This window comes from Paenibacillus sp. TY11 (genome assembly GCF_059772165.1).
Genome location: NZ_JCBAIQ010000013.1, coordinates 115,343 through 173,013 on the forward strand (window position 1 = coordinate 115,343; position 57,671 = coordinate 173,013).

Genomic DNA, 57,671 nt, shown 5'->3' on the forward strand with positions numbered 1-57,671 from the left:
TTTCACCGAACATATACAGCTCATTAAGATATTTAATCCCCTCTTTATAACCATCCTGATCGGCAGTGAAGACCACTTCCCCTGATCGCCGTTGTCCCCAAGACCGAATGATCCGAACAAAAAATTAAGGTCCTCATTGCCGTTATTGAGTATAAAGGACAGCGGGATTTCATCCGTTTGGCCATTTACAGGGGTTTATTGATTACATATTAAGAAAGTAATACCTCCTTCTAAATTTTGAATAGAATAGTTGAATCTACCGCCTTAATTAATAAGGCGGTTTTTAAAGGGGTCATAAATCAACAATAAGGTTTAACATAGCCTTTAATTTTACTCTGCAGATTCTTTTTGCTTTGATAGCGCTCCTACCAAACCAATAACTACTGAAGCAACCACCAGAAATACAGTTACCCCTGCAATGATAGCAAAAAAGGATTCATCAAAAGCAGTACGACCAGCCTCTTTCAGCATCTCTGAAGCCTGTGCGGGCAGCCCTTCTGCAACCAATAGTGCTTCATCAAGGCTGTCTTTGACATTGGCCGGAACGTTGAGCCCAACAGGAATTTTCATGGTCAAAGTATATACAAGGCCTGACATGCTTCCGATGATCGCTATTCCCGATGCTCCTCCAATCTCGTAGGCTACTTCTTCTATGGATGCAGCCATACCAGCTTTGTGGGGGGGAGCATAGCTCATGATCGAGTGAGATGCTACAGTCATCCCTCCTCCCAATCCTGCTCCTAGGAGAGCTAGTCCGAGAATCTGTCCGGCAAAGGCGGAATTAAATTGCATTAGATAGATCCCCATCCCTAATGCTGCGATAAGAAGTGCCGCACTCTTGATACGTATTACATCAAAGCGATGTAAAAGGGCTCCTGTCAGCGGTCCCGCGATAAGAGCTGCCAATGGTATGCTTAGTGTGTATAGACCAGCTTGCAATGGACTCAGTCCTTCAACCAGTTGAAGGCGTTGAGTCACAATATATTGAATGCCCATCTGTCCAAATGACCCCACCAGTGCAGCGATAAATCCTGTAGAAAACCGGGATACCTTAAATAGGGACAGGTCAATAAGCGGATTGGAGCTTCTGTTTTGACGACGAATAAAGATCATAAGTGCCACTACACCGATAAAGGCACCAATAACAGCAAACATTAGGGAGCCATCACGCCGTGCAAACTCTTTGATTGAATAAATAAGCGCCACCATAGCAATCATAATCTGGATAGAGCCGGTAAGGTCCCACTTTTTTTCTTTATTACCAGCATGTTTTGGTATATACAGCAGAGTTAAAGCAAACGCAATAAGGGCAATAGGAAGATTGATCAAAAAGACCGATCCCCACCAGAAGTGTTCCAAAAGTACTCCTCCCACAATAGGACCAAGTCCCGCCCCTCCTGAAGCAATGGAACCCCAAATACCGATCGCCAGTCCAAGTTCACGCGGATCGGTAAAAGTAACCCTGATAATAGACAATGTAGCAGGCATCATCATGGATGCCCCGACTGCAAGAAGAACTCGTGCAACAACCAACACGTAGGGTACAGGAGAAAAGGCTGCAATAAGTGAAGCTGCCGAAAATACGATTAATCCGATCGAAAATATTTTTTTATAACCTAAGCGATCACTAAGTGCGCCCATTGCGGGAAGCAGACCCGCCATAACAAGCGAATAACCATTCAAAATCCATAGTTTTTCTGATGCAGATGCACCCAGATCATGGGTCAAGCTTGGTAGAGCTGTGTAAAGGATAGTCATATCCATAACAATGAGCAAAAGCGCACTTGATACGACAAATAAAATCATCCAACGTTTGAATTTAGACATCTTTTTCGTTCCTCCATACCTATCTGTATGATTTGATTTTGTGCTCTTATCAATCTAATCTATAGGGTAACCCTATAGTCAAATTCGAATTCCTAGGATACAATGGAAAACAAAGTTTTGAAGATCAAGATGGAGGAAGAAACCGTGTCAAAAAAAAATCGTCAATACTTTACTACTAGCGAACTGGCCAAAACATGTGGAGTGACTAAACATACCCTTTTTCATTATGACGAAATTGGGCTCTTGAAACCTGAGTTCACCAATTCCAACGGGTACCGTTATTATTCTATTCATCAGTGTTACGTGCTTGATATTATCAATGTACTTAAGAAGACAGGAAGCTCACTACAAGAGATCAAGGAATTTATTCAGAATCAGAACACACCTATGTTCGTAAAACTTCTAAAACAGAAACAACGTGCTCTGGAAGTTGAACACCTTAGAATAGAACGGATGCAGAGTTTTCTGAAAAGTGCTATCAGCATGACGGAGCAGGCCATGCATGTTTTGCGAGAAGCTCCGACGTTAGAGCAAAGTGAAATGGAATATTTCATTGCTACACAGTTAGACCCTGAATATGGTGACAAGGGGTTTGCAAGTAAATTAAGTGAACATCGAGAGTATTGTGAGAAACATTTTTTAAATCAAGAATTCCCTATCTGGACCATTCTATCTAAGGAACGTTTTGTATCAGGAAATTACTATCCCGATTATGTGGCCAATATGTTGAAAACTCCTATTCAGGGAGAAAAATTGTTTATCAAACCGAAAGGGCATTATGTGGTCATGGATCATAAAGGATCATACGAAACGATGTCAGATACCTACTCGATTATAAAAAAATACATGGATAGTCATGGGATGATAGTATGCGGAGATGTATACGGAATGGAACTGCTTAGTTATCATGCAGAGAAAAATCCTAACAATTATATAATCCGAATATCCGTTGAGGTTTTAGCATAGTGTGCGGATTTTTCTAACAAGACATTTGGGGAAGATTAGTCAGTTTACCCTTCGATTTATTAAGTTTAGAATTTGAATTTGAATTGTAAGTGATATCATTTTGTATGGGTGAAGAATGTATTTTTAGTTCATTCATGCGGGGACAGTATCCAAGATAGACAATACTCTTTTTTCGTAATGATTGCATTAGCGTCTATTAATGTTTTAAATTATCTCATTAAGTAGCTTTTACGGGTATTCTCTTTTTGGACAGTACTTGTTAAATTTGAACATTGGTGTGTTATTACTCCCCAACGAATAATCTTTAAATGAAGATTATTCGTTGGTGCCACTAGGTAATGCGTGGTACTTCATTTGCTCTAAGTCTGTTTAATTATTAGGTTTCAAAAAAACTTTATAGGTTACATTATGAGCTACCGAGCTTTGAGTACTAGGGCTAGCGTCATAATTATAGTCGTACTCGTTTGTTTCAAAACTATACATAACATCAAGCACACGATAGAGTTGATTATTCCATAAAAACATTTCTCCTTTTCTTGGAACAAAAGGCAAGGCAACCAGGTCAAATTTTTCAGCGTAGTAGTCCTCTTTATCATTTAAAACGATTGCTAATTCGATAACTTTCAATTCCTCACCTCTCATCTGTATAAAGTTGAGCAACTCCGTCGGCTGTGTAAGTCTCTGATTTACTGTATTCCCATTTTTGAGTCAGAGTTACCCCTCCAGTGTTCGGTCCCTTAAAACAGGTAGTATTCGTCCAACCGGTTCCCGTTTTTAAAAGAAACCCCCGAGCCAATTGTATCGTGAAGACTTCTGATCCAATTCCTTTCAGCTCTTATTTTGTTTCGTTGCATCTCCCCGTTTAACCCGAGTTTACACTGACCCAGGGAGCGCTTAATAGCATCCGTTCATTTAGAGGTTTTCAGGCTGTGAACCAGCTACTCCCCATGTTTCCCCGTCAACTTTATAATCACTGCCTCTCCACTGAAGTATGTAGTCTCCAGAACGCAAACCATCGCTGAAACCTTGGTCATTAGAATTCCAAGTCACTGTGTCGTGGGGAGCGATGACTAATCCATTTATATATAGTTTGTTTGAACCGCTGTGAGTTAAACTTACCTTTACTGGATGATCAGAGTGATTCTTCATACAAAGTTTAACATGACCCCATCCTTTAGGGACACTAAAGGCTTCTTTTACAGTTGCACTCCCGCCCGATCTTTGAGAAATTATCTTGTTTCCACTAGTTTTACTTGCTGAAGCTGCACCTGTACCTACCATAGCTGCCATAGCTAAAGTTAAAATCGAGAACAGAAATATTATTTTCTTCAACATTTCCCCACCCACCTATTTTTTGATATGCTCTACCTTAAAGGGACTACCGATTACAATATAGTAGGTCCTTTTATATCTACTCTAACTGCTTACGAAAGAAATAGAATTCGTTAATCTTGATGGCTCCTCCTATACTTGGTCGCCGTGTATCACAATATCCACTATATCCTCTTCCAACGGTTGCACTACATAACTCTTACCTGGCTGGCTTAATGCAGCAGCAAATAGTTCTAAATCCGATTTTAACACTTTATATGTATGCTTCATGCTGATCACCTCAAATAGCTATTCGTTGAATGGTATGTTAATTCCTTCAACAAAGCAAATCCCCGCCAACCAATTAAGGTTTAGCGGGGATTTGCTTTACTGATGTTTAAGCTCCTCCTTGTTGATCGAAAAGTACGATACTCTGATGTTGGCTATGAGTCTGAACAGGTACAGTCACGATAAACAAAAAACTAGTTGCGACGATCAATAGCGCCATTTTTCTTAACATCAGCTATCCACACCCTTTCAATAAATTCTAAATATGCTGCCTTGGTTTCGGATACTGCATAAGCTCGATAACGCTCAAACAACACCATACATTTTATAAAATAAGTCTCATTATTTAGTGTATGATAACTTACCATTGAGTACATCAAATGTTTAAAACCATCATAGTACATCTCATGATTTAAATAATAATAAGCCAATTCATAACCAAATCGTACAAACTGTTCTGGTATAACTTGTTTAGTATATATGTCATTAGATTGCGGAAATTGCAAAAGTGAATTAATATCCGTTTCAAAACGCTGAAGTATATCACTTACGTCTATCTGGTATCGGTTTGCAGTCATCATAATGTTCAACAGTTGGGCAACCTTATCTTGTTCAGATGTATCTGATGGTGCACCAATATATTCAACATAATCATATAAGGCGTTTATATCTCCAGATAAAAGCTTATTTGCGACAACGTTAGCTTGCGCTAGGCTTCATACACATTAACACTATTTTATCCTGCTTGTGCTGTTACTCATATTCTTTAACTCTACGATAGAATGTGTTTGGCTTCATTTACATTTCTACACGCTTCATTGCTTCAACTGCTGTTATGCTGCCTTCCTTCCATTCCTCATACACCATAATGAAGGCATCACTTATTGCCTGTTTAGGCCGACCCAATACCCCACCGTGTCCAATGGTTTTACGCACCGTACAACGGTTTAACTCTACGTTAAAACTAGCGCCATATCAAGGGATTCAACAAGTTGTCGAAAGCCTATAGCTGATTTCTTATGTATCATTGCCTGTATATAAGGGTTTCTTCAACTTGAGAAAAGCCAAATCTTTTTGATCCATTACATGTTGTGGTTTATTTCAAAATGAAAGGAGCCTCATTCACCTTTCAACGAAATACCTATTGGTCATATACCAAGCCTTACCCTTCACAGTATCAACCATACCCTTTTTATTATCCAAAAACACAATATCACCACACTCTTTACAGCCCCATTTGTTCCTCTTATATGCTGATTCCCCTATATATGAGCTTAGATGATAGCCAATTATAACTCGAGTGGCTACATCAATAATAACCAGTAACCATATACGTTCTATTGTGTCAGTTATCCAATCTCCTTCAGGAGTTTTATAAGTAATTGTAAAAAAAGCATCGATTCGATGTCCATCAAATTGAACTCTTTGGTATGGTCGAACTAACAAGGGAGTTATGGACTCAATATTATTTGAATTTACCCTCTTTGCATTGCGTAATGCTTCTGAACCATATAGACTTGCAGCTGCAGCAAAATGATTAAATTCATTTGTTTTAAAATATCTGTATAAAGATCTCTTTCCACGATCTGACGTATTAAGTGGATAATCTCTTTCCCCTATTCCTTCTTTTTTACATAGTTCTATAAAGTAATTATGAATATCTTTTCCCCTTACAAATTGTGGTTCTTTACAAGAACCGATTTTTCGCAAGTGTGCTTTGCTAATCTTTTCTTTTATTGCCGGAAAATCATCCATTAGTTTTGAAAAAGCTCCGGGTAACTTTTTTGAATGATCTTGCACAGCATTTAAGCCCACAGAAGTTTGGGCTTTTCTTTGATAATTAGAAATTCTTTTTTGTGGTATGAGAGCTCTAAATCCCCAAATGATGTTTGTATCTTTATCCCACATCAAGCATCTTTTTATCAGACGAGTAATCTCTTTTTCATTAATACCCGCAGCTTTAAAAATTTCTTTGTTCGTTAACTTTTGTTCCATATATAAACTAACTGCAAGTTCACGTCTTTCGTATAATTTAAGATCCTCTTGATTCAATAATAACTTATTTACTATCGGCCAATTTGATAAATCAAGATATTTCTCGTGCATTTGGAACAATTGTAATAAACGTTTTCTACTCAACGTAAATACACCTCCGTTTCAGGACCAAGAGGCTTTTGATCAATGTTACTTGAAACTAATTGCTGAATGATCAATATATACAGAGTCTTTTGAAACTCATACATATTTGAAATTTCTGATAATTGCGTTTCAAGATCCATTATGTTGTTTTTACCTTCTTGGATTTGGTTGATTATTCTATTTTTTAAGTCCATATTTATTGAAGAGATATCAAAATTATAGGGAAGCAGACGTTTTTTATTTTCTAACAGGATTCGATTTGAATATATCTCTTTCTCCGTTGCAATAATGTGTTTGTGCTTATTAAACTGTGCCCACAGCTTTACAGCATTAATTTTTTCAACAACATTGGTACTGAAATTCCCATTATGAGGATCGATTTTATTAGTATGTGTGATATTAACAAATTCCTCAGAATTATTCTTTTTGACCCACATATCAATCATAGCCTTGTCAGGTTTATCAAAATATGAGTGGGTGATTTCAAACGGTTTTTCGCAATAATTTGTTACATCCGGATCCATTTCAATTAATACCCAGTGATCATATTCTAGCTCTCCATAAAACGTGACTTCTCTGTTAAGTTTTTTACTAAAAGCAAACCATCTATTTACCCCAATCTTATTTAACTTAATAGGTGTATACATACATCCACCTCATTATGGAAGAAATACTATCAATGAAATGATTCGTCAAATATTTCAATATTCCTTTTTCTAAGAAAATCTAATTATGTCGAAATACATCCAATCATTTCGATTAAAAGAAAAATCTTATGTCATTTCCTAAAGTAACTCTGGCTATAATCGCCGCTTTAAATATTACAAACTCCCCGTAAGGGATAAACTTGTTGTCACTGTAAATTTATTGCCACTGAACACGAATAATTTGTTGTAAATCTTCCACACAAGAGGATGAAAATAAATTTCCATAAAATCTAAATTTGTTGAATTATATAAAAGGAGGTTTGCGCCATGCCACTTAAATCTCAGAGAGAAAGAGACAAAGAGAAATTAGAACAAAAGATTATATATTTTCCCTGGTACGTTAACAATTTTGTAGAGTGTAAATCAAATAAGCTTTCACCCTCTACACTACTCGGGTATTTGTTCGATTATGAGATTTTTTTCGGTTGGTTGATCTCTGAAGCAGGATGTCCAGTCGAGAAGATTAAGGATGTCCCTCTCTCCTTCCTGGAGAATTTAGACCTTAAAACGGCCGATTCCTACCCGAAGTTCTTGGAAAAACAAAAAGTCACTGGTAGCACACGACGAAAACAAAACAACGAGAAAACGATCGCTCGCAAAATGGCTTCCCTTAAGTCATTGTTTAGCTACCTACAGAATTTTGCTGAAGACGAAAAACATATGCCGTTGCTTAAAAGGAATGTTATTGAAAAAATCGAGTTTTCTACAACAAAAATTGACATTCAAGACCAAGCTAAAATCGTCCATCAAAAAATACTTGTTTCCGAAGAAGCCGTAGAAGAATTTCTTCATTTTGTAGCTTACGATTATGGCAAGCAACCTGAACTCAATAAAAGACATCTATCCTGGTACGAAGATAACCGCGAACGGGACACTGCCATTGTTAGCCTCATATTAGGCTCAGGACTTCGCGTAAATGAAGTAGTTAACTTAATCCTTATAGACATCAATTGGGAAGCGAGATGCCTCCTTGTGGCCCGCAAAGGAAAAAAATTGCAATCAGTCCCCTTCTCGATGCGTTCAAAGCTGGATCTTGAAGAATACCTGAGGATTCGCAATTCTAGATACCAACCGTCGGTTTCAGAAACGGCCCTGTTTCTAACTAAAGGTGGTAAACCTATGACGAAAAACGCAATGCAAAAGATGGTAAATAAATATTCTAGTGCCTATGGAAAACCTTTGAGTGTCCATATACTACGGCACACTTTTGGAGCTCAACTGTATAAAAAGAAAAAGAATCTGAGACTTGTCCAAGATATACTCGGTCATTCTGATCCCAAAATAACCACACTTTACACCCATATTAGAAATGACGAGCAAAATCATACGGTAGATGATATGGATTCATTCGAATAAAGCAGGCATTTACGCGGTCATTTTGACCGCCTTTAATCTTCATTTTAAGACGAATAGTATAAAAGTTACGGTAGACCGAATTTTTTTTATACTTTCATAGTAGTGGATGATAGAACCTGTATCTTCTTCACTTTAATTGGACAGAAAAATTAAATGTAGCAGATACAAAGCATCGATATGTATTGTAGATTGGAGCAAAAAATAATTATGTCTTTCCACAAAGTAACTCTAACTATAGCCGCCGCTTTAAATATTACAAACTCCTCGAAAGAGGTGAACTTGTTGTCATTCTCCTCAAAAGGGGTAAACTTGTTGTCGCAATTTAGTGACAACAAGTCTCCCCTAAATATAAAAAAATCCTGATAATATCAGGACTTAGTAGGGGTAAACTTGTTGTCACTGTACAAGTGATGTCCTTCGACAGCAATACTGAGTCACTTGTTCTGATTCTGGTACCGTTAAAGGACAAGAACTTGTACCCTTTGTCGTAAAACTTAGCATCTATTGGAAATGATGATGAATTTCGTTAGCTTAACAAAAAGCAGCCGATCACTTTGACCAGCTGCTCCCCTGTAAGCTTAATGAATTGAGAGTTTCTCTGTGATAAGTCCCCCTCTTTTCACCCATGAATTATATTAGAGGTACATTTTCATTTTCTCATCGATCATTTTATAACGTTCTCATAATAAGATATATCGTGTGGCACAAAATTATCTTTGCCTATAATTTTATCAATCAATATTTTATTTTCGTCATTCATTTCGAATCCTTCAATTCTAATTTGATCTATTTCACGCCGCCAATAAAGCACCAAATACCCCTTAATACAAAAGTAGCTCGCTTTAATAACAGCACATTGTAACCATTTTACCATTATCGATGATACGGATCGCGATTGATCTTCAACTAACCTGCCCGTAGCTTAACGAAAGAAGCAGTCCAATACAAAAAGGGTTAATGTATGACGATTAAATAGAAGAAAGCTGCTAAGACAAAACGGTATAGAGCAAACCATTCCAATCGAAGTCGCTTAATAAGTTTAATGAACGTTACTACTGCAATCATTGCCACAAGAAAGGATGTCGCAAAGCCAATTAACATTAGAAAAAAATCGTCAGAATTCAGCAAATCGCGACTATCGTACAAATCCAACAAGCTTGCACCAAACATAACAGGCACGGAAATAAGGAACGTAAAGTCTGCGGCGGCTTTTTGGCTAGTGCCAAGCAAAAGGCCACCTGAAATCGTCGAACCCGATCTCGAAAATCCCGGCCACAAAGCCAAACATTGGAACAGGCCAATTCCGAAAGCTTGTTTATAATTAATCCCATCAATCGTATCAGCAGTTTCAGTTCTCCTACTCCGTGCTGCGATGATCATCAACAAGCCACCAGCAACTAGACCGATCAAGACAGGGATTGGGCCGAATAATTGGCTTTTTATTGTGTCCTTGAAGAGAAGATATACGATTAATGCTGGTAACATAGCCAAAATCATATGAATTGCATTTAATCCTTTACTTTGGGAAAAATCCATTCTAATCAGATTAGCCCCTATCTCCAAATATCTTTTCCAATAAAGAATTAAAACTGCCATCACTGCACCCAACTGTATAACAATTTTAAAAGTTATTGCAGCGTCTCCCTCAAAGCCAAGCAAATTTCCTGCTAAAATAAGATGCCCAGTAGACGATACCGGTAAAAATTCAGTTAAGCCCTCTATTATGCCAAGTATTATTGCTTTAATTACATCAGTCATCAGTGGATATCCCCCTTTCGGAAATAAACTCGTTTAACAATTTCCAGTATAAGGGGGACATCACTATATTCCCATCGATTAACATAACAATATTAAATTCAGTATGACATAACTGTCACATTGCTCATTATTTTAGTCTTAAGTAACACCTATGACTAAATAATTTGTTTCGTCTCATCATACGTTGCGTTTTCTCCAACCTCATAAGAATGTTGAACCAAAAAATCAATGTCCATTTTCAGCCATCTCTAATGGACATTATAACAAAATTACTTCTTTTTAAATATCTCTATTATCTAGGAATCTCTCTATCTGCTCTTCTTCTACTCATAGGAACGACCAAAGTGCAGTAAAATATCATTCACCGATTGCTCTGGTGACTGCTCCGAACTGTCCAGCCAAAACCCGATTTTAGGCGTTTCCTTCAAAAACTCTGAATACAAATTTTCTACCGTAAAGCCAGTGTACCCGACTTTTCCTCTTAATTTTTCACGCTCTTTTACCACCTCTACATTCGGACACAGCACAACTACCTGAACCGGGTAATCCTTTAACTGCTCCATCATATAGGATAATTCCGCTCCATAGTAATTATCCTGCAAAACAACATAAAAACCATTGTCATAATAGGTCTTTGCTGCATTTGCGGCTAACCGATAACGCAAATATAATTGACGGACTGCTTCTTCGGACGGTTCAGCGGACATTTCTTCGCGTCCTGATACAATCATGCGACGGAATACATCGCCACGCAGATGAACACCTTCTCCCAGCTTGGAAGCCAGAAGCTCCGCTACCGTTGACTTTCCAGAAGCCATAACGCCTGTAATTAAATAAATTGCTTTTTCCATAGCAAACTGCCTCCTTCTTTTTATAAAAAAATTATTTTGTTAGCAACCAACTTTTCGACCTCATTACATAACTGTTCCAACTCATTAACGACATTCAATGGGACTATGTTCTTGTACCTCAACAAAAAACAAACAAGTGTAATGTTTAAAATATTTTTGACATAAAATACTGGTCGAAAAGTGTGTCATTTATCACTAGTGAATTTCTTTTTATGCCTTCTATCTCAAATCCCATTTTCTTATATAGAGATAACCTGCTTCATTTTGAATGACCACTGTAAGTTCTAACCGTAAGATATTATGAGTTATTGCCCAATGCTCTAGCCTTTGAAAAAGATTTGTTCCTATACCACGCCCTGTGTATTCTTTTAAAATACCTATAACTAGGTAGGCTGAATGTTGTTCTTCTTGTATCTCCGCCAATGACTGCTAATTATCCTACTAACTGTCCACCTTGTTCTGCAACAAAGACGTTGAATTCCATTCTTTGTCCATTCTTTCCAACCATTTATGTTGTTGTTCAGGAGAACCTTTTCTTTCTCCCTAGTTCCATTAGCATAAAATCAGCCTCGGTTAAGTGTCAAACTGATTATTTCACGGTGCCAAAGTAATATTGGGCTGCGGAGGCGTGGACATTCCGTCTCCGAGATAGTAATCAGTCAAATGGGATTGTTGATACCCTTTGATGGTCATGCTGTTTCGATAAGCCGGGTTCTGCGCGAGTGTATAGAGTCTAGTGTCGGTAGGGATATCTGTTGTAAAGACGACGAGCTTGGTATTATCATTACTCACCATAACGACCTCTTCTCGCCAATCGCCTAAGATATCGCCATAAAATATGGGTGCTTTAAGATAATTGGTTGTTGCATTGTGATGTTTGTAGAGTGTTTCCAAACGAGAAGTAGAATTTGTATTATAATTCCATTTCTCGATAATTTTTTCGTGTGAATTTTCACTTAAGAGGTCCTCGTCCCACCATATACGAAAAGCAGGCCAAGGTGCTTTTACCTCGCTTTGGTCCGTAATTTTTGTATTCGTAGGACCGTTGTAGATGCCTGTGAAGGACCATACTTCATAACCTGGGTAACGAGGATCAAGGTCACCAACATTACCACGTCCAATGTCTCCTGCGGGAGGGGTGGTAGAATGTTGCCAGATCATTTTACCTGTACCTGCATTGTAGTAATATTCGAGCAATCCTTTTCTGTTATCCTGCTGGATACCATAGCCATTAAAGTCGGGCGAGTCAGGATCGAACTTACCGATATAGAATCGATCACCATGGACCACATCATATTCACCCAACGTGTAGCGTAATGTACCGTCCCCGTTAAGGACATACCCAATTTGGGAAATCTCATCTTTACCATCATTTTCTAGATCGACAATGCGAAATTGATGACCATTTGCAGCGCCGGTGATATTTTAAAGCCATTTCCAATCCATGGCCAGTTTGTTCCCATCATAATGATAAGCTGCAATCATGACATTAAATGATTTATCTGGATTGCGATTTTTCATATAAGCAACAATACTTGGTGTACTCCCGTCGAGATAACCGATACCTAATTGCAAGGCAAGAGGACCGCTTCAAATATAATCCTCAGGAATATCACTGTAAGCTTTGAGTTCACCTGTCATTCCATCGACGATAGCAAGCCATTGTTTACTGTCACTTTCTTCCGTGGTCCATACGGTGCCATCCCCAAAAGTTACACCATTGGCGATTCTGAAAATAACTTCTGCTTTGCCGTCCCCATCCAAATCATAGGCGGTAGCACCATCCCACTGACCTACATTAATCGTGGTGGAACCGGGGGAAATATTGTTTTTGTTGGTGCTGTTAGGACCAAGATCGATAGACCACAAGAAAGTGCCGTCTCGTCTATAGGCTTCAAGCTTTTGAGTGGTAGCAGTGTTACGAGATAACAGAAAATCGATGACAGTTTTACTCTTGCTCTAATAGTATGCTCTTTCGGTCACTACGCTCTAGCATGCATCCATGTTCTAACTTTCGTACGTATATTACAAACCTCGTAATCAACATCAAACTAAACGATCAGTTTCCCGTACAAGTCATAGATATAGGTATACGTCATTTCCGTTTTTCCGGACGTTACGCTGGCTTCCACCATGAGTTTGTTGTCATCTCGAATTACGGCCAATTCGTACCATCATTGACTGCCGCGCAAAATTTACCCAAAGGGCATATGTGCTTAATAGACTAACGTATTCTTAGCGGGCAACAAAAAGAGGGGCTATTTCGCCCCTCTGCATATCGATTTATTGCTTTACAGTATCATTAACCCACTGTATAAAGTTACTAGTGCTGTTGCCGGTACGCTCGGCAGTTGTATGTCCTTGCGCCCAGACGGTCTCAAAATCAACATCCTGCACACCCACGTAGTTATTGAGCACCAGCGCCAGCCTGGTTTCAACAGTTAATCCCGTATCTCCTTGCTCAATGCCCGTATGAATCCTCCAATACGGAGCGAACTTGGACGTTTTGTAGCCATCATACAAGGAATCAAGGTGTGGCAAATGTGGTGGAGTTGGATTCTTTGGAGGAATTGCTATCGGGACGCTAGCTTTCAGGTGCTCCGCCGTCCGGATTCAAATCGAAAGCTCAAAAGGATCATTTACCACTTCGGGGTTTTTAGTTGATCTCCAAATAATCAATGTAAGCATCCCACGTCCCGTTATCAGCTGTTACAACGAGCTCAATCTCTTGATTACCGGTTCCATGGCTGACATTGTTTAGAGTATAAACCGCAGGATAGCTCCCGCCGAAGTAAAAGGTCCCCTTTGTCTGTCCGCCGATTTTTAAGTCGACTCTGGCCATTTCGGAGTTGTTCGAAGCACCACGGAGGGAGAAATTATGGGTACCACTCTCGAAATACTGCGTGTATTTCACCGAATCATTGTTGGCATATAAAGCGACTCCGTTGAACGGCGAGCTAATATTCGAGGTGTACTGACCGCCTTTGGTCATACTCTCGGTTTCCTTTTTCGTACCTGTGCTTGGCGTACCATCGCCACCGCCACTGCTTCCACCGTCAGGCGCGACCGCCCGGCCGGTGCTCGGCGAGATCATGCCAGAGCAAAGGCCCCGGCTCTTGAGATTCTGCGCAATCTGCGGGATCGCTTGGAGTGTAGTCTGGTACTGGTCATGCATCAGGATCACGTCGCCGTTTTGCAGCCTGCCCGCGGCAACTACGATTTGGGCGGTGGTAGCGCCGTTCCAGTCCTGGGAGTCAACGTTCCATAGCACTTCGGTAAGACTGTTTTGGGTCTCAATGGACTTTAAGGTCGCGTTGGTCGCGCCGTACGGCGGACGGAACAGCTTCGGTGCGGTTCCGGTAATCGATTGAATCGTCTGCTGCGTCCGCGAGATTTCCGACGACATCTGCGAGCTACTTAATGTAGTCATGTCCGGATGCGTATAGGAGTGGTTGCCGATCCACATGCCCGCGGTCGCTTGGTCCCGTACCAGAGACGGGTTATTCTGCGCGTTTTGCCCGATATTGAACATCGTTGCGCGCAAGCCGGCCTGCTTCAGCGCATTAAGCAGTTTTGTCGTATTACTGGTATTTGGGCCATCGTCGAACGTCAGACCTACGTAACCGTTCGGGCAACTGGCATCAGCAGCACTGGACACTGGCATCATCGGAATGGAGAACAACGTACCGAAGAGTACCAGGGCCACTGCCCCTTTTACTAGTTTTGCTTTGAGCATAATAGTACCTCCTCTTAATAAAATGCTAGTATAGTTGTTCGCACTCCGAACCGCTTCAACTCACTCTACAATTTTCGGGATTTGGCCTCATCTCCTTCCGATCATTTAACATCCCGAAATAAGCGTTTTCAACGAATCCGGCGGGGAAGATCCCACCGGATTTTGTTTGAAAGGATCATTTACCGCTTCGGGGTTTTAGTTGATCTCCAAATAATCAATGTAAGCATCCCATGTTCCGTTATCGGCATTTACAACGAGCTCAATCTCTTGATTTCCGGTTCCATGGCTGACATTGTCTAGGGTATAGACCGCAGGATTGCTCCCGCCGAAGTAGAAGGTACCCTTCGTCTGTCCACCGATTTTTAAGTCGACTCTGGCCATGTTGGAGTTGTTCGAAGCACCACGGAGTGAAAAACTATGGGTGCCGCTGGAGAAATTCTGCGTATATTTCACCAAATCATTGTTGGCGTATAAAGCGACTCCGTTGAACGGCGAACTGATATTTCCGGTGTACTGACCGCTTTTGGTCATACTCTTGGCTTCCACTTTCGTACCTGTGCTTGGAGGAGGAGTAGTTCCGCCGCCGGAGCTGCCGCCGATCGTAATTGTATTACTAGTCACAGTAGCACTCCCACTGCTTTGATATCCCTCTACCGTAAGCGAAACTTCATACATCTTACCCATTGTCATTCCTAAGCTCTCCCACTTTTTGAAGTGTTCGCTAACAGATATGATTCCGCTCGTGCGCTTCGACGTCCGGACACTCCAATACTGCTTAAAAGTTGCAGTGCCTTTAATGGAAGGTTGGTTGACTCGAATGGTCTCATATATGTCATATGTCCCCCCGTCAACGGTAATGGTGCCCTTTGATGTTGCTCCGGGCGGACGCCAGCTGCCCCAGCTATCGACGATGTAATATTCTACGAGCGGGTCAACGGTCCACCCATAGACACATAAATACGAATTGCCGTTTGGCTGGTAGTTGGCACTGTAGTTTACTGATATGTTTCCAATTTGCTGGTGTGTCTGGGTCTCGTTGAATTTCTTGCCTTTACGGAATAACGCATTTCCGATGTTACTCCACTGGGCACTGAACGTGCCACCACTATTGAGAGTCATACTTGTGGTCCCGGAATCCTTCCACAACTCATAGTAGTAGCCGTCTTGGGTGCCACTTTGGTTTGAGGTGATCGTTGTTGCCGCCTGTGCGGTTACTGCTGGTAATGTAAGCGAAAAACAAATCAAAATTGCTAAAAATAACCTCATTCTTTTTTGTTTCATTCGGCATTCCTCCTTTTTGGTTCATTTGCATTTAGTCTTACTAGGATGCTGTGCAGGTAAAAAACTACAATTATTTACACTAATTCAATTATAAGTGTTTACAAAAAGTATTTTATCATAGTTCACTTCATATTTAACCTGCAAAAATTTAAGCTTATACTGTAAAAAGTTTAGTTTTTTGTGGTTGGAAATGGAAATAGCATAGCCCATGTTGTCCATTTTTTCCGGCTTTCAGGAGAAAAATCCTCCAATATAGCACATGTCCACATTTCGCGGGGGGAGATCAACTGGCGAGTTACCGGAACACCTCCCACGAGTTCGATACTTCCCAATAAGGGATTGCTTTAATGTGTGACAAATTACTCTTAGAAAGAAAAAACGAACTCCTTCCCTGATAGGAATAGTTCGTTTTTTTGTTACTACTTAGGTCTCCTTGTGGAAAGATAAATTTTTCTCGCATCCTGTAAGGATTTCCAACCCTCGTATCGAAGTATATAGTTAACGAGAAACAACCAGGAGCGAGACCAAATGAAACTAACCCCTGAACAAGTGATGACGATTTGCAAAGGCGACAAAGAAATTGCGGCGTTCGTCCAAACGCTCCTGGATACAATCGATCGACAGGCTGCTCGCATTCAACAACTGGAGAAACGCGTCCATGAATTGGAGCGGGAACTCGGAAAACGTAGCCATAACAGCAGCAAACCGCCCTCCAGCGATGGTCTGCGTAAGCCGACCAATCTGCGAACGCAAGGTGGCAAAAAAGGAGCGCCGAAGGGACGCCCTGGCACTACGATGTACCAGGTACACAAAGAGTCGATTTTGTCGTTTCTTTGGCGTACCCACATTCCGTTCGACAACAATCAGGCGGAACGCGACCTGCGAATGGTCAAGGTCAAACAGAAGATCTCCGGCGTGTTTCGAACGGAGGCCGGGGCGCACATCTTTGCCAGATTGCGTAGCGTCGTATCCACTTTGATGATGGGTTGGGGGTTGGGATTTTAAAAAATCGATTTGCAATAAAGCTGGAGAATCATTGTGGGAAACACATTTTCATTGTAGGAGTTTTGGTTCAAACTCAAACTACTTAAAGCTTAATGATCCTTGGCATAATTTAAACCTAAGCGATAAGCTTGGTTCAGTAGCATTTCGTAATGATCGGGATTTGAATCCAGGGTCTTATATAAAAATTCAACCTTTGAATTTGAAACACCGCAATAATCTGCAATGCCCACATTGAGCAGATGAGTAATCATTTCATCATAGTTGCGCTTTTTCATCTGTTCTTTCGAAACGCCAGCCAAACCAATCCACAGGACATGCTGATGATGAAGGTGGTTCGAACCGTACGCAAACCCATTGTTCCATACACGGTCAATATACCCTTTTAGCATAGCCGGCAAATGCCACCACCAAAGTGGAAAAATAAATGCCAAAGCATCATGCTCCTTCAACCGCCATATTTCCATATCTACTTCAGGGGAAAAGGACTGTTTCGTAGCTGACCAGTCGGGTTCATCTGCTTCTTTTAAAACGGGATCAAAGCCAATCCTGTGCAAATCCAATATCTCATAGTCGTGGCCAGCCTCGGCAAGACCTTGTACGAAACGACCGGCCACCTCAAAGGTCAAGGAATCTTTTCTCGGGTGTGAAACAACGCTTAATACTTTCATGCTTGTATCTTCACTACCTTTCTCAACAGCTAACTTCTAGCCATGATCAATGCCTGATGCTATTATAAACAGTAGGAAAATGATCTGGAAGTACGCACTTTTAAGTTCTATAGGATGATACAAGTGCTATAGGAACATGGAGGTGCCCTAGATAGATGCCCTAGAAACCGACCAAAATAACGGATGAATTAAATGGATGTTCTTTTCTAAGCAAAACAAAGCCTTTAACGGAGGGTTAAGAGATGACTGAACAGAGGGAAAATAGCGTTCAAAAGAAGTATCAAGTTGGAGTAGAGGCGGCATTAGAAGTAATGGGAGGAAAATGGAAGCCTTTAATTATCTACCATTTGATGACAGGACGGAAACGAACGTCTGAGCTTCGTCGGTTAATGCCCGGCATTACTCAAAAAATGCTGACCAATCAGCTTAGAAGCCTGGAAAAGGATGAGATCGTTACACGAAACGTTTATAATGAGATCCCTCCTAAAGTGGAGTATGAGTTAACGGCCTACGGCTGGGGATTAAAAACCGCGCTAGACCATTTATGCTATTGGGGAGAGGATCACTTGGAAAAGGTTCATGGCGACAAATCCAAGGTTTTGGAAGAATTCCAAGGCTGCTGTATAGAGTAAATTTAAGTTACTACTTAGCTCCCAGTTCATGAGAAGAGAGTGACGTGGCCACTGCGCCAGAGAGGGGACCTCCGATCGCTGTTAAAGACCGATTTCTTGATTGTGCAAGGAATATAGAGGATGAAATCGATCTTTAAAGGCGAACACTACTGTTTTTCCAGCCTCCCTCTCCCCTCCGTTTCTGTTACGTTTGCCAGCCAACCTAAGTAGTAACGTTTTTTTCTACTATTTTAGCAATACTGACCAATCAGGGTCTTTATATCGTTTATCTACCACTTCCCTTACCAGGGTAAGCTCCTCCGGAATTTGGTCTAACCCCGGAATTCGGAATTCATAAGGCTGCTGTGTCTTACGATCCCCCATGCTGATAAATCCCTCTGTCCAATTATCAGCTAGGGTATTTACAAATGATGACACTCCCCTCTTACTTACATCATACTGCTTGCCTGCTGAATCGTATACTTTCCATTCCTCATGTCTTGTTTCATTTTCTATTTCCCCGTAGAATGAGACCGCCGTTTCATATGTGCCGTCGCCGCTTTGCGATTTCTCAAGCGAAGTTCCAACCAACTCGACTTTATCATTCAATATTTTAAAAGCTTTCGGCTCTGTCAGCTCCGACGGCCTAAAGCAAATCCTGCTTCCGTCCATTTCCGCGACCGAATATCCATCCAGGACAAAACGGTACGGTTCATGCTCAGGCAGGTACTTGAAAGTATAACTCCAACGCATTTTCCCATTTCCGATCACTCTATGATCAGATGTCATCAGGCTGTCCATGTAACCCTTTTTTCTCGGATTCACCGAATGAATCTCTTTTTTCTCTATGGTTTCGAAATGAAAGCTCAGCATCTGATTTTCCCATAAATCACGAGGGGACCTTGCCATTGCCTTATTATCAAGTTCGGTCTCCATTTCGAAACGTACTCCTTGCACCATTCTCGTCAGCCTTTTTAATGTGACAGTCATGCCGTGCGGCGTTGTGTAGCTGCCTGACAGTTTCTCTATTTTGGTCTGCCTGTTTGCCTCTTTCATATCAATGTCAAAGCTAAAGTCCCAATTTCCTTCTATTAAAGGTTCGTTCCTTTGTCCAAGCGACCCAATATCCCCTTCTATCGTAATCTTGTCTGTTTGCAGCGGCTCACTAAAGAAAGCAACCATATAATAAAAATCACTTGTGTATCCCATATCGTACATGCTACCCACTGCGTTTCCTTTATCATCTTTGATCGTAATCTTGTTCGCATCTCCAAGGACCAACTTGTCGCGATCATGGTTCCCTTTTTTATCAAAAAGTTGAAGAGCAATCGTCACTCGGGTAGGATCGGCAACAGCTTCATCAATCACCAGCGTGTAACCTTCGTCCTTCACTTTAATATGAGGATTATGTACCAGTCCCAATTCCTGTGCCCGCAGAAGTCCGATATCCGGGTTGTCCTTGGCAAATAAAGACCTGAGCATTTCGGCAAATGTCGGCACTGTAAAGATTGAAACCGTACCTAGGACGAAACAGAGAGCTATGACTGCTGCTGCCCATCTCCATCGTTTAAGGGCATATCTCTTTTTCACATTCTGCTCAGAAAGTGAGGAAAGTGCGTTCCCCACAGCGAGCTGTACTGCATCAGGGATGACCAAGTCTTGTGTTTTGGACTTTAAAATTTGTTTAAGCTCACGGTCAACCGGATCATGATAATTCATATTTGGATTCTCCTTCCCCTAGGGCGAGCTCGGATAATTGCTGTCTGGCCCTGAATAAACGTGATTTTACTGTTCCTTCGGAAACTTCAAGCACTTTGGATATTTCCTTGACCGATAAATCCTCGATATAAAAAAGCGTCACGATGGTTTGAAGCTGTTCATCCAGTCCGTCAATCACCTCAAACAGCTCGATTTGTTCATAATCACCCTTATACGATGTCTTTCTCATATCATAAGGGACGGGGTATACTCGCTTTTTTTTCCTAATAATCCGATTACACTCGTTGATCAAAATTCGAATGATCCATGTTTTAAAATAAGCAGGCTCTTTCAGTGTATGTACATTAGAAAAAGCTTTGGCAATGGTCTCCTGCATCGCATCTGCACAATCTTCGTCGTTTTTAACGATTGATCTTGCTATAACAAATAGGCTTTGCTGGATAGCACGTATTAAATACACGAAAGCTTCCTTATCCCCTTGTCTTGCAAGCCCTGCTTTCTCTGATAAATCCACGCATGATTCCCCTTTCCTCTCAAGTCATCTATAAATTAGATAATCAAAGACTTGATTTGGTTCACAAGAAAAACACAAAATTTGAAATCCTTTCAAACAGCATGCAAAAAAACACGACTTGCTTAAGGGCGTGCTTATCACAACTGTAAATCCTCGAAGTTGCTCACTAAGATATAGGCTTCGGATGCCTTATCTGTATCCACGTAATCCTTTTGCAAGCAACACACGTAAAGTGCTTTTATCAGATCCACGAGGCCGCTCTCACGCAATAATCGCAGATGGCTGGAGATTATTGGCTGCGACAGGACCAGCTCTTCGATCAAATGAGAGCCGGTAAGCAACAAAAGGCCGCTTGCCTTTATAAAAAAAGACCAAGCGACCTTTTGCAGTTTTTTCTTCAAAACAGAAAATTTCAACAAAGGTAATCAGCGGGCAAGTTTAAAATACACATGATAGCTTTCATCTTGAATTTGATACAGGGGAACAAACTTGGCGCCATCCAAAACAAACGTCAAAGGGCTATCCTTTTGTTGAATGATTTGTTCCAGAAATTCTTGTTCACTGTATGTCCAAGAGATATAATCCTGTTCCCCGCTTATTGCCGCCAGCACATACGGTCCATAAGCAAGACTTTTAAGGGTCTGATTATCGGGAGCGTCAACCAGTCTCAAGGAGCAGGGCAGTGTCAGCTCGATTTCCTCCTTTTTCCATACTTTGCGTAGCTTTAAATATCCGTGTTCATACTCCAGATCGCGGCAAGGATCTCCATTTATCTTTACTTGAACGGGCTCAGATACCCAATCGGGAATTCTGAACATTAGGGTCGTCACAGGGCCGCCCTCGATATAAAATCGGACCGTATTCAAGCTGCCCTGATCCCGGTTCTGCATCAGGTTGAGCCCCTGCTCGCTCCAATCCAGCCGAGAGGGAATATACAAGTTCACATACAGTCTGTCTTCATCATGAAAATAGATGGCTTCCTGGTATTTAAAATGATTTTCCAGACCTGTTCCATGACAACAGGTATTTTCATGCGTATCGAATTTCTTGACAGATCCGGGCGCCAGTGGCATAAAGTAGGTGCTGCCACCCTCCGCTTTTTGGCTATTCTCTGAGGCAAGAATATGGTTGTAAAGCGCCTTCTCATAATAATCCATATACGTTTTGTGCGGGTTAAACTGAAAAAGCTCTTTGGTCAATTTCAACATATTATAGCTCGCACAGGTTTCTGCCGTTTTATCTGTGAGGAAACCGGCAATGGCGTCCGGCTCTCTGAACATTTCCGTCTCTCCGGTGCCTCCGATCGGATAAATATGACTTTGTGTCACCATCGTCCAGAAGTTCTCTGCGATATTGAAATAAGCCTTGTCTCCCGCAACCTCAAATAGCTTCAAGGCTCCAATCACCTGCGGAATGTGCTGGTTGGCATGCATATTTCCTAGAGTGTCCACATTCTCCTTCATCGGAAGGAATAACTTTTCATTGTCAAAATATTTTGCTGTCATCAAATAATTTTCATTGCCGGTGATCGCATATAATTTGGCCAATATCTCATTCATACCCCCAAATTCCCCGGCAATATACAATGACCACATTTTATGCAGCTGCTCTCTCGGAAGCCGGCTTAGTCGGTTGTGAAGCCAATGGCCCAACTTATCGCAAATATCCAAAGCTTCCCTCTGGCCCGCAAGCTGGTAACAATCTAGCAGACCGGCCATAATCTTGTGTAACGTATAGTAAGGAGCCCATATTTCCGGATAAGTTGTGTACTGCTCCAGCAGATTAAACTGTTCTTCCGAATACGCGCTCAGGAAGCCCCGGCCATAGCCCGCCTGTTCAGACAGGGCTGTTTGGCATTTGCCCAATTCTGCAACCATGTATTGAATTTTCCCCAGTAGCGCAGAATCCTCCGTGGCATTATAAGCAAGCGCCAGCGCAGAAAGATAGTGTCCAGTGGTATGCCCCTTCAGATTGCACTCCGGAGCATCCCACCCCGTCATCGGCTGTGCTCCTTTGGTGTCTACGGCGGCTGCCTCTCTGAAATTATACAGCATCTGGTCATCGTTCACTGACCGCACATACTGCAGGAAACGGTTCATAGCTGCTTCAAATTCACTTCCCCTTTCCAGGCTTACCTTTTGCCCCGTAAATTCCTGCACCCGCTTGGCGTGACCAGTTGCTTCCTCAATCTTATCCACCACTTGAATGGTGACCAAGGCCTTCAAAGGACTTCCTTCCACTTTGCCGTGGATCGAAAAAAATCCCGGTTGTCGATAATCCTCCTCTTTTACCGGGTCCCAGGAGACCTGGCTTACTGTATAACTTCCGGTATCGTTTTTTACAATGACGACGGTTGGCAGTTCCGGCTGTTCCCCAACTTTTGTGCGCACGGTCAGTGGATTTACAGCAACGATCTTTGCTTTATAATCTTCCTGAAGAACCGTTGCTTCAAATGTCTTGCGGGTTACCTCCTCTTCATATGTCAACGTCGCGACAAGCACAACTTTCCGGTTGCCTACCCCAAAGGTAGGTCTGGTAACCTTGCCTGTATGACTTATAAATAGAGTCTCTTTCGATTCCCATTGAATGGAAGAACCATACTTCCCCTTCAGCGGAAGCTTCAAATCGGCTTCTACTGTATTTAAGTTTCCCAAATAAATCGCATTGCCGTTCAGTTCCGTTATTTCTTTCGCGCTTGCCGATCCGACGGCGTTTTTCCCTAATTCCATCTCCCATCCGCCTTTCTGTACTCTACGCATGTGTCACAGCGTCTATTTTTTGTTTGATCCAGTTCTTGCCTTCGATGATCCGTGAAATCACCATGCTAATGGCCGGATCGCCGGTTACATTCACCATAGTGCAAAGCGGGTCTGTAATCGTTCCCAAAATAACCAGGATCGGAACCGCTTCCATCGGAAAGCCGAAGGCGGTACAGATGAAAAGTTCTCCAATAAATCCACCGCTGGGAATCGTACCTACTATAATTCCGCTTATCAAGGCTACCAGAACGGCCTTTACCATATCTGCCGTGCCCATCGTCATATTAAAAATCCCGAACAAGAAAATAATTTTGATCATTTGAACGGCGACTACACCATTTTTGTGCATGTTTGCGCCAAGCGGCACGATAATGTCGCCGATTTCATCGGGAATGCCCATTTGCTTCACGGCCAGTCTATTCACAGGGATACAAGCCGTACTGCTGCATGTTCCCATCGCCGTGGTAAGCGGCAGCCATATATTTTTCCAAAAACGCTTGATTCCGGTTTTACCTCCGCCAAAATAAGTGGCCAAAAAGGAGAACAGAATGAAAAACAGTATACAAAATGCCACGTAAATAATGGATGCCCGGGCAACGGACCAGACAATTTGATTGCCTACCTTGCCGATCAGTGTCGCGAAGTAGCAGGCAATGCCCACAGGAGCGTAATACATAACAATGGAAACGATTTTATTCAACACAGAGGATAAACTACTAAGCAATTTGGAAACCGGAGTTCCCTCTTCTCCAATGGAGCTTACGGAAATTCCAAACAGGATTGCAAAAACAATCAAGGCCATCATATGCTTTAAGGACAACAATTCAATGAAATCGCTTACAGTTATCAAACCGACAATATCCAGCGAGGCAGCCGCCTGATTCTGAACAGCCTCTCCAAAGCTAACCTCAGCGTTCAGGGCCGGATTAAAGATCAGACCGGTGATCAATGCCAAAACAGCAGTAATGATGCCCGTAACCACCACCACCAAAAAGAAAATGCCCAAAATTTTCCCTAGCTTTTTCAAATTGGTCATGCTCGCTATAGAACCGGCTATGGACACAAACACCAGCGGCACAATGATCACAAATACCATGTTCAGAAAAACATCTGCAAAGGGCTGCAGAACTGCGGATTTTTCGCCCATAATCGTGCCAGCGATCGCGCCCACTAAAACACCGGCAAGCAGTATAATCGAGAACTTGTAGTTTTTTAAGATTTGCACCCTTTTTCCCCCAGGTAAATTATGAAATAACAGGCTCATTCCGTCGACTGAATGAAAGCGCTAAACTTTTTAAGCGGACCGTCTTATTGATATAAGTATGACACCCTGGAAGGGGGATTAAAATCATTAAAATAAACCAAAAATATAATATTATTAGCATTGAAAATATAACATTATTAGCATTTTCATTTTTTTGATTCGTGAATATCAATAGTTATTTCCAGCCTGAATTTTGAATCTATTTATCATTCCGACGTTTCTATGCTATGATTTATATAATAAAATTGATTCGAGGTGGCAGAATTGCTATACATCCATTTCAGTTGTCCTCCTTTGCCTCATCTTATCGTCGGGGGAATATCGTTGTTCCGAAAAGGAGATCTTCACGAACGCCGTGTTCTTCAGCATACCTTTGACCTGATATTCGTCTTTTCGGGAGCTCTTTATCTGGAAGAGGATGGGCGCAAATATACGATCGAGTCCGGCCAATATTTAATTTTGACACCTGGCAACTTGCATAAAGGCTACAAAGCCTGTACTATCGATACGACCTTCTCCTGGGTTCATTTCTATACAACGGGAGATTACTTCTATTCCGAGAATCCCATCACACATGTCGATTCCAAAATGAACAAAACGAAATACTATAAAAAAGATGTGTTTTATATTTCGCTTCCCCAATACGGAAGGATTGACGACAGTCTGCATGAAATCCTCAAGAATTATATGGACAGCATTTCCCAGGTCAAAATTGACAAATATCATAATGAGAAGCTGTTTTATTCATCGACCAAATCCCAGATCGAATACCAGCAGTTATTTCTAAGAATATTAACGATTTTTTGCGATTTACGAGAACACGAAAAAGAAAAGGAACTGGCAGAGGAAATTTTCGATTATTTTACTTCGCATTATCAGGACGCTTTCGATTTGAACGAGCTTGCTGCCCAGTATTCCTTTCATCCGGCTCATATCATTCGCTCCGTAAAGAAAAAATACGGACTGAGCCCTTTGCAATTGCTGCTCTCCATTAGGGTCCAAAAAGCAATGAAGCTCCTGGCGGAAGAACGTCACTCCGTCGGGGAAATCGCATCCCTTGTCGGCTTTACCGACTCTTCTTACTTTTGCAAGCAGTTCAAAAAGATCACTTCTTTAACACCTTTGCAATACCGCAATCAGACGCGACAACAAAGCTTTAATACATGAAAGGTTGAAAAGCGAAGATTTTGGCTGCACCGAACTTCCCACCAGAGGTTCCGCTATTTGAAAATATTCTCCACTGTGCTTACAAGAGACCGAGATAGCGACTCAAAAGCTCTCTTAAAAACGTATAATTTCTCTTGATCTTCTGCTTTCGAGGCTTTTTACATCAACAAATCGATTCAAAACTGAGTGGAGCTTCTCATCATCACCCACTTTTACATTCTGATAAAATGTCCGTATTCATCTTGTAAAATTTTAGTTATTACACGCTAAATCAGCAAATGGTCCTTCTTTCTTCAACTCCATTAACTGAGAAATATAATGCTGTGATGCAGCATCTCACCAATTAGCAATTCTTCTTCTGATTTGTGAAAAATTTTGCAACTACCATTTAGAAGTTCTTTTCGAAAACTTTTTAAAAAATAATCGTTAGCTTGAGATCTTGATCTATTTTTGAATTTACAGTAGCATAAAATAAACTAATCAACAAAAAACTGACATTGCCCACAAAAATAAGTAATAAAATATGAAACAAAATGTACATAAGAAAGATTTATACTGTAGAAGAAGCTTTTTCCTATTCCCCTCTATTCAAATTTCGAATCCTACCCATCTTAAGGAGTGAGATGCTATGTGCGCACGAACAGCAAAAGCGAATACAAGGAATGTAATCAATAGCTATTGCAAATGGATCGCAGCTGGTTTGATTTTAACTCTCACGGGATGCTCGCTTGCATCCGCCGCCCCTTCGCCCTCATCCTCAAGTAAAACCAATAGTGAACCCGCCTCCTCCCTGGTTACATTTCAATTGCAAGAGGCTACGATTGCTCAGATGCAGGACGCGATGAAGTCAGGGGCACTATCGAGTGTCGAGCTCACAGCCATGTACCTTAACCGGGTATATGCCTATGATTCTAGTGGCATTCGGCTGAATTCCATCCCTGTTCTGAACCCCGACGTACTAAAAGAAGCCGCTCAAGCTGATCAACTAAGGGCACAAGGTATTAAGACCGGGCCTCTGCAAGGCATCCCCTACACGGTTAAAGACAGCTACAAGGTTAAGGGACTCACTGTCGCTTCTGGATCTCCGGCTTTCAAAAACTTGATGGCAAAGGACGATGCCTTTACAGTAGAGAAGATACGCAAATCCGGTGGGGTGCTCATTGGTAAAACCAACATGCCGCCAATGGCAGCAGGGGGAATGCAAAGAGGCGTTTATGGCCGTGCTGAAAGTCCATACAATCCAGATTATTTGGCTGCAGCCTGGTACTCTGGCTCCTCTAACGGATCTGGCGTATCAACAGCCGCCAACCTCGCTGCCTTCGGTATGGGGGAAGAAACGGTATCCTCTGGAAGATCACCAGCATCTAACAATGGTTTAATTGCCTACACGCCATCGCGGGGCCTAATCTCCATTCGGGGGAATTGGCCGCTCTTCCCTATACGGGATGTCGTTGTCCCGCATACGAGAACTGTCGAGGATATGCTCCGCTTGCTTGATGTGATCGTTGTAGAAGATAAGATCACCAAGGGCGATTTCTGGCGAGAACAGAAAGCCGTTCGGCTCCCTTCTGTCAACAGTGTCCGTCCCAAATCTTATTTAGAGCTGCGAGACATTCAAGCTTTAAAAGGCAAACGCATTGGTGTTCCGAAAATCTATATCGGTAAGGACCATGAAACCACAACTCCAATCAAATTCAGACCTTCGATACAGGCATTATGGGAAAAAGCTGTAAAGGATTTAACTGCTCTTGGAGCTGAGGTTGTGGAAGTTGACTTCCCCTTGCAGGCGAACAGCGAGAAAGACCGGGCCACAGCGAAAACACCTGAGGAACGTGGTTTGATGCCAGCAAAGTGGGTTGAAAAGGAATTCGGGTTGCTTAATCCTTATGTAGCTGAGGAATTCCTTAAAAGTGTGGGCGATCCGAATTTCCCGTCATGGGCTAATATCGACCCTGCAACCGTCTTTCCGAATCCGCCCGGTTCGGTAGATGCCAAACGTGGCAGAGACCTTGGCCACTATGACGTATTCATTGAAACCATAAAGAAAGGCGTCACCCCTTACGAACAAATTCCTCAGTTTCATGAAGGACTACGAGGACTTGAAAATGTACGAAAGATTGATTTTGAAAATTGGATGAAGCAAAACAACCTTGATTTTATTGCATTCCCGGCAAATTCAAATATCGGCAAAGCTGACTCCGATGTGAATGAAACATCCTATGAGGAGGCTTGGGAGAATGGCAACTATTTCTCCAATACGAATTTCATTCTACGCGAGTACGGGATCCCAAGTGTGTCTGTGAGTATGGGCTCTATGAAGGATACCGATATGCCCGTTAATCTGACGATGGCAGGTGCCGCATACAGCGATAATGACCTGCTTCGTTACGCTTATTCCTATGAGCAGGCGACCAAAAACCGTCCTATTGCAGCACGCACGCCAGCGCTTGAGGATGAAACCTTTTCTTATAACCCGCAAACTGTGCTCCCCCCCTCTAAACGCGAGGAAACAGGAGTCCCTGTGCTCAAGTTGAATGCCTCGATCAAGGACGATGTTCTCGCTTTGGACGGTTCAGTCACAGATCAAAGCGATATCGCGCAGCTTAAAGTTTATGTCAATGGCATTCGTGTCGTTATTACAGAAGATAAAGCCAATTGGTCAGCAACGCTTCCAACTACTAAATACAAACAGGGTGGTGCCTCCCAAGCCGATACGCTGCATATTCTCGTGCTGGCCAAGGATATTTACGGAAATACCTCTGCTCAAGTCAAGTCTGTCACTTTACCCAAATGATGAAGGACATCATCAACCGCCCTATCTAAATGGAAGAGGGAACTTGCCTTATGTCAGGTTCCCCCTCTTCTCGTTGATATAGCACATTGCTCAACTGCCCTACTGCACTTCTACATGCCGCTCTAGCGTAAACCAAAAGACGACACCATCATCCTCTATTCATTGTTACTTCAAAGAATCTTAGAAATCTGGTTACTGCATTAGATCAAGCTTTTACCCAGATGTCTATCTTGTTTTTTGGTCATACATATAGCTAGACCTGATAAAGCAACTGCAGCTATCACCTCATCTTTTACTTTTAAATGTTCTTTTAACAAATGGGAGTCTATAAAGGTGTTTTTTGTTTTCTGAACAGTTGTGCAGCATGATTAAATTGTCTGTTTGGATATCGCCCCAAAATATTCTACAACTACCTCACGGAATTCCATAGCAGCCCGCGAAATGTACCGACTCCTGTGCCATAATAAAGCGATCTCCCGTACCAATTCGTGATTCTCTACTTGGAGATATTTGATATGTTCCCGCGAATTCCTTGCTGTGCTTGGTATGAAGGCTATGCCAATTTCTGCTTCCACAAGAGTGCTTAGCCTTGCAGGTTCATCTCCCTCATACACATATTTAGGTACAAATCCAACTGATTTGCATATAGAGTCCACTAGATCGCGAGTACCATACCCTCTCTTTACACCGACAAACCATTCATCCCTCAGTTCTGTCAAGGATACGCTACTTTGGTCTGCCAGCCGATGCCCCTTTGGAACAGCTACAAGGATCGGGTCGATGAACACGATTTGACATTCAATGTCATCCCCTTGTATAGGGGGTGAGGACAAGCAGAAATCGACCTCTCCTCTATGAAGAAGCGTAACCATTTCCTGCGTGGTCAGCATTTGCACATGAAATTGGATATAGGGTCGCTTTTTCCGAAACTCTCGAAGGATATTTGGTAACGTGCTTGCGGTGGTCACCGCCAATTCGAGTGTGCCATGTTCCGGACTGGATAAATCACTAATCTCCTGCTTCCCCTGTTCTAATTCAAACAACGCCATTTCTGCACGGCGAAGGAATCTGCTTCCGAACTCATTCAATCGTAGCCTCCTCCCTATTCGATCGAATAAAGGGACCCCTAAATCCTCCTCCAAGCGTTGAATCGTTTTGCTTAGTGACGATTGAGTAACGTGCAGACTTCGTGCAGCTTCGGTCACATGTTCCAAACGAGCTACCGCGAGAAAATATTGCAGTTGAAGAAGTTCCATTATGCACTCTCCCTTCATTCCCTCAAGTCAATGAAATCATAACATAAAATGCGTTGGAATAAATAATGGATTTTAAGTACGATGACATTAATACGCTTTGGGGGGGACCAAAAATGAGTGTTCGCAGCAGGTGGTTGATGATTTCCGTTGGACTGGGGGTACTATTGAACCCATTAAATTCTTCGATGATTTCTGTTGCTATTGCAAGGCTGCAAAACGTGTATCGCCTTGACTTTACAGTTGTTTCCTGGATTATTTTTTCTTTCTACATTGCCAGTGCTATCGCTCAACCTGTCATGGGAAAAGCCAGTGATTTATTCGGTCGCAAGAAGATATTTCTTACCGGGCTTGTCGTAGTCTTCGTTGCATCATTATTAGCTCCACTATCACCAAACTTTGGGTGGCTCATCGTGTTCCGCATTGTGCAATCCATCGGTACAAGCATGATGGTTTCAGTTGGAATGGCCATTGTGCGAATTCATATTACGGAGAAACAAGCGGCCGCACTGTCAGTTTTATCCATATTCCTATCAGGAGCGGCAGCAATTGGACCCTTTATTGGTGGGGTCTTGATTCACTGGTGGGATTGGCCTGCTATCTTTTTCGTCAATATTCCGTTCGTGGTGACGAGCTTTCTATTAGCTTGGAGGAATATCCCAAAGGACGAACCTCCAACATCCGTTGCACGGGGCATGTCCTTTCGTAAATGGTTTGATTTGATTGATGCGTCAGGGATTCTGCTCTTCACAGTGGGTCTGGTTGCCCTACTCGTTGGATTACTGTCAGCAAAATCATCTGTGCATGTCTCATTTGGGCATGTCATTGTCGGATTGTTAGGCCTCGTTGCACTGGGGGCTTTCGTACGACATGAGTTAAAAGCGACGTCACCCTTTATTCCTTTACGCACATTCGCCAAATATCCTGCGATGACTTGGGTCAATGTCGAATTCATACTCGTTAACGTACTTTATTACTCGCTCTTTTTCGGGCTTCCGTCCTACTTGCAAATGGTACGTCATGTCAGCGAATTCCATACAGGGATTCTCATGCTAAGCTTGGGTTTGTGCTCGCTCGTTGTTTCTCCAATAGCAGGACAATGGATAGATAAATCAGGACCTCGACCAGCATTGATCGTATCCGGAATACTGATGACACTTGGGTCAGTATGGATAGTGACATTGAATCAAACTTCACCGGTTATCAGTGTGTGTTTGGCGTTAGCTGCATTCGGTATTAGCAACGGGTTGAACAATGTCGGTATGCAAGCGGCCTTGTTCAAAAGTTCTCCAAAAGAAATTATCGGTGTAACATCTGGAGTATTTATGACATCGAGATACCTGGGAACCATTCTCTCTTCATTGTTACTAGGCATCGTAATGGGAGATAAGTTCAGTGCCGGGGGATTCCAACTGCTTGGGGCTATCCTCTCGGTAATTGCATTGTGCTTGGTATTCATGAGTTGGCGGCGCCGGGAGTCAGGGCAATTGGAAGAGTCGTAGGTTCACCAAGTTCAAATTAGAAGGAGTTTCGATGTCGGTGGGAATCGTTGCCATATTGACTCAAAAAACCTCTCCATATCCAGGTAGCCCGTCGGGAATGAGATAATGTTCTTGTCATCAGGAACGATTCAGGCTACACGGAAGGATGTACCAGCAGAGGATTACTGGGCATTTAAAAAAATCGAAGAAGTGTCTCATACTCATACTCATACTTCAACAATCGATTCAGATGGTAAAGAAACTTTCGTGAATTAAGCACCAAACAAAAAGCTGGAATCCTTTCTATGCAGGTTCCAGCTTTCTACTTACTTGATCATTTTAAAAACACTCAATTTTATTATTATTGAACTAATCTGTCCTATAGTTGAATAACGACGATTCTTAACGCAAACCACCATTACTCAATGTAAAAAAGTTGTTGATGCTTTTTCATGACTCAACATCCCTTGAATGAAATCAAGAGGCGCTCCGTTATCAATGTCCATCTGATCGTAGGAATTTTCATTCGTCTAGTTGGATGTGTATCGGTTACGAATAAGGCTTTGCACGAGTCCTCACGACTGGTCAGATACTTCTTCAACCCTACCTTGCACTCGGTCGTAAAGTAAATCTCTCTCTGCTTTGAGCCTTTGCCGTTAACCTGTCTGAATTGAACTAGCGCTCCCAGTTAGTTTAATAGACAAATTATTTTACATATCAGGTATTTGCAACGCGGTATACTCCGGTCCCAATCGTTCGATAACTCGATCCAATTGTCTGGTTAGATAAGGCGAAACGTCACCAATGCCAGCCACTGCTTCTAACAAGGGAAAGGTTTGCCCACCCCACGAGCCTTGTGGATCAAAGACTTGTCTACCGATTCGCAAGCCTCCTGTTCCCATGGAGGTATTCAATCGTTCCAATCCTTCAATAAGCAGCCCGACCGGCAACGCTTTGTTCCTACGCCGGGACCATTCTGCCAAGAAGGACATGCCGCGCAATATATCATATTCAAAAAACCTCGGAAAGCAAGGCTTCAGCCATTCCATATCGATGACGCTCCCATATTGTTTAGAACATACAAGACGATGCTCAATTAAATAACGTGCACCTTCATCTAAGAAAACGGCTTCCTGTTCAGTAAATTCGCGGTCTGTATGCCATAAGATAGCTTCAAGCGGAGGAAGTGTTGAAACAATAGAGCTCTTTTTAGAATGAGTATAAGCTTTAGGATCGCAGTTCAGTCCGCCATCAGGTAGCTGATACTTTAAGAGCCATTCGCGAATCCAAGGCAGTTCCTTGTCCAAATCACAGCCATACGCCATTAAAATCATATAGTATACGGCAAGTTCACAATGGCAGCAATCCATCTTCATCTTATCGCTTTCACTTGTAGGATGGTCATCGGCGGATATGATGAAGGTCGGCCAGACCTGGGTTTCGAGTAAATATTTAGCTCTGACAATAGCAGACTTGGGAATTAGTTTCACCTCTCCCATTTCATAAAGAGCAGCCATATGCCACCAAGCTCCATCCCATTTTCGACGGCTGTACTCGCCGTGAGCCATTCCCAAATGCAGAGTAGATTCAAGAAACTGTATAGATTCTTCGATTGCCAAACGAATATTTTGATTTGTTTCCATCTTGGTATCTCCTTTTTGATTACCTCTACTTCACGCTTTAGTTAAGCAACGCCTCACCTCGTATACCCTTCCACGCTTAAAAAATTCGATATGTTATTAAACTATCCTGCCCGTCAGCTTCATACTAATCAGATTAACTGTCAGCTGCAGTGGGTACAAGTGGTTTTGTCCATAATATTAACCCTTAGATCTTATGAGATTTTTAGATAACTATCTAATCGGTAATGAATACCTGTTCTTGTCCTCCGACAATTAACATTTTATTTTCCCTGAGGCTAACAACAACTGCAAAAAAAACGTGCTGCAAAGCAGCACGTCAGAGTGATCGATCCTTATGAATAAGTAATGTCATCATTGCTTTAAAAATCACTTAGTTGTGGCTTCGTACAAACGCTGTAAAATGGTAACCGCTTCAGCCCGTGTGACTAGCGCTTTTGGGTGAAGGTATCCTTCATTAGCGGTAAGGACGCCCATATTAGTCAGGGTGTAGAATGCTTCTGCCTTTTGTTCTTGGAAATCTCCATCATAGGGGTACTCTTCTCGGGTCGTGTCGATGAATAGTACCGGATAGTTGACCGAGAAATTGTCATTGTAATTTGCCTGACGAACTTTCATATCCTTGTACTGCGCAGCTGAGGAAATCACTTCCTCAATCTCAGGATGAAGAGTCTGATTGGTATAATCCGTCCGAACGGAAGCAATCATCATCACATCCCAGCGGGTCAACGGTTTATCAGGCTTGACATAGAATTGATAGTTTGGATATTTGCCCCCTACACTTTCAGTGAACTGCCAAACATAATCCCCGTTGAATATTGCTGCAAAATCTTTATTCGCCCAGTGCTTACGCGCATCCACAAAGTCTGAAGATTTTCCGGATGAATGATTGATTTCTGGAAAAAGCTTGTGAAACATATTTACAAATTCCGCTTTCGTTATGGTTTTGCTTGGCTTGAAGGTCCCATCCGCATAGCCCTTGACAACGCCTTTGTCGACCATCGAACGAATGGATTCGGCAGCCCATTCATATTTTGTCCCGTCCACATCAGGAAACGTATTTGCCGCGAATGCGGATTGACTGAAAAACAGTGCCACCGCAACCAACGGGGTGATAAGCCATTTCTTTTTCAACATCTCTTTCCACTTCCTTTAGGTAAAATTTATGTAGAAATAATTCTCCAGACTCCATGTTATATCGGCATTTCAAAAGCAAATGATAATAAACAGCAAAAAAAAGCACTTTAAACAGTACTTTGGAATATCGACAATTACCATTCCTCTTCTTTTATAAGCTCACCGTATGAGAGTCTGCTCCAATTTCGCTTCTATCATAATTTCCCATCGAATATGCCAGTATGGCGACTTCCAAAGCCTCTAGGTTCTTTTCCTCCGACATGTTATTTCGATGATCGCATGTCGAAAGCTGCCGTTATCTTGATTGATCCGATCAGGCACTTGCTGGCTTCTTTATCACCCAAACCGCTGCGTTTTGTACCACTTGGTTTTTCTCCCCGTCAACTTATCGACGATCATCGAATAGAAAGCGCGCAGGGAAATCAGCAGGAACAATTGGGCATAAGTGAAATAAGATATACAGGACAAAATAAAGTTTTGCATCGTGCTTTGTCCAATATCGGCCGCCAGCGCCAGATTGATCTGCAGCACGAAAAGGTAATACATCAATCCCCAAGCAATCATGAGGTAGACATACAAATTATCTACAAACTGAAACGGCATCTCCACATCCGGTTTGAACAACGCGATCACCCCGTAGATCAGATTAACGACGAAAATGATGTCCGATACGATAATAGCCAGCATAAACCAGAAGTAACTCGCCACGTAGTACAGCACATGCAGCTTTATGCGCCAGCTTGATCGGTTAAACAAATGATGGATGTTGTCGATCACGACGGAAAAATTTCCTTTGGCCCACCGCTCCCGCTGCTTCAAATAAACGCTGAGCTGCTCCGGCTCCTGCTGATAAGCTTCCGCCTGGGGCGCTAGCGCAATGAGCTGTCCTCTCGTCAGAATCTCGAACGAAATGGCCGTATCCTCTGTAATCGCCTGCGTATCCCATCCGCCGATCTCGCGGATCAGATCCGTTTTTACAATGAAATTCGTCCCCGGAATCGTCCCCAACTTGAACAGCTCCCACAATCCCGTATGATAAATCCGCTGGGCCGTAACCAGTTCGAGATTGATGCATTTGGAGAGGAAATTTTGACCGCGGTTTCTTGCCTTGTTCCGTCCAAAAACAGCCCCGTAAGCATCCGGCTCTTCCATAGCCTTTTCGATCAAAAAGTATAAAGCGTTCCGCTCGGGCGCCGCATCGGCGTCAAAAATGCAAATCCACTCGTGTTTGGCATACTCCAGCGCATCATTAAGCGCTCCGGATTTACCGCCCGTTCCTGTCCGTTCAAAAATCATAAAATCCCGGTCCCGAAACACTTCCTTGTTTTTCAGCGCCTTCAATTTCCCGGCGGTACCGTCACTGCAGTTATCGGCAACAACGATGAGCTGCACTTTGTCCTTCGGATAATTCAGCCGCAAAATATTTTCCGCCGTTGCTGCAATGACCAATTCTTCATTATGCGCGGGCACCATGACGGTGATCCTAGGAAAATGCTCCATCTTCTCTGGATCGGGAATGTCCCAATCCTTGCGGCTTTGCCTGAAAATAAACCGAACCGCGCCCCACATAATTAGAATCGACTGGAATACAGCCGCCCAAATGCTTATAATCGATAATACTAACAATAAATCAGCCACTTACTTTCCTCCGGTCATATTTTCGATTTACACGTACTCGGAAGACCAGCGTTGCAATAAACAGCCCCAAAACCGCAAGAACAAAAATAACGCTAACTATCTTGCATAACGGAATAAACCAGGCAGTATAAGCCATTTCTTTCTCCTCCTGCTGCAAATCATCCACAATGAATTGGATGAGTTCAAATGTATTCTCCGATCAAATCCGTCTCTGTATTGCGTTCAAGCGCGGAAATGACCGCGTCTGCATTTTCATATTTGCTGAACTGTTCCTTCGTAAAAACCAGTGCCCCGGCACGGATCACCAACTTCAACTCCCGGCCTTTCCGGTCCTGGAAGGAAGTGTCCATCAGCGCGTTCTTGATCCGATCCGTCAGCGCCTTTAAATACTCATGGTTTGTCATGGGAAGCAAAACGATAAACCTTCCCTGATCAAGGGCAAACTTGTAATCCTCGTAGCGGATTTGCTTCTGAATTCCTTCCGATAAGGAAGCGAGCAGCCGGGCAAACCCTTGCGAACCGAGAGATTCCTGCACCATCGGCAAAAATTCAATTTTAAGCATAGCCAGACAGAAGTTGTACGTATCTGAATAACGGTTGGCAAGGTTAGACTGTTTGACCAACGTTTCCGCAAAAGCTTCCTTATTCCCGAGCGAGGTATCCAAGTCCATTTCGGGATTTCTGCGCTGCAGCTCCTCAAGCCGCTCCATAAGCCGCTTATTGCGGATCAGCCCGGCTTTGATAAACGCGGCTGCGGTCATATTGGCCGGGGGCAACCACAGCCAGGAAAACGACAACACGTCCACCTCAGCGTAAGACGTAAACCAAACCAAATACGCAACCATATAAACAAAAATACATACGGCCGAGACCCCAGCCGGAACCAGAAATCCCAGTAGCAGAGCCGCAAGGCATCCTGTACTGAAAACCAGCTCGATTATAGTAAAAGATTGGTCCCAAAAAACGTTCACATATACCAGCAGTACCTGCAGGATCGCTAAACCGATCAGCAGGATGTATCCCCAGACCATGCGCTGGATTAATCTTTTATTTCTCATGCCCACCTCTATAATGATTTATGACTTAACTAGTTTGGATGTCCGACACGTTGCCCGGCGCCTTCTCGCGGTCAAAGCGGAAGGTTTTTCACTCGTTTTCAAGGGCATACTCCCCTAGTAGAGGAAGCAGATTATCGAAAATATGGGTATTGGCTTCAAACACATACCCGCCAGGATAACGGACATCATGTCCCTTGAGGGTTAGCATATGTTCGTACAGTTGTTCTGCTAAGGACCTGTCCCCTTGTTGAAGAGCAAACATGATGGCGAGACCGTAAACCGAAGGAGACTCATACTTCACCGCTGCCGTCCGGTCGGTGCGCATATACTGTCCGAACAATTTCCCCGTTTGGTCAAACTTCTGCTTCAGAAATTGATACAGCGGCTCTTGATCCCTATCCGTTTCTCCGGTATGAATAGCTACAAGTAGTTGGTCAATTAAATTTACGTTTACTTCATACGCATACTCCCCGGTGACCACGTTAAATGACTTGGGGTAAAATGCACCGTCATCCGGCATTTCCTGCAGCAGGGTATAATATCGCTGGTACGTTCGCTCGTCCAGTACGCCTTCTTGCATGAGCCCTTTTAGCGTCAACAAATCCACATAAGCGAGGGCCAGTGTATCAGGAGCTTCCTGTCTGGAGAAATCGTAGAAATCCACCAGATATCCGTTTTTTTGCGAGCGGCTTAACAACGTTTCCGTTAAATCCATAGCCCTCGCCCTCCACTCGGGATGGCCCTTCCACTTCCGGGCCCCTTCCAGCAAAGCTCCAATAATCCGCAAGTCGTCGCCAAGCGCGTTCGTGCTGACTTCCGCCCTCCCTTCGGGGCTTAATTTCCATGCAATGTAGTCTCGATCCGTCGCGAAGTAGCGGTTTAACGTTTCATAGCTCTTTTCAAAGGCGGCCTGATCATCACTTGCTAACACCACCTGCATCCAAAGCCCGAGTGACTCGGAGAGCGCCTCTCGCCCTGCTGCCAACTCAGGACTGACCGACTTTGCCTCTTGCAAGTAGGTAGCCAGTGTCCCGTTAGGGTTGGTCAAATTCTTCGCAATAAAGCGTTTTGTCGATTCTCCCCCATCGGCATGGGATAAGCATCCCCCGATCCCCAAAGCTGCGCTTAACAGCAAGCCAAACCAAGCCCACAAGACTTTACGTCTGCTTCGCCATTCCAAACTGTTGACCTCCATTCTGCTGAACCTCTGTATTCGTGGTGTTAAAGCGATCTTCTTTAGAGGTCGGTATATCGAAGCAAACCTAATATTATGTTTCTTTTCTTTCTCCAACTCAGGCGTTATTAACTCTACTACTAAATCATTTATACTATTAATTCGGCGTTCATAGCCCAAAAGTTTATACGAAAATTTTTTATCTACCATACTCTAACCCGTATTGGCAAAGTGATCCAGGGTATCACAACCGCTAATCATAAAGGCAAAATTAGAAAAAGTCATGAAAATTGGGATGGTAATATTTTGCAGTTTAATTTATTGTGCATTATGGGGGGGATTTCACTCGCACCAAAAGGGATTGCCGAGCACACAAAGCGGCTGGGCTTACGTGAGATTTTCGAATGATCGAAGTCCCCGATGATAAAACATTGGGGACAATGAGCGAGGCGGAGTTTTGGCGCAAAAGATATTGTGGCATGAATATACAATATTAAAAAATAGTCGGAACCATTCCCCCATCCATACGGATTGGAGAACCTTTAAATGCGGATGCATAAGGACTACATACAAATGTAGTTAGTCTACCTATTTCAATAGGCTTGATAAATCGCTGTATTTCAGATTGAGGTAGGTTTGTAGTCATAAATTCTTTCTCTTTTTCTGAAAAAATCATATCTTCATTAGGGTACATACCCTCGATTATTTGATGCACATTTTCAGAGAGTGTTGGTCCCGGCATGATCGTATTGACTGTAACTTCTGTTCCTATTGTTAATTTAGATAAGCTTTTTGACAATGATAATAACATTGATTTTGTCATACAATACTGAGGCATTTGTCCTGAAGGCATAATTGCTTCTTCACTCGCAATAAAGATAATGCGGCCATAATCATTTTTCAACATTTTAGGTAAATAAAATTTAGATAATCCATTTGCAGCAAGAACATTGGTACGGAAGTATTTTTCCCATACTTCATCGTCAACGTCCTCATATAGCATAATTTCATAAATACCCATATTGTTAACTAAAATATCAATGTTGGGGTATTTTTCAAATAAAGCTTCTCTTTGTTCAATATCCACAATATCGGCTGTAGCATTTTGAGGAGAGGTAGCCGGGAAATCTGACTTAATTTCATTTATAGTTCGTTCTACCTCTTCATAATTTCGTCCATTAATTAGTACATTAATACCTTCTTTGGCAAGTTCAATGGCAATTGCTTTACCTATACCTTTCGTTGATCCTGTAACTAAAGCTGTTTTATTGTTTAATCCCATATCCAAAATACATTTCTCCTTTTAATTTACTTCAAAACTATGTCATGATCAGTTCCCCTTTAAAATCGCCCCTTTCATTCGTTTGTCATACACGGCAAGCTGATTAGTAGTCATTTTTAAAGCAGTCTTGTGCTCCGGATAGTGATTATATTACCTTGTCTGGATTGTTCAGTAACTAGCATATTGCGCCAAAGTTCTTGTTTAACACGCCAAATGATAAAACTCAGTAAATACTAGCTCTCTGTAGAATTGGTTAGGTTGGGAATTCTATTAATGAATAGTTGGCATTCCTAGCCGTCGTCCTGATATCGAGTTTGTACCTAAATGTTCAGTACGCCAATTTGAAGGAGTATCACCTTCCCAAAGCCGGAAGGCGCGGTAGAACGAGTTCTGGTCTTCATACCCAATCAAGAAAGCCACTTCTTTAATATCGAGCGAGGGGTCTGCCAAGTACTCTCGTGCCAGCTCATGTCTAGCTTGTGTCAACAGGTGCTTGAAGCTCGTGTTTTCGTCAGTAAGCCGGCGCTGCAAGGTACGATCGCTCATACTGAGCTCCTTCGCGACAGCCTGAATGTCGGGGCGCCCTCCTGTGAGGCTACGTTTCATGATCCATTTGACCATCTCGGTAATTGAGCGGCTGCGCTGCTGTTCTTCCAACGATCGGTCCAGAGCGGGAGTCAGGATCTCCAGCAACTCTTCGTTGTACGAGACAAAGGAGCGGTCCAGATCTCTTCGATGTAGCGTCAACCGGTTACATTTTGCACCAATCCGGATACGGCAGCCGAAGTAAGCTTCAAGGGCCTGTACATCGCCCATTGAGTGCGAAAATTCGACGAACCGCGCCGTCAAAGATTGACCTGTGCCCCGGCGCCCAAGCTCCAGAAGACATGCCAGCGTGATACCAACCAGCATCGGCGGACCGGGTTGCTCGGTATCCAGCCATTCCAGTTCGATTGTACAGTGCTCGCCCTCCTCGGTGATACATAAGCTTTCGGGGGGACACAGTTGTTTGTACCGAGCCATTCGGTTTAGAGCGTCGCGGTAGTCACGAGCGTGGTAAGTCGCTAAGACGGTCGGTGGGTACTTCGCTGTTTCAAAGACGGTCGCAAGCTTGATGATTCCTTGGGCAGTGTCACCAATGAGATCGGAATAAGCCTGCCAGATTGCGAAATATTGGGCGGTGGTGACTACTGGTTCAGTAATAATGGTGAGCGGCAGTCGTGCTTTGCGAGCTACGTCGTGGGCGGCAATCCCTAATTGACGTAATCCTGCCCAAAATCCTGGGGGGATTTTAATACGGTCAAAGGTATGAGACTTCATACATATGGGCCTCCTTTAGCTACTTACATATTCAGCTGCGCAACTTCATTAAAAAGTCATAACTAAAACTAAATTTTGTTGATCGTCCGTTTAGTTTCATTTGCCCATTAGTTTTAACAAAAAAACAGCCACAATAGCCGGCTGCCTCTATGTCCATATTTAATTATTGTTTCTCGTTAGTATCGGAGTCCGAAAATTGAAAGAACTGTTACAAATAGGCTGACAATTAAGAATAATATCCATAAGTCGTAAGCACTCATTATAAAAAGTTCCCAATTGTTCGAAGGTGAATTAGGGCCCTTACTGTATGGAGAGGGGTAGACAGATGGTATACTGCTCCTCTTTCAGTGCTTACTTTTACTTCCTCTAGTCATTGATTGAGTGCTTAGCATGCGTGTGTTATTACATCTACTTCGCTGCGTTCGGGAAAACCGAAGTCGCGTAAACTTTTACCCTTGGTACACCCTGGACTTTGAATTTTAATCAGGTTGGCCTGTTGCATAAGTGGGAATCTCTCTTGCCTCTTCCCATATGTGAACATTTGCTGCAGATTCTATCAAGGCTATTTAAGCTCAACTCTGTCTGAAATCGAATGTTCGATAAAAAGCGGTAACAGCCTCTACCTTCAAATCAGGGGGGGGATTTCCGCTTTTTGGACTATGCCCCCCCTCTGTTCAACAAAAGCATTAAATCTATATTACCAGATGTCTTTTTTCTCTTGTCTCCTAGAAGGGGATAATATAAATAATATAGCAACTTCTTACGTTACTCAAATATTGCTGTCCTCTAAATACTCGGTTACGAGTTTGTCCAAAAATAAAAACAGATTTTCATTCATGACTTGGTAGTCACTATTTCTAAGTAGTTCTGGTTGCTGAATGAATCTGTGTCCATTATGCTCTGATAATTCGGCTTCCGAATTCTCGATCAGAAGCTCTATCAATTCTTGATTAAACTCCATATGGCATTGGAAACCGTAGACAAGCTTCTGATATTCTACAATCTGCCTCGGACAAGCTTCGCTGTAGGCTATTATTTCGCAATCGTCAGTTAATCCAGGCATATCATTGTGCCAGTGCCCAACAACACTAATATCACCGAAATGGGAAAATTTATCATTATGTTTTCCTTCTTCTGTGAATATTATGGGGAAACAACCTATTTCTTTTTCCGGACTATGCTCATGCTTCGCACCCAGAGCTTCCCCGATAAGCTGTGCTCCCAAGCATACTCCCAGTACTGCCTTTCCTGCTTTAATGCATGTATTGATCAATGCTATTTCTGCAGCCGCATCAAAGTGAGAGCATTCTTCCGTGGTTGTATTCGGACCTTGAGGGCCACCTAGCACAATTAATAAATCGATTTCCTCTGCTGATTTTGGGAGTTGTTCACCGGCATAAACTCTTGAATATCCGGCGTTATATCCTCTTGTCTCAACCCACGTCTGGAACGCGCCTGGCCCTTCAAACAATTCATGAATAACAAAATGAATGTGCATACTTTTTTAACTCCCTTATCTATTCAATTCCAAGAACACACTTTAATAGGAAGTTCATTTAATCGGAATCGGAAGCATGCTCATTCCAATAGTAACTATCGGGATAGATTCTTTCTCCAAATATCGCTGTTCCTACCCGTACCATGGTTGCTCCTTCTTCAATTGCAACCTCCAAATCACCGGACATCCCCATAGACAGCACGTCCATTTTAACACCAGAATAGTCTTGTTGAATAACCTGTTGCTGGATCGATTTCAGCAAACGAAAACAACTTCTTACTTCGTCTTGATTGGCAGACAGTTTTCCAATTGTCATCAAACCTTTTATTTGCAAAGTGTCCAGCTGAGCCAATTGTTGTATCAAATTCAATGCTTCTTCAGGAGAAGCACCAAACTTACTTTCCTCATACGAAGTATTGACTTGTACGAGAATATCGACTTTCTTTTTTTCCTTGGTTAAATGGTTATGCAATGCTTGTCCCAACTTTAAACGATCCACCGAATGAATACATGTTGCGTATTTCAAGACGTCCTTAACCTTATTCGTCTGGAGATGTCCGATAAAATGCCATTCTGCTCGTTCATTTCCGATAAATGAATACTTTTGCTGTAATTCCTGGACTTTATTCTCACCAAGCAATGTTTCGCCAAAGTCTAGGGCTCGAATAATTTTCTCTGCAGGGACGGTTTTTACGGCTAACAAGAGCCTCACTTCTTCAGGATTCCTCCCGACAGATTGGCAAGCCGAATCCATTCTTTTTCTAATTTCTTTTATTCTATCTTCAATCGCTAAATTACTTAAATTACTCATGTTTACTCCTCATTTCTTCAGAGGGAAAGTTAATCTTTCCCTATCTTATCTACTTTCCTAAGCCTGTTCAATTTCATATTTTTACTCATAATGATTGGTTTTACCTATGAAAGCGATATCATCAATCGATTTGTGTCAGAGTTGAGTTTACTTCATGTTTCACCCTCCTCCAGTCCAATTTCATTAGATATTTTCAATGAGTTATCTTACAATAATTCAAATAGCCTATTGTTATAGAACGTTAAGGGGGAAGAACGTTGGAACTGAAACATTTGGAGTACTTTATGGCCGTATGCAAGGAACTGCATTTTACCCGTGCAGCCGAGAAGCTCGGCATTGCCCAACCCTCTCTAAGCCAACAAATTCGTTTACTGGAACATGAAATTGGAACTCCTCTATTTGATCGTATAGGTAAGAAGACTGTTATAACAGAAGCAGGAAAACTGTTGCAGCATCATGGTTATAACATTTTTCATGAGCTTTTGCAGGCACGTACCGCGATAAGCGAACTACAGGGACTAGAAAGAGGAACGTTGAAAATTGGTGCTCTACTGACGGTTGTCAATTATTTGCTTCCACCGACAGTTATTGAGTTTCACCGTAAATATCCTAATATCGAGCTGTCTGTCTTTGGCCTACGAACCGGAGATATATACAACGAGCTGCTTAAAAATGAGCTTGATTTAGGTATCGTAATGTTACCGATGGAGCATGATGACCTGGAATCGATCCCTCTTTACAAAGAAAACCTTGCCCTTGCGTCTCCTGTCGATTATCCCGTTGCCCAGCAACCTTTTGTGACGCTTGATATTCTGAAGCGAGTTCCTTCCGTCCTATTGCCAGGTACATATTTTATGAGACAACTGATTAATGAAAAATGTCGCTCGTATGATTTCACGCCCCAACCGGTCATGGAAATGACAACGATGGAATCGATCATCAATATGGTCAGCAAAGGTGTTGGCGTCACTATTCTACCGAAGGCCTATCTCGATTACATTGACAATCAGCATATTCAAACAATTCCGATTCAGAACCCAGCATTAACCACACAAATCGGTGTTGTTTACCGAAGAAACAAATATTTATGTGCGGCTAGCCGTATATTTATGGAGCAATTGATAACTACGATTAAAAGTGAGTGTTTTGACTAATGTCTTTTTTAAGCGTTGCAAGGGCAGCATTTGAACATCCGGAGCAATTTCATGGCAAAGACATTCCTTGAGTTGATACAAGAATTTTATATCGTTAAAACAAAAAAACCGCAATCTATGCGGCTTCTTACGACTAAAAATATGAAGCATTCGGAAAATTCAAGCAAATCCTTTACACAGGAGTAGCGTTTACTTGTTAATATATGTGACTAACCTAAAATCAACGGGAATACGGTCATAGTTTGACATTTGGTCTGGCTCCTCAGATATTAAATTGTTGCTTCAATTGGGAGACTTATAACCGAAGTATAAGCGACTAACTTCCGGTTCGTGTACCGTCAATGGAAATTTGATTTTGTCCTTTTTGATAATGATATAAGTCCTCATCCTTAGCTCGTATCTTTAAAATAAAAAAGACGCCAATTTTGGTCATACCCCTGTCAAGTAGACAGAACTAAAAAGACATCTTTAAGCAGCAACCGTTTCTCGGTATTCAATCGGGGAACGGCTGTTTAATTTTTTCTGCAATCTATTTTCGTTATAAAACGAAATGTACTCCCGTACGTGTTGTTCTACCTCCGCTAGGGTTCCGGGTTTCGTTAAATAAATCTTCTCTGTTTTAAGATGGGAAAAGAAGGATTCTATACAGGCATTGTCTAGGCAATTTCCACGCCTTGAATGGCTCCCAACCATTAAGCCGCTTAAGTTTGCGGTTAAACGGCTTGGAGGTATACTGAAACCCCTGGTCTGAATGGAGAATGATACCCTCCATGTTCACGTTCTTACTTAGAACGTCTAGCGTCTCGCTAACTAGAGCAAGGTCATTTCGTTCCGAAAGACGCCAAGCCACGATTTCATTGTTAAACAGATCTTGAATGACAGAGAGATATATAAACCGCTCTCCAGCTCGTATGTATGTAATATCGGTAACCAGCTTGGATAAAGGAGAATCTGCCTGAAATTGTCGATCTAATCGGTTAGCATTTACCACAGATGCCTGTTTGCCGAAAAAGCGCCGCTTCTTTCGAATGACGAAACGGATTCCCAATTTCTTCATTAGGCGGTACACCTTTTTGTGGTTGACCAAGATACCTTCTCTACGTAAAGCAACGGTCATACGCAGATAACCAAAATAGGGGTGAATCCGGTGGATCGACAACATATGCGATTCCAGGAGTTCTTCCTCTTGCTTACGCTGCTGGGTTGTTTGCTGAGTCTTTCTCCATTTATAATATCCTGCCCGAGAAACATGGGCTAATTCAAGTAATCATTTCAACGAATATCGTGTTCGCATTCCCTCAATAATTTCAAACCTTGCTTCTTTCCTCGTCACTCCTTGTGTAGATTTGGATACTGCTTTTTTAAATATTCAATCTCCGCCCGTAGATACGCCATCTCTTCTTCCATACTGGAAAATTTCGTTTTGGGTCGTCCCTGCCTTGTGGTCGTTGGCCGGAGATTCTCCCCCGCTCGATATTTCATCACCCAGCTTTGCACTTGGGATTTATTACGAATGCCCAATTGTTTCGTCACTTCACGAATACTCATATGTTCTTCGTTCACCAACCGGACTGCCTCCATCTTCACATCTAAGGAGTATTGCCGGAATGATTGTCCCTTTTTAGTCATGAAAAATCCCCTCCGTTCAACAAGATTAAGTCCATCTTACCAGATGTTTTTTTCTCTTGTTTACTAGAAGGGGATAATACCAATTTATTGGCGATTTTTTACAGGCATTAGTTCTTGTCCTTCAACATCGTCTAACGAGAAAAACGTTCCTTGTTTTAACATTTATTTTGGCCTAAGGGCAATTGGGCAAGAGCCAGACCGCCGGAAAGACCGGCATTGTCTCCAAGAGCCGGCGGTACCACATATTCTTCGATATGCTTATGCAGGAATTGATGTTGCATATAGCCGTTCAAAAGCTCTTTTAGCTGTTTTCTCACTGCCGGAAAGAGCTGTTCTTGTTTCATGACTCCCCCACCCAAGATCATTTTCTGTGGAGACAGGATAAGAATATAATTCATCAATGCTTGCGCTAGATAAAAGGCCTCGATCTCCCACGCTGAGTGATCTACGGGCAACTCTCTCCCCTCCGTATTCCAGCGTTGGTTAATAGCCGGCCCGGCTGCCAATCCTTCCAGGCAGTCTACATGATAAGGGCAGCCACCCTTATATTGATCCGCAGGATGGCGGCGTACCAGAATATGCCCCATTTCCGGATGAGACAATCCTCGAAGCACGGATCCTCTTACCACGGCTCCTGCTCCGATTCCTGTTCCTACCGTCATATACAGACAGCTGTCCAGACCTTTGGCCGCTCCCCAGGTATATTCACCAAGTGCCGCTCCATTCACGTCCGTATCAAAGGTCATGGGAACATCAAAGTGTTCCTTCAGCCTGCCAATTAAGTTGTAATGAGACCAGTGCGGCTTCGGTGTAGATGTAATATAGCCGTAGGTATTACTGCCAGGAACGGGATCAATCGGACCGAAAGAGCCTACACCCATAGCTTCTACTTGTTTGCCGGCAAAATATTTAATGACCTGCTCCATCGTCTCCTCTGGTGTAGTCGTCGGAAAGCTAATTCGGTCATGAATATTTCCTTTTTCATCGCCTGTACCGCACACAAATTTAGTGCCACCTGCTTCAATCGCTCCCAGTATCGCCATTATTTCCACAGCCTCTCGTTTTCTTTTTTTGATAAAATCCTTTTTAAATACGATTAGAAAAAGGGTATCCTCAGCAGGATACCCTCTACAGTTTATTTACAATTGGTAGTCAAATTTAAACATTGGGGTATACAACTACCTTTAAACATTCGCTTTTATAATTCAGTGCACGCTCCATCGCTTCATAGGTTTGTTCCAATGGATATTTATCAGTTATTAGTAACGTAGCGTCAATATTACCGGATGAAAGGAATTCAATTCCTTTCGGGTAGGTGTTGGCATAACGGAAGATACCATAAATATCTACCTCGTTGTCTGCTATGAAGGGAACATTGAAAGGAATATCAGCCTGTGCCGGGAGACCGACGATCGCCATCTTACCTCCGCGTGCCAGACTAAAATGTTCGCGCACGTAGAGGAATGGCCTCTCTGGAGTTTTTTTGTAGTTATGTAGCTGCTGCTTGGTGATGCTAAATTCTTGAGCGATATCAGCTTGTGTTTTTTGGTAGGCAAAATTATTTTGCTCACCATTCCAAAAGTGTACTGATTACTATGTATTTCGACTCAATGTCTAAATGCATCGAGGATCCATTCATGAGATTTTTAATTATATGAAAAATGATCTCCTACTACCTTTAATGAATGCATCGAATCATTTTATTCCAGAACCTATGAGAAACTTTAGAATTCAATGTTTTTCACAGGTTCTCAAAATATAGGATCCTATATATCTCTCTTATGGCGAATCGAGAAATAGCGCTGATTTAAATTGTTCTTCGAATCACGCTTTTGGTTGCTGCCGCCTCAAAAATCGTCTCAATCAGCACCAGCACACGGTGCACTTCTTCGCTTTTGATCGCAAGCTCCGCTTTTCCTTCGATGGCGGAGACATAATTTTCATAAAAGCTTTCTGCAGCAGCAGGTATTTTCTCAATCGGGAACTTAAGGGTGGATTCCTCAGACGGTGGCGCCATCGTTTTCGTCAATCCTTGACCTGCTTGAATCGGTTTTGGTTCCACACGAGCAACATCCGGATTCCGGGTAACGATCTCTCCGCTCAAGTCCCAATCCCTGATCACTGCAGTTCCTTCGGTTCCTTTAATATACCAACGCGGCAGCTTTACGTAATTGGTCGTACCCACTTCAATGACCGCTGTCAGGCCATCCTTGAACTCAATAAAGCTGGTAAAGCCGTCATCCACTTCAGTCCCCAAAATATAGCTTAAGGTAGCAGCTACGCTTTCGATTTGGCTGTCCGTAATCTGAAGCAGCTGGTCCAACAGATGTACTCCCCAATCCAGCAGCATTCCTCCTCCATATGCCTTTAGTTGCCGCCAGTCACCTGGAATGCCGTTAGCCCCCTGAACCCGCGATTCCAGCTGGAAAAGCTCGCCCACGGTCTTTTTGCTGATGATATCTTTGATAATTCGGAAGTCTTCATCCCATCGGCGGTTCTGATGTACCGTAAACACGCGGTTTTCTTTCTTCGCCACCTCGACAATATCCAAGAAATCCGCGCTCGTTATCGTAACCGGCTTTTCGCAAATGACATGTTTTCCGGCTTGCAATGCCTGAATCGCGATTTCTTTATGAACGTCGTTAGGCGTTGCTATTAAAACAATATCCACGGCCTGATCGGCCAGAACGGCATCCAGACTGGCGTAGGTTTTATAGCCGGCAGCCGCAGCCAGTTCCATCCGGTAATCGACAATATCAAATACACCGCCAACGGCAAGCTGCTGAATAGGTTCGATCAATTGAACATGGTAGCTTCCCATGCCTCCATAACCGATAATGACTACATTATATATCCGATTGCCCATTTTCATTTTCCTTCCACTCCTGATTTAAGCTCACCACATATCAAGCGGTTGCTCACGGATCAAAATCGATTGCAGATTAGTTACTGTACAATTAAATCCTTCTTCGACGGACATCAAAGGATCTTCGTGTTTCATGCTTCTTCACTATCTTCGGCAGTGCCAGAAAACGTATTAGATACTGTCACAACCAATAATCCCCATTTTAAATGTCATCGTAACTCTCCTTTCACTTCGTTGGATAGCTCTATCATACAAATCTCATGAGAAGCTTTCTTCCTCATTTCTTGCCGTTTTATTCCCGAATATTGCCCTGCGGTATTTCAATGGTGATGTTCCTGTCGCTTCCTTAAAGAAATGATGAAACGTCTTCACGCTGTTGAAACCTGCAGCCTCTGCGACCTCAGTGATCGGATTGTTTTCATTCAGCAAAATCCATTTGGCCTTATTCAGTCTGTATTCATTCAAAAATGCTACAAAGGTCATCCCCGTATTCTTCTTAAACAGCCTGGCGAAATAATGGGGACTAAAACCCATATATTCAGCTACATTTTTCAGTGAAATGGTTTCATGATAATGGCATTCCACATATTCAAAAATACGTTCCAGTTTATAAAGCATGTCCTTTGATTGTGTTAAGGTTCTTGCAGAGATTTCGGGAAGTCTCGGCGTCATGCTTCTCGGCACTTCCCGCAAAATAAGAGTCAACATCTCAAACAGTTTGGCTTTGATCATATAGGCATAACCTTCTCGGCGGTTGGCGTTCTCATCATAAATGCTTTGAATCAGCGGAAGCATTTTAGCTGCTGTTTCTTCTGACCAGTTCCAGCTTGATTGCTCCATCTCTGTAAATATATATCTAAGAGGGCGCTTTTGATCGCTTAATGTGGATACCTCTTGGAAAAAGCTCAGATCAAATTGAATAACCACCCGTTCGCTGTCGGGAGAAGCCAAGAAATAATGAACATCACCACCATTTATAAATTGAACTTCACCTTGTTTCATGCGTATCGAAATATCGTTAACTCCCAGATCCAAGGTTCCCTTGGTCACATAAATAATTTCAATTTCTTTATGCCAATGAGGATAGCACAGCACGTCGCCTTTATTAACAAAACTCCGGAAAGGAAAATGTCTGTCAAGCTCCGGGATTTCTAAATAAAAATTCATTTTGATAGACTCCTTTTGTTGTAACATTCAAAAAAGCCGCACACATGACTAATAATAATCAAGTCGCCTTTTCATACAGATAGAATATCGGACATTACTTCCCTTCTTCGTTTTTCTACTCCTCAACTTTTGAATAAAATATTCTCTTCTCTTTGAATTGTAAGCGTTTAACATTCTTTTTTCTACCATTGCAGTTACAGTTACCTTCAAGCAAAAACAATTGTTATCTAATTCAAGCAGAAAAGAAGCAGAGTGTTTTGGGAAGCAGCAACAATCCCCTAGGACACTCCATTTTAGCTTTATTATTTCCTCATCTATTTATCTCCTCTTTTATTTGTTCACAGTTGACATGAACATGACGAATATCGGTAAGATCATACTGAAAGATTTCTAACAATTTTTGCATAAATCTATATATACATTTCCATAAAAATGGTATATTCTAGTAAAGCAACAACATCCATATAAAAAATATAACCTTATGGAGGGACAGGCCTTGAAGAGACTATTCGCTTTAAGTTGTGCTTTCTATCTGCTAATCGGCATCACCAGCGTGGTTCTTGGAGCATTACTGCCGGTTCTGCTGCCTCACTATGGACGGGGGTACAGCGATGGCGGATTACTGCTGTTCCTGCAGTTTTTCGGATTTCTTATCGGCGTTCTGCTCTCCCCTTTCATGGCTCTGCATATCGGTCGCAAGTCGATGCTGTCCATTGCCCTGGTCAGTATCTTGGCAGCGTGTGCCATCCTAGGTATACTGCCCTCATGGACCTGGGTCATCGTGATGACCATCTGGGTTGGCTTCGGCTCAGGTATCATTGAATCGTCCATCGGAGCTTTCACGATTGAGTTCACCGAGGAACAGAAAGCCGTAGCCATGTCCAAGCTGGATGTCTATTTTGCACTTGGTGCACTGCTCATTCCGGCAGTAGTAAGCCTGTATATCTGGTCTGGAATGTGGTATCTGACCTTCTACACCATCTCCCTTCTGACATTTATCCTGGGGCTGTTCTGGCTTACTATGCCTGCTTCCGCCTCTTCCCATCTTACCCAAGCAGACCTCCGAACATCTGAGCGTTCTATCGAACAAGCCCGGTACTCGGGACAGCATCGTCTGTTACTGGGAATCTTCATTGTATTCTTCTTTGTTTATATGGGTCTTGAACTGGGGCTCATGAACTTCCTGCCCTCTATTCTGATCGAGACGCTGCAGCTTCGAGAATCCGTAGCCTCGCTGGGTGTCAGCATACTATGGATTGCGATGATCATCGGTCGCATGTTCTCAGGAAGGATTGCAGAGTCATCAGGATATATTCCTTTCCTGCTGTGGAGCGTAATCGGAACTTTCTGCTTCCTAGTTGCCATGGTGTTTGTATCCAGCCAGTGGGCTACATACCTTCTGATTTTCGGTGCAGGTTTATTCATGTCCGGACTCTTCTGCATCGCACTTGTCTATGCCAACGTGCTGATTCCGGGGATGACCGAGCGAACGACCAGCATTCTGATTGCGTCGGGCGGAATTGGCGGCTCGGTGCTTCAATATGTAATAGGCTGGAGCATGAGCGAATGGCCGGTGACGGCTACCCTCTGGATTCTAGGGGCTTTCAGCCTGATTCTGCTGCTGGCGGTTATTCTTTCGCATCTCTGGAATGGCAGAAGCAGCCGGGTAGTTGGCTCCCTTGGCCATCAGGGCAAGGAAGGATGAGATCACTTTATTCTTAGGGGAGGTGAGGCCTGCCGCATCATGCTGTAACAAGGGCTGTACTTTATAAGGATGTACTTAGAGAAATGTATATTCTGATATGGAGGGAAAGTATTGTGGATACCTTAACCAAAGAACGCTTCAGATACGGAAAAGGCATTACTCTGATTGACGATTCAGGTAAGGAGTATTTGGACGGTGTATCCGGCACCTTCAATCTGTCGCTCGGTTATAATCACCCTCATGTCGTTACCAAAGTACAGGAACAAGTCGCCAATCTTACCCACATGTCCTCATCCTTTACCGAGCCTTATGTCGAGGAAGTCCTGGATCATCTGATCCAGTATACGCCGAACGGCATCGACGCGGGATGGATGAGAGATATTACCGGCTCCACGGCGAACGAATGCGCTGTGAAGCTAGCCCAGAAATATACCGGAGCACTCGATATAATTAGCCTGTATCTGTCCCATCATGGGCAGACCCAGTTCGCAACAGGCATATCGGGTAATGCCTTCCGGCGGAGGAAATTTCCCAACTCGGCTGCAACAAATTCCCTGCATGTACCTGCTCCCTACTGCTATCGCTGTCCGTTTAATTCTTCGCCTGACAAGTGTGGCTATCAATGCGTGGAAGCAATATCGGATGCCATTGAGTATGCAAGCTCTGGCTCTGTGGCCTGCATGATTATTGAGCCCATCCTGGGCAACGGAGGCAATATCATCCCACCTGCAGGATATTTTAAGCGCCTCCGTCAGCTGTGCAACGAGTACGGGCTGATTCTGATCGCTGACGAGGTGCAGACCGGGATTGGGCGGACAGGTTACATGTTCGCAAGTGAGCTGTTTGAGATCCAGCCAGATATCATTACCCTTGCCAAGGGTTTGGGCGGCATCGGTGTTCCGGTTGCAGCGGTATTGATGCAGTCTCGTCTCAATGTTCTGGAAAAACACGAGCACTCATTCACCTCGGGCAGCAATCTGATCTCGGTCACGGCAGCCAAATCCACGCTAGAGGTTGTGTCCGAGCCCGGTTTTCTGGAAGCTGTACAGTCGAAGGGAAGCCTGCTCGGGACCCTGCTGACTGAGATGGCCGACAAGCATGATTGCATCGGGGAGGCTCGCGGCGTCGGACTGATGTGGGGATTGGAAATTGTAGACGAGGATGATGCCCCTGACGCAGCCAAGAGCAATGTGATTATCGACCGTTCTTTTGCCGAACAGCAGCTGATTCTCAGAGGTTCTCGTTACGGTTACGGCAATGTGGTCAAAGTAAGACCTTCTCTCACGGTTACGGAAGACGAGATTGTCGAAATTGTCAAGCGGCTTGACGCCGTTCTGGCCACCCTTCACTAACTATCTGCCGAACAGGCAAAAGGAGGACTATTCATGCTTGCACTGGTATACAAATCAGCTTGGGATGTGGCTCTTGAGGAAAGACCCGTTCCGGAGATTACCAAAGATAACCATGTTCTCGTCCGGATTCGGGCGACAGGCGTATGCGGTACAGATCTAGGCATCATCAGCGGCAAATATCATGCCGTGCCGTCCACTATCCTGGGCCACGAATCAGCAGGGGAAGTGATCGCTGTAGGATCAGCTGTCAGTTCAATGCAGCCCGGGGACCGGGTTGTGATTGATCCGACGTACTACTGCGGTCAATGCGATATGTGCCGGACAGGGAGACAGAACCATTGCACACATAAATCCGTAACGGAGACTGGAGTCAGCGCCGACGGCACGTTCACTGATTATTATGTGACCGAGGACCGGTTTCTCTACAAGCTGAAGGATCATATCAGCTACGAAGAAGCGACACTGACCGAACCGCTGAGCTGCATGCTGACTGGAATCAACCAGATCCACCTGCTGCCGAACTTCACAACTGTCATTCTGGGCGCAGGCCCAATCGGGATTCTGTACAGTTATGCTCTTGCTTCCAAAGGCGTAACCGGCTGCCTCGTCGACATCTCGGAAGAACGGCTCGCCATAGCGGATTCCATTGCCCCCAAGCGGTGGTCCGTACACGGCACACTAGAGTCGGCCATTCATGAGCTGGCACCGTTAAAAAATCAGGTAGACATGATTGTGGATACCACAGGCGTGGTCGGCACCCAGGTACTATCCCGGCTTACGAGCGGCGGGTATCTGATGCTGGTGGGGCTGAGAGACGGGACAAGCTCGTTCAATCCGAAGGAGGTAGTTGACCGTAGCCTCAAAATCATCGGCTCGATTGATTCCCTGGGTACGTTCTCCACGGCGCATTACCTGATTGAGCAGCAGATCGTTCCCGCCAAAAAAATCATTACCCACTCCTATCCGCTGGAAGACTACCGGGAGGCCTTTCTGACCCTCGGATGCAATATCAGCGAGCGGACACTTCAGCCTTCTTCACAGGCGATCAAGGTTGTGCTGCAATCGAACGACTCCGGTAACTAAATCCGGATACTAACAAGGGGGAGAATGGACATGACAACCATTCATCATGATGTACAGCCGAATAATGAATTCACTGGAGGTTCATCAGCGTCCGTTCCGGTCAAGGCGGTCATTTTCGACATGGACGGGGTGCTGGTAGACAGCGAACCGATTTATTTTGAGATCGAGCGTAGCTCCTTTGCCCATTTCGGTGCGTCCATGACCGAAGAAGAGCACCACACCTATGTCGGAGTGACACTGGAATCCATGTGGCGTCAGGTGCTGGACAGACATCGGCTCACCAATACAGTTGAAGAGGCGCTATCCTTTCACCGAGAAAATGTGATGCAGACGATGACAGCACATGAGGGCCTTGTGGCGATCGACGGATTGGAACGGTGGCTGGACTGGCTGCAGGAGAAAGGGATTCCGGTCGCGGTGGCCTCTTCCTCTCCGCGGGCACTAATTGATCTCATCATGGAAAAGACAGGGCTTGGCCGTTACTTCGACATTCGAATCACCGGAGAAGAGGTATTGCAGGGTAAGCCGGCACCGGACATCTTCTTATACGCCGCCGAGCTGCTTGGCATAGCCCCGGCCCATTGCATCGTTATAGAGGATTCACGGAACGGTGTCCAGGCAGCCAAGAGTGCGGGTATGCGCTGCATCGGCTTCCACAACCCCGGCTCGGGCCGGCAGGACCTGTCCAGAGCCGATCGCCGGATTCTCAGCTATGACGACCTGTGGGCGATTAAAGAGAGCCTGCCGTTCTAGGAGCAGCTGCCTGCCAAGAACAAAAGTCGAAATGTACCTGAAGGCATATCCCCTTTATAATCATATGGAATCGCCCGATCTTTAATAGGGTTGAGGACATTAAATAATGCCCCTTGGAATACACACTGGAGATGTCATTTATCCTGCCCTGTGTGTACTCTAAGGGGCGTGCTTTACATCGAATCGGCCTCCTGACGGTTTCAATATCTTATGCTATTCGTATGCAGCAGAACTCATATAAAAAAATGGGGTGCTCTAAACACCCCAACATGGATTCATCGATATATATCCCGCTTCATTTGAACGGTAAGTTTGCGTATGTTCAGTTCTTTCTATCTTCTTCGGTAATCAGAGAACTGTAGGCCGGAATCGTGACCGTTCCTTTCTTCACCTTCACATCCTTCGAGGTGGAGAAGACCACTTTCCACTTCCCCTTATCCAAATCGTTCATCTGCAGGGTAACCGGCTCTCCAGACAGGTTATGATATACATACAATGTTTCTTTGCCTGAAGTGCGTTTATATGCGGTCACGCTGGCAGAACCTGTTTGGATAGGTTGCAGACTGTCGTTGCGGAGAGCTTCATGTTCTTCCCTCAGACGGATGAGCGTGCGGTAGCTTTCCAGCAGGGAATCATCTTCCCGCAGCTGCGCTTCCACCGATACTTCGCCTGTGTTGTATTTGGGTTCCTCCCACGTCGTTTGACCGGGGCCATCTCCCTTGTACCAGCGCATAGGCTCACGAAGATACTCATCGGGCTTCTCTCCCTTCATGCCGATTTCTTCCCCATAATAGAGGAACGGCTGACCCGGAAGCGTCAAAAGAATGGAAGCGGCCAGCTTGGCTTTTGGCATATCCCCGCCCAGCTCGCTCATGACACGGGTCTGGTCATGATTGCTCAGGAACGGAGCATCGAGTGCCGCCTTATTGTACGATTTGTACAGTTTCAGCATTTTCTCGGCGAATGTCGCGATACCCTGATCCCGGCCGTTTTTTACGGAGTTCAAAATCGTTCCGCCCAGGTCAAAATTAAACAGGGAGTGGAGCGGTCCGTAATAAGGAGCTATTGTTTCCGGTTTGTCCCATACCTCCCCTGCCAGATATACATTTGGATTTACCTTCTCCATCTCGGAACGGAACTCATTCCACCACGCGATGTTTTTATCGGCACCATCCTTCGTCTGTCCTTTAAAAATATGCATCGCCGCGTCAAGCCGGAACCCGTCTGCACCCTGCTGCAGCCAATACTTGCCGACTTTGATCATTTCTTTGCGGACTTCGGGATTGTCAAAGTTCAGATCCGGCATTCCCGACCAGAACGTACCGTAGAAATACCCTTCGCCATTCGGATTCTTATACCATACCTGCTGGTCCCACGATCCTTTTTCATCCAGATTTGTGTTCTCATCCGCCCATACGTAATAGTCGTGGTATTTGCTTTGTGGGTTGGCGCTGGCCTCCTTGAACCAAGGGTGCTCGCTGCTCGAATGATTGATAACAAGGTCCATGATTACCTTGACGCCCTTTCGGTTCGCTTCTTTCATCAAGGTGCGGAAATCATTCAGACTCCCATACTGCGGGTCCACCTGATAGTAGTCGGTTACATCATATTTATGGTAGCTTGGAGACGGATTCAGGGGCATGAGCCAGAGACCGCTGACCTGCAGATCCTTGCCCGAACGGGGTTTGCCGTCGTTTAAGTAATCAAGCTTTTGTGTAATTCCTTTCAAATCACCGTGTCCGTCTCCATTTGAATCATAAAAAGAATTGATATAAATTTCATAAAACACACCCCTTCCAGTAGAAACCGGAGGCTTATGTCCGTTCATTTCCTGCTCTGCCACTGCACCTGAAGCGAACATCGTGAGCATAGGCACCGTTAACATGGCGGTGGACAATCTTCTTAAGCGTTTGTTTCGTATCAAAACATATCAGCTCCTTTGATTGTTATGGGCGCGCTTTCATTATAAAGAGAAACAATCCAAAAAAAGGGGATATTATTATCAATTATGGTGGAAAATATCGATCTTTTTGTTTTATCTCTGTATCGAACGAAAATACGACATGCTTTTGAGGCGCTCTCCTGACAGGTGTCTGCGGGCCAGCTTACGACTGCAGATCATGAAGTGACATCTCGTTCCACCCGGCTTTTACGGAAAAAATCGTATGATAAGCAATTCATTACATGAAAAAAACGGATCCTTTATTACAAAGGAATCCGATTTTCGTAATCACAGCTAGAATAAAGTTCAACTAACGTACCCGTTAAATGTTAATCCGACTTATTCCTGACACAATCGGGATAAGGAGCTTTTTTATGAAGGGTCAGCGCATTGGCTATGTCCGGGTTAGTAGCTTCGAGCAGAATCCGGAACGACAATTGGAACAAGTGCAGAATGAGTATTATTCTTTAAAATGTTGATTGTTTTCATTGACCCATTGAGCAAAAGTTCTAGCTGGATTTCCAGTCACTTCTTCTACCGTCGACAGAACGGTATAAGCATCTGCGGGTGGATTTTTACCCATTTCTATGATGAAATAATTAATAAACTCATCGTCATAACCCTGCTCTTTCCACTCTTGTCTTACTTGTTCTTCTGTCAGCTCAATAAGTTTGATAGGTCTACCAACGACTTCAGAGATTTGCTTTACCATATTTCTAGGAGACAATGCTTCCGGACCAGTCAAATTATATATTCTACTACTATGACCTTCTTCTGTGAGTGCTTCAACTGCAACACTAGCAATATCGGCTTCATGGATTCTGGCGCTTAAACTGTCGGGGAAAGCAGTACGAATGTTCCCTTCTTTTTGAATAGATGCTGCCCATCCATAAAGTACATTTTTCATAAACTCAACCGGTCGTAGAATGGTCCATTCCATTCCACTATTTTGAATTACTTCTTCAATTGGATTATTAAAGAAATCTATCAATGCAACTATTTTTTTG

General features: G+C 43.3%; 48 protein-coding genes and 5 pseudogenes (1 of these 53 cut by a window edge). 12 read left to right on the forward strand and 41 right to left on the reverse strand.

The features are described from left to right. Positions 1-13 precede the first annotated feature (13 nt). Both AC6EJC_RS16475 and AC6EJC_RS16480 read right to left on the reverse strand, forming a co-directional pair. Positions 14-186, reverse strand: a pseudogene (locus AC6EJC_RS16475) (ABC transporter substrate-binding protein); the annotation flags it as partial. 144 nt (positions 187-330) lie between these two features. Continuing rightward, on the reverse strand, positions 331-1,827 hold the full coding sequence (locus AC6EJC_RS16480; protein ID WP_444954876.1) for an MFS transporter: 1,497 nt from the start codon (positions 1,825-1,827) through the stop codon (positions 331-333). A gap of 144 nt (positions 1,828-1,971) precedes the next feature. Between AC6EJC_RS16480 and AC6EJC_RS16485 the strand changes: the two genes are divergently transcribed. Beyond that, positions 1,972-2,793 carry a MerR family transcriptional regulator gene (locus AC6EJC_RS16485; protein WP_444954877.1) on the forward strand — a complete coding sequence of 274 codons (822 nt, stop codon included), beginning with the start codon at positions 1,972-1,974 and terminating at the stop codon, positions 2,791-2,793. Positions 2,794-3,162: 369 nt separating this feature from the next. Here the strand turns inward: AC6EJC_RS16485 and AC6EJC_RS16490 are convergent, their stop codons facing one another. The 6 genes from AC6EJC_RS16490 to AC6EJC_RS16515 form a co-directional block, all read right to left on the reverse strand. Beyond that, positions 3,163-3,420, reverse strand: a complete 258-nt coding sequence (locus AC6EJC_RS16490) for a hypothetical protein (RefSeq protein ID WP_444954878.1) — start codon at positions 3,418-3,420, stop codon at positions 3,163-3,165. 285 nt (positions 3,421-3,705) lie between these two features. Next, positions 3,706-4,128, reverse strand: a complete 423-nt coding sequence (locus AC6EJC_RS16495) for a hypothetical protein (RefSeq protein ID WP_444954879.1) — start codon at positions 4,126-4,128, stop codon at positions 3,706-3,708. Between the two features lie 458 nt (positions 4,129-4,586). Beyond that, positions 4,587-4,982: a hypothetical protein gene (locus tag AC6EJC_RS16500; protein ID WP_444954880.1), complete on the reverse strand. Its 396-nt coding sequence runs from the start codon at positions 4,980-4,982 to the stop codon at positions 4,587-4,589. Between the two features lie 208 nt (positions 4,983-5,190). Beyond that, positions 5,191-5,328, reverse strand: a complete 138-nt coding sequence (locus AC6EJC_RS16505; protein ID WP_444954881.1) for a hypothetical protein — start codon at positions 5,326-5,328, stop codon at positions 5,191-5,193. A gap of 186 nt (positions 5,329-5,514) precedes the next feature. Beyond that, positions 5,515-6,531, reverse strand: a complete 1,017-nt coding sequence (locus AC6EJC_RS16510; protein ID WP_444954946.1) for a hypothetical protein — start codon at positions 6,529-6,531, stop codon at positions 5,515-5,517. Then, positions 6,528-7,178 carry a PDDEXK family nuclease gene (locus AC6EJC_RS16515; RefSeq protein WP_444954882.1) on the reverse strand — a complete coding sequence of 217 codons (651 nt, stop codon included), beginning with the start codon at positions 7,176-7,178 and terminating at the stop codon, positions 6,528-6,530. Before AC6EJC_RS16515 ends, AC6EJC_RS16510 begins: the two co-directional genes overlap by 4 nt. A gap of 327 nt (positions 7,179-7,505) precedes the next feature. Between AC6EJC_RS16515 and xerS the strand changes: the two genes are divergently transcribed. Further along, the gene (gene xerS, locus AC6EJC_RS16520) at positions 7,506-8,594 is read left to right on the forward strand and encodes a tyrosine recombinase XerS (RefSeq protein WP_444954883.1); all 1,089 of its coding nucleotides are present in this window, start codon (positions 7,506-7,508) and stop codon (positions 8,592-8,594) included. 954 nt (positions 8,595-9,548) lie between these two features. Here xerS and AC6EJC_RS16525 read toward each other — a convergent pair. The 8 genes from AC6EJC_RS16525 to AC6EJC_RS16560 all read right to left on the reverse strand — a co-directional run bounded on the left by AC6EJC_RS16525 (position 9,549) and on the right by AC6EJC_RS16560 (position 16,220). After that, a complete protein-coding gene (locus tag AC6EJC_RS16525) occupies positions 9,549-10,352 on the reverse strand; it encodes an undecaprenyl-diphosphate phosphatase (protein WP_444954884.1) in 804 nt (267 codons plus the stop codon). 323 nt (positions 10,353-10,675) lie between these two features. Continuing rightward, positions 10,676-11,203, reverse strand: a complete 528-nt coding sequence (locus tag AC6EJC_RS16530) for an AAA family ATPase (protein WP_444954885.1) — start codon at positions 11,201-11,203, stop codon at positions 10,676-10,678. A 219-nt stretch (positions 11,204-11,422) separates the two neighbouring features. Next, positions 11,423-11,626, reverse strand: coding sequence for a GNAT family N-acetyltransferase (locus tag AC6EJC_RS16535; protein WP_444954886.1), 204 nt, complete (start codon positions 11,624-11,626; stop codon positions 11,423-11,425). A 171-nt stretch (positions 11,627-11,797) separates the two neighbouring features. After that, entirely contained in the window at positions 11,798-12,625 is an 828-nt protein-coding gene (locus AC6EJC_RS16540) for a rhamnogalacturonan lyase family protein (protein WP_444954943.1), read from the reverse strand. 168 nt (positions 12,626-12,793) lie between these two features. Continuing rightward, positions 12,794-13,144: a rhamnogalacturonan lyase family protein gene (locus AC6EJC_RS16545; RefSeq protein WP_444954944.1), complete on the reverse strand. Its 351-nt coding sequence runs from the start codon at positions 13,142-13,144 to the stop codon at positions 12,794-12,796. A 342-nt stretch (positions 13,145-13,486) separates the two neighbouring features. After that, positions 13,487-13,744, reverse strand: coding sequence for a hypothetical protein (locus AC6EJC_RS16550; RefSeq protein ID WP_444954887.1), 258 nt, complete (start codon positions 13,742-13,744; stop codon positions 13,487-13,489). 115 nt (positions 13,745-13,859) lie between these two features. Continuing rightward, positions 13,860-14,939 carry a polysaccharide deacetylase family protein gene (locus AC6EJC_RS16555; protein WP_444954888.1) on the reverse strand — a complete coding sequence of 360 codons (1,080 nt, stop codon included), beginning with the start codon at positions 14,937-14,939 and terminating at the stop codon, positions 13,860-13,862. A 195-nt stretch (positions 14,940-15,134) separates the two neighbouring features. Further along, on the reverse strand, positions 15,135-16,220 hold the full coding sequence (locus tag AC6EJC_RS16560) for a glycoside hydrolase family 11 protein (RefSeq protein ID WP_444954889.1): 1,086 nt from the start codon (positions 16,218-16,220) through the stop codon (positions 15,135-15,137). Between the two features lie 552 nt (positions 16,221-16,772). Here AC6EJC_RS16560 and AC6EJC_RS16565 point away from each other — a divergent pair. After that, a pseudogene (locus tag AC6EJC_RS16565) lies at positions 16,773-17,198 on the forward strand (DUF6444 domain-containing protein); the annotation flags it as partial. A gap of 116 nt (positions 17,199-17,314) precedes the next feature. Here the strand turns inward: AC6EJC_RS16565 and AC6EJC_RS16570 are convergent. Then, positions 17,315-17,893 (reverse strand): NAD(P)H oxidoreductase, encoded by a 579-nt coding sequence (locus AC6EJC_RS16570; protein ID WP_444954890.1) that lies wholly within the window; start codon positions 17,891-17,893, stop codon positions 17,315-17,317. 242 nt (positions 17,894-18,135) lie between these two features. Here AC6EJC_RS16570 and AC6EJC_RS16575 point away from each other — a divergent pair, with 242 nt between their 5' ends. After that, entirely contained in the window at positions 18,136-18,525 is a 390-nt protein-coding gene (locus AC6EJC_RS16575; protein WP_444954891.1) for a winged helix-turn-helix transcriptional regulator, read from the forward strand. A 225-nt stretch (positions 18,526-18,750) separates the two neighbouring features. Here AC6EJC_RS16575 and AC6EJC_RS16580 read toward each other — a convergent pair whose 3' ends face one another. From AC6EJC_RS16580 to AC6EJC_RS16600, 5 genes are all read right to left on the reverse strand, one after another. After that, positions 18,751-20,223, reverse strand: a complete 1,473-nt coding sequence (locus AC6EJC_RS16580) for a DUF4179 domain-containing protein (RefSeq protein ID WP_444954892.1) — start codon at positions 20,221-20,223, stop codon at positions 18,751-18,753. Then, positions 20,210-20,737 carry a sigma-70 family RNA polymerase sigma factor gene (locus AC6EJC_RS16585; protein ID WP_444954893.1) on the reverse strand — a complete coding sequence of 176 codons (528 nt, stop codon included), beginning with the start codon at positions 20,735-20,737 and terminating at the stop codon, positions 20,210-20,212. Before AC6EJC_RS16585 ends, AC6EJC_RS16580 begins: the two co-directional genes overlap by 14 nt. A gap of 137 nt (positions 20,738-20,874) precedes the next feature. After that, entirely contained in the window at positions 20,875-21,156 is a 282-nt protein-coding gene (locus AC6EJC_RS16590; RefSeq protein ID WP_444954894.1) for an ArsR family transcriptional regulator, read from the reverse strand. 6 nt (positions 21,157-21,162) lie between these two features. After that, positions 21,163-23,466 (reverse strand): beta-L-arabinofuranosidase domain-containing protein, encoded by a 2,304-nt coding sequence (locus AC6EJC_RS16595; RefSeq protein WP_444954895.1) that lies wholly within the window; start codon positions 23,464-23,466, stop codon positions 21,163-21,165. Between the two features lie 22 nt (positions 23,467-23,488). After that, positions 23,489-24,721: a dicarboxylate/amino acid:cation symporter gene (locus AC6EJC_RS16600; RefSeq protein ID WP_444954896.1), complete on the reverse strand. Its 1,233-nt coding sequence runs from the start codon at positions 24,719-24,721 to the stop codon at positions 23,489-23,491. Positions 24,722-25,084: 363 nt separating this feature from the next. On the opposite strand from AC6EJC_RS16600, the gene AC6EJC_RS16605 reads away from it, so the two are divergent. After that, the gene (locus AC6EJC_RS16605) at positions 25,085-25,927 is read left to right on the forward strand and encodes an AraC family transcriptional regulator (RefSeq protein ID WP_444954897.1); all 843 of its coding nucleotides are present in this window, start codon (positions 25,085-25,087) and stop codon (positions 25,925-25,927) included. A 628-nt stretch (positions 25,928-26,555) separates the two neighbouring features. Continuing rightward, complete coding sequence (locus AC6EJC_RS16610; RefSeq protein ID WP_444954898.1) at positions 26,556-28,721, forward strand: amidase; 2,166 nt, start codon at positions 26,556-26,558, stop codon at positions 28,719-28,721. A 368-nt stretch (positions 28,722-29,089) separates the two neighbouring features. On the opposite strand, the gene AC6EJC_RS16615 is transcribed toward AC6EJC_RS16610, so the two are convergent. After that, positions 29,090-29,977: a LysR family transcriptional regulator gene (locus tag AC6EJC_RS16615; RefSeq protein ID WP_444954899.1), complete on the reverse strand. Its 888-nt coding sequence runs from the start codon at positions 29,975-29,977 to the stop codon at positions 29,090-29,092. Positions 29,978-30,090: 113 nt separating this feature from the next. Between AC6EJC_RS16615 and AC6EJC_RS16620 the strand changes: the two genes are divergently transcribed. Next, on the forward strand, positions 30,091-31,476 hold the full coding sequence (locus AC6EJC_RS16620) for an MFS transporter (RefSeq protein WP_444954900.1): 1,386 nt from the start codon (positions 30,091-30,093) through the stop codon (positions 31,474-31,476). Between the two features lie 689 nt (positions 31,477-32,165). On the opposite strand, the gene AC6EJC_RS16625 is transcribed toward AC6EJC_RS16620, so the two are convergent. From AC6EJC_RS16625 to AC6EJC_RS16670, 10 genes are all read right to left on the reverse strand, one after another. Then, positions 32,166-33,098, reverse strand: coding sequence for a hypothetical protein (locus tag AC6EJC_RS16625; RefSeq protein ID WP_444954901.1), 933 nt, complete (start codon positions 33,096-33,098; stop codon positions 32,166-32,168). 366 nt (positions 33,099-33,464) lie between these two features. Then, complete coding sequence (locus tag AC6EJC_RS16630) at positions 33,465-34,232, reverse strand: S-layer homology domain-containing protein (RefSeq protein ID WP_444954902.1); 768 nt, start codon at positions 34,230-34,232, stop codon at positions 33,465-33,467. A 336-nt stretch (positions 34,233-34,568) separates the two neighbouring features. After that, a complete protein-coding gene (locus AC6EJC_RS16635) occupies positions 34,569-35,870 on the reverse strand; it encodes a glycosyltransferase family 2 protein (RefSeq protein ID WP_444954903.1) in 1,302 nt (433 codons plus the stop codon). Beyond that, on the reverse strand, positions 35,863-36,006 hold the full coding sequence (locus AC6EJC_RS16640) for a hypothetical protein (protein WP_444954904.1): 144 nt from the start codon (positions 36,004-36,006) through the stop codon (positions 35,863-35,865). Before AC6EJC_RS16640 ends, AC6EJC_RS16635 begins: the two co-directional genes overlap by 8 nt. Positions 36,007-36,052: 46 nt before the next feature. After that, the gene (locus tag AC6EJC_RS16645) at positions 36,053-36,928 is read right to left on the reverse strand and encodes a GGDEF domain-containing protein (RefSeq protein WP_444954905.1); all 876 of its coding nucleotides are present in this window, start codon (positions 36,926-36,928) and stop codon (positions 36,053-36,055) included. A gap of 88 nt (positions 36,929-37,016) precedes the next feature. After that, positions 37,017-38,108: a glycosyl hydrolase gene (locus AC6EJC_RS16650; RefSeq protein ID WP_444954906.1), complete on the reverse strand. Its 1,092-nt coding sequence runs from the start codon at positions 38,106-38,108 to the stop codon at positions 37,017-37,019. A 487-nt stretch (positions 38,109-38,595) separates the two neighbouring features. Continuing rightward, positions 38,596-39,390: an SDR family NAD(P)-dependent oxidoreductase gene (locus tag AC6EJC_RS16655; protein WP_444954907.1), complete on the reverse strand. Its 795-nt coding sequence runs from the start codon at positions 39,388-39,390 to the stop codon at positions 38,596-38,598. A gap of 264 nt (positions 39,391-39,654) precedes the next feature. Next, the gene (locus AC6EJC_RS16660; protein WP_444954908.1) at positions 39,655-40,704 is read right to left on the reverse strand and encodes a helix-turn-helix transcriptional regulator; all 1,050 of its coding nucleotides are present in this window, start codon (positions 40,702-40,704) and stop codon (positions 39,655-39,657) included. A 769-nt stretch (positions 40,705-41,473) separates the two neighbouring features. After that, complete coding sequence (locus AC6EJC_RS16665) at positions 41,474-42,202, reverse strand: glutamine amidotransferase-related protein (RefSeq protein WP_444954909.1); 729 nt, start codon at positions 42,200-42,202, stop codon at positions 41,474-41,476. A 58-nt stretch (positions 42,203-42,260) separates the two neighbouring features. Then, positions 42,261-43,013: a YggS family pyridoxal phosphate-dependent enzyme gene (locus tag AC6EJC_RS16670; RefSeq protein WP_444954910.1), complete on the reverse strand. Its 753-nt coding sequence runs from the start codon at positions 43,011-43,013 to the stop codon at positions 42,261-42,263. A 257-nt stretch (positions 43,014-43,270) separates the two neighbouring features. Here AC6EJC_RS16670 and AC6EJC_RS16675 point away from each other — a divergent pair, with 257 nt between their 5' ends. Continuing rightward, positions 43,271-44,167 (forward strand): LysR family transcriptional regulator, encoded by an 897-nt coding sequence (locus AC6EJC_RS16675; protein WP_444954911.1) that lies wholly within the window; start codon positions 43,271-43,273, stop codon positions 44,165-44,167. A gap of 468 nt (positions 44,168-44,635) precedes the next feature. On the opposite strand, the pseudogene AC6EJC_RS16680 reads toward AC6EJC_RS16675, so the two are convergent. The 6 genes and pseudogenes from AC6EJC_RS16680 to AC6EJC_RS16705 form a co-directional block, all read right to left on the reverse strand. Then, positions 44,636-45,796: pseudogene (locus AC6EJC_RS16680) on the reverse strand (IS3 family transposase). Positions 45,797-45,951: 155 nt separating this feature from the next. Further along, positions 45,952-46,839, reverse strand: coding sequence for an ROK family protein (locus AC6EJC_RS16685; RefSeq protein ID WP_444954912.1), 888 nt, complete (start codon positions 46,837-46,839; stop codon positions 45,952-45,954). Positions 46,840-46,954: 115 nt separating this feature from the next. Beyond that, positions 46,955-47,236: pseudogene (locus AC6EJC_RS16690) on the reverse strand (NAD(P)-dependent alcohol dehydrogenase); the annotation flags it as partial. A 367-nt stretch (positions 47,237-47,603) separates the two neighbouring features. Next, complete coding sequence (locus AC6EJC_RS16695; protein ID WP_444954913.1) at positions 47,604-48,668, reverse strand: Gfo/Idh/MocA family oxidoreductase; 1,065 nt, start codon at positions 48,666-48,668, stop codon at positions 47,604-47,606. A gap of 24 nt (positions 48,669-48,692) precedes the next feature. Next, positions 48,693-48,800: pseudogene (locus AC6EJC_RS16700) on the reverse strand (sugar phosphate isomerase/epimerase); the annotation flags it as partial. A gap of 120 nt (positions 48,801-48,920) precedes the next feature. Further along, the gene (locus AC6EJC_RS16705) at positions 48,921-49,829 is read right to left on the reverse strand and encodes an AraC family transcriptional regulator (RefSeq protein WP_444954914.1); all 909 of its coding nucleotides are present in this window, start codon (positions 49,827-49,829) and stop codon (positions 48,921-48,923) included. Between the two features lie 496 nt (positions 49,830-50,325). Between AC6EJC_RS16705 and AC6EJC_RS16710 the strand changes: the two genes are divergently transcribed. From AC6EJC_RS16710 to AC6EJC_RS16725, 4 genes are all read left to right on the forward strand, one after another. Continuing rightward, positions 50,326-51,534: an MFS transporter gene (locus tag AC6EJC_RS16710; protein ID WP_444954915.1), complete on the forward strand. Its 1,209-nt coding sequence runs from the start codon at positions 50,326-50,328 to the stop codon at positions 51,532-51,534. 113 nt (positions 51,535-51,647) lie between these two features. After that, a complete protein-coding gene (locus tag AC6EJC_RS16715) occupies positions 51,648-52,886 on the forward strand; it encodes an aspartate aminotransferase family protein (protein WP_444954916.1) in 1,239 nt (412 codons plus the stop codon). 33 nt (positions 52,887-52,919) lie between these two features. After that, entirely contained in the window at positions 52,920-53,969 is a 1,050-nt protein-coding gene (locus tag AC6EJC_RS16720) for a zinc-dependent alcohol dehydrogenase (protein WP_444954917.1), read from the forward strand. A gap of 30 nt (positions 53,970-53,999) precedes the next feature. Beyond that, positions 54,000-54,722 carry an HAD family hydrolase gene (locus tag AC6EJC_RS16725; protein WP_444954918.1) on the forward strand — a complete coding sequence of 241 codons (723 nt, stop codon included), beginning with the start codon at positions 54,000-54,002 and terminating at the stop codon, positions 54,720-54,722. 322 nt (positions 54,723-55,044) lie between these two features. Here AC6EJC_RS16725 and AC6EJC_RS16730 read toward each other — a convergent pair whose 3' ends face one another. Beyond that, positions 55,045-56,646, reverse strand: a complete 1,602-nt coding sequence (locus AC6EJC_RS16730) for an alpha-amylase family glycosyl hydrolase (RefSeq protein WP_444954919.1) — start codon at positions 56,644-56,646, stop codon at positions 55,045-55,047. Between the two features lie 478 nt (positions 56,647-57,124). Then, positions 57,125-57,671 carry the 3' portion of an NAD(P)H-binding protein gene (locus tag AC6EJC_RS16735; RefSeq protein ID WP_444954920.1) on the reverse strand. Its footprint extends 275 nt past the window's final position, so only the last 547 of its 822 coding nucleotides appear in the window; the start codon falls outside the window, past its right edge; the stop codon is at positions 57,125-57,127.

What these genes read in the sequence shown, in the direction of transcription:
- AC6EJC_RS16530 (WP_444954885.1), bottom strand. Translation starts at nt 11,203, where the DNA reads ATGGAAAAAGCAATTTATTTAATTACAGGCGTTATGGCTTCTGGAAAG.
- AC6EJC_RS16580 (WP_444954892.1), bottom strand. Translation starts at nt 20,223, where the DNA reads ATGAATTATCATGATCCGGTTGACCGTGAGCTTAAACAAATTTTAAAG.
- AC6EJC_RS16570 (WP_444954890.1), bottom strand. Translation starts at nt 17,893, where the DNA reads ATGAAAGTATTAAGCGTTGTTTCACACCCGAGAAAAGATTCCTTGACC.
- AC6EJC_RS16495 (WP_444954879.1), bottom strand. Translation starts at nt 4,128, where the DNA reads ATGTTGAAGAAAATAATATTTCTGTTCTCGATTTTAACTTTAGCTATG.
- AC6EJC_RS16725 (WP_444954918.1), top strand. Translation starts at nt 54,000, where the DNA reads ATGACAACCATTCATCATGATGTACAGCCGAATAATGAATTCACTGGA.
- AC6EJC_RS16610 (WP_444954898.1), top strand. Translation starts at nt 26,556, where the DNA reads ATGTGCGCACGAACAGCAAAAGCGAATACAAGGAATGTAATCAATAGC.
- AC6EJC_RS16695 (WP_444954913.1), bottom strand. Translation starts at nt 48,668, where the DNA reads ATGAAAATGGGCAATCGGATATATAATGTAGTCATTATCGGTTATGGA.
- AC6EJC_RS16515 (WP_444954882.1), bottom strand. Translation starts at nt 7,178, where the DNA reads ATGTATACACCTATTAAGTTAAATAAGATTGGGGTAAATAGATGGTTT.
- AC6EJC_RS16625 (WP_444954901.1), bottom strand. Translation starts at nt 33,098, where the DNA reads ATGGAAACAAATCAAAATATTCGTTTGGCAATCGAAGAATCTATACAG.
- AC6EJC_RS16630 (WP_444954902.1), bottom strand. Translation starts at nt 34,232, where the DNA reads ATGTTGAAAAAGAAATGGCTTATCACCCCGTTGGTTGCGGTGGCACTG.
- AC6EJC_RS16575 (WP_444954891.1), top strand. Translation starts at nt 18,136, where the DNA reads ATGACTGAACAGAGGGAAAATAGCGTTCAAAAGAAGTATCAAGTTGGA.
- AC6EJC_RS16685 (WP_444954912.1), bottom strand. Translation starts at nt 46,839, where the DNA reads ATGGCGATACTGGGAGCGATTGAAGCAGGTGGCACTAAATTTGTGTGC.
- AC6EJC_RS16620 (WP_444954900.1), top strand. Translation starts at nt 30,091, where the DNA reads ATGAGTGTTCGCAGCAGGTGGTTGATGATTTCCGTTGGACTGGGGGTA.
- AC6EJC_RS16615 (WP_444954899.1), bottom strand. Translation starts at nt 29,977, where the DNA reads ATGGAACTTCTTCAACTGCAATATTTTCTCGCGGTAGCTCGTTTGGAA.
- AC6EJC_RS16525 (WP_444954884.1), bottom strand. Translation starts at nt 10,352, where the DNA reads ATGACTGATGTAATTAAAGCAATAATACTTGGCATAATAGAGGGCTTA.
- AC6EJC_RS16660 (WP_444954908.1), bottom strand. Translation starts at nt 40,704, where the DNA reads ATGAAGTCTCATACCTTTGACCGTATTAAAATCCCCCCAGGATTTTGG.
- xerS (WP_444954883.1), top strand. Translation starts at nt 7,506, where the DNA reads ATGCCACTTAAATCTCAGAGAGAAAGAGACAAAGAGAAATTAGAACAA.
- AC6EJC_RS16640 (WP_444954904.1), bottom strand. Translation starts at nt 36,006, where the DNA reads ATGGCTTATACTGCCTGGTTTATTCCGTTATGCAAGATAGTTAGCGTT.
- AC6EJC_RS16560 (WP_444954889.1), bottom strand. Translation starts at nt 16,220, where the DNA reads ATGAAACAAAAAAGAATGAGGTTATTTTTAGCAATTTTGATTTGTTTT.
- AC6EJC_RS16665 (WP_444954909.1), bottom strand. Translation starts at nt 42,202, where the DNA reads ATGCACATTCATTTTGTTATTCATGAATTGTTTGAAGGGCCAGGCGCG.
- AC6EJC_RS16555 (WP_444954888.1), bottom strand. Translation starts at nt 14,939, where the DNA reads ATGCTCAAAGCAAAACTAGTAAAAGGGGCAGTGGCCCTGGTACTCTTC.
- AC6EJC_RS16480 (WP_444954876.1), bottom strand. Translation starts at nt 1,827, where the DNA reads ATGTCTAAATTCAAACGTTGGATGATTTTATTTGTCGTATCAAGTGCG.
- AC6EJC_RS16595 (WP_444954895.1), bottom strand. Translation starts at nt 23,466, where the DNA reads ATGGAATTAGGGAAAAACGCCGTCGGATCGGCAAGCGCGAAAGAAATA.
- AC6EJC_RS16670 (WP_444954910.1), bottom strand. Translation starts at nt 43,013, where the DNA reads ATGAGTAATTTAAGTAATTTAGCGATTGAAGATAGAATAAAAGAAATT.
- AC6EJC_RS16645 (WP_444954905.1), bottom strand. Translation starts at nt 36,928, where the DNA reads ATGAGAAATAAAAGATTAATCCAGCGCATGGTCTGGGGATACATCCTG.
- AC6EJC_RS16705 (WP_444954914.1), bottom strand. Translation starts at nt 49,829, where the DNA reads ATGAATTTTTATTTAGAAATCCCGGAGCTTGACAGACATTTTCCTTTC.
- AC6EJC_RS16720 (WP_444954917.1), top strand. Translation starts at nt 52,920, where the DNA reads ATGCTTGCACTGGTATACAAATCAGCTTGGGATGTGGCTCTTGAGGAA.